Origin of the sequence: Streptomyces sp. NPDC058457, assembly GCF_042720695.1 — a bacterium.
GTDB lineage: Bacteria > Actinomycetota > Actinomycetes > Streptomycetales > Streptomycetaceae > Streptomyces.
This window is the reverse complement of sequence record NZ_JBHXLU010000106.1, coordinates 1-40,963: the sequence shown is the minus strand read 5'-3', so window position 1 is coordinate 40,963 and position 40,963 is coordinate 1. Positions and strand designations below refer to the sequence as shown.

General features: G+C 68.7%; 30 protein-coding genes and 2 pseudogenes. 11 read left to right on the top strand and 21 right to left on the bottom strand.

The features are described 5' to 3' along the window. Positions 1 to 578: 578 nt before the first annotated feature. Positions 579 to 1,745 carry a DNA gyrase subunit B gene (locus ACFWPS_RS46370; protein WP_383718240.1) on the top strand — a complete coding sequence of 389 codons (1,167 nt, stop codon included), beginning with the start codon at positions 579 to 581 and terminating at the stop codon, positions 1,743 to 1,745. A 386-nt stretch (positions 1,746 to 2,131) separates the two neighbouring features. Further along, entirely contained in the window at positions 2,132 to 2,716 is a 585-nt protein-coding gene (locus ACFWPS_RS46365; protein ID WP_383718237.1) for a hypothetical protein, read from the top strand. Between the two features lie 316 nt (positions 2,717 to 3,032). On the opposite strand, the gene ACFWPS_RS46360 is transcribed toward ACFWPS_RS46365, so the two are convergent. Beyond that, positions 3,033 to 3,779, bottom strand: a complete 747-nt coding sequence (locus tag ACFWPS_RS46360; RefSeq protein ID WP_383718234.1) for a phosphotransferase family protein — start codon at positions 3,777 to 3,779, stop codon at positions 3,033 to 3,035. Positions 3,780 to 3,999: 220 nt separating this feature from the next. On the opposite strand from ACFWPS_RS46360, the gene ACFWPS_RS46355 reads away from it, so the two are divergent. Further along, positions 4,000 to 4,272, top strand: coding sequence for a hypothetical protein (locus ACFWPS_RS46355; protein WP_383718231.1), 273 nt, complete (start codon positions 4,000 to 4,002; stop codon positions 4,270 to 4,272). Positions 4,273 to 4,367: 95 nt separating this feature from the next. Here the strand turns inward: ACFWPS_RS46355 and ACFWPS_RS46350 are convergent, their stop codons facing one another. From ACFWPS_RS46350 to ACFWPS_RS46340, 3 genes are all read right to left on the bottom strand, one after another. Then, positions 4,368 to 6,311: a tetratricopeptide repeat protein gene (locus ACFWPS_RS46350; protein ID WP_383718229.1), complete on the bottom strand. Its 1,944-nt coding sequence runs from the start codon at positions 6,309 to 6,311 to the stop codon at positions 4,368 to 4,370. Positions 6,312 to 7,105: 794 nt separating this feature from the next. Next, positions 7,106 to 8,641 (bottom strand): ISKra4 family transposase, encoded by a 1,536-nt coding sequence (locus tag ACFWPS_RS46345; protein WP_383718226.1) that lies wholly within the window; start codon positions 8,639 to 8,641, stop codon positions 7,106 to 7,108. A gap of 45 nt (positions 8,642 to 8,686) precedes the next feature. After that, positions 8,687 to 9,334 carry a hypothetical protein gene (locus tag ACFWPS_RS46340; RefSeq protein ID WP_383718223.1) on the bottom strand — a complete coding sequence of 216 codons (648 nt, stop codon included), beginning with the start codon at positions 9,332 to 9,334 and terminating at the stop codon, positions 8,687 to 8,689. A gap of 1,006 nt (positions 9,335 to 10,340) precedes the next feature. Here ACFWPS_RS46340 and ACFWPS_RS46335 point away from each other — a divergent pair. Then, a complete protein-coding gene (locus ACFWPS_RS46335; RefSeq protein WP_383718220.1) occupies positions 10,341 to 11,639 on the top strand; it encodes an MFS transporter in 1,299 nt (432 codons plus the stop codon). A 10-nt stretch (positions 11,640 to 11,649) separates the two neighbouring features. After that, positions 11,650 to 12,159: a condensation domain-containing protein gene (locus ACFWPS_RS46330; protein WP_383718217.1), complete on the top strand. Its 510-nt coding sequence runs from the start codon at positions 11,650 to 11,652 to the stop codon at positions 12,157 to 12,159. 438 nt (positions 12,160 to 12,597) lie between these two features. Here ACFWPS_RS46330 and ACFWPS_RS46325 read toward each other — a convergent pair whose 3' ends face one another. From ACFWPS_RS46325 to ACFWPS_RS46300, 6 genes are read right to left on the bottom strand one after another with little or no spacing between them, the layout of a single operon-like run. Next, the gene (locus ACFWPS_RS46325; RefSeq protein ID WP_383718215.1) at positions 12,598 to 13,803 is read right to left on the bottom strand and encodes a serine hydrolase domain-containing protein; all 1,206 of its coding nucleotides are present in this window, start codon (positions 13,801 to 13,803) and stop codon (positions 12,598 to 12,600) included. 10 nt (positions 13,804 to 13,813) lie between these two features. Further along, positions 13,814 to 14,929: an ATP-binding cassette domain-containing protein gene (locus tag ACFWPS_RS46320; RefSeq protein WP_383718212.1), complete on the bottom strand. Its 1,116-nt coding sequence runs from the start codon at positions 14,927 to 14,929 to the stop codon at positions 13,814 to 13,816. Next, on the bottom strand, positions 14,926 to 16,056 hold the full coding sequence (locus ACFWPS_RS46315) for an ABC transporter ATP-binding protein (RefSeq protein WP_383718209.1): 1,131 nt from the start codon (positions 16,054 to 16,056) through the stop codon (positions 14,926 to 14,928). Before ACFWPS_RS46315 ends, ACFWPS_RS46320 begins: the two co-directional genes overlap by 4 nt. Continuing rightward, entirely contained in the window at positions 16,053 to 16,985 is a 933-nt protein-coding gene (locus ACFWPS_RS46310) for an ABC transporter permease (RefSeq protein WP_383718207.1), read from the bottom strand. The genes ACFWPS_RS46315 and ACFWPS_RS46310 overlap by 4 nt, the downstream gene beginning before the upstream one ends. Next, entirely contained in the window at positions 16,982 to 17,998 is a 1,017-nt protein-coding gene (locus tag ACFWPS_RS46305) for an ABC transporter permease (protein ID WP_383718204.1), read from the bottom strand. The genes ACFWPS_RS46310 and ACFWPS_RS46305 overlap by 4 nt, the downstream gene beginning before the upstream one ends. A gap of 17 nt (positions 17,999 to 18,015) precedes the next feature. Next, complete coding sequence (locus ACFWPS_RS46300) at positions 18,016 to 19,617, bottom strand: ABC transporter substrate-binding protein (protein WP_383718201.1); 1,602 nt, start codon at positions 19,615 to 19,617, stop codon at positions 18,016 to 18,018. A gap of 166 nt (positions 19,618 to 19,783) precedes the next feature. Here ACFWPS_RS46300 and ACFWPS_RS46295 point away from each other — a divergent pair, with 166 nt between their 5' ends. From ACFWPS_RS46295 to ACFWPS_RS46280, 4 genes are all read left to right on the top strand, one after another. Next, positions 19,784 to 20,698 (top strand): LysR family transcriptional regulator, encoded by a 915-nt coding sequence (locus ACFWPS_RS46295; RefSeq protein WP_383718198.1) that lies wholly within the window; start codon positions 19,784 to 19,786, stop codon positions 20,696 to 20,698. Between the two features lie 57 nt (positions 20,699 to 20,755). After that, the gene (locus ACFWPS_RS46290) at positions 20,756 to 22,597 is read left to right on the top strand and encodes a hypothetical protein (RefSeq protein WP_383718196.1); all 1,842 of its coding nucleotides are present in this window, start codon (positions 20,756 to 20,758) and stop codon (positions 22,595 to 22,597) included. A 450-nt stretch (positions 22,598 to 23,047) separates the two neighbouring features. Then, positions 23,048 to 23,347: a LysR family transcriptional regulator gene (locus ACFWPS_RS46285; protein WP_383718193.1), complete on the top strand. Its 300-nt coding sequence runs from the start codon at positions 23,048 to 23,050 to the stop codon at positions 23,345 to 23,347. Then, positions 23,307 to 23,828, top strand: coding sequence for a LysR substrate-binding domain-containing protein (locus tag ACFWPS_RS46280; RefSeq protein WP_383718191.1), 522 nt, complete (start codon positions 23,307 to 23,309; stop codon positions 23,826 to 23,828). Before ACFWPS_RS46285 ends, ACFWPS_RS46280 begins: the two co-directional genes overlap by 41 nt. A 235-nt stretch (positions 23,829 to 24,063) precedes the next feature. Here the strand turns inward: ACFWPS_RS46280 and ACFWPS_RS46275 are convergent, their stop codons facing one another. Genes ACFWPS_RS46275 through ACFWPS_RS46260 form a run of 4 tightly spaced genes read right to left on the bottom strand, consistent with a single transcriptional unit; the run spans position 24,064 to position 28,891 of the window. After that, on the bottom strand, positions 24,064 to 25,083 hold the full coding sequence (locus ACFWPS_RS46275; RefSeq protein ID WP_383718188.1) for an ABC transporter permease: 1,020 nt from the start codon (positions 25,081 to 25,083) through the stop codon (positions 24,064 to 24,066). Continuing rightward, the gene (locus ACFWPS_RS46270; protein ID WP_383718185.1) at positions 25,080 to 26,054 is read right to left on the bottom strand and encodes an ABC transporter permease; all 975 of its coding nucleotides are present in this window, start codon (positions 26,052 to 26,054) and stop codon (positions 25,080 to 25,082) included. Before ACFWPS_RS46270 ends, ACFWPS_RS46275 begins: the two co-directional genes overlap by 4 nt. Continuing rightward, complete coding sequence (locus ACFWPS_RS46265) at positions 26,051 to 27,622, bottom strand: sugar ABC transporter ATP-binding protein (protein ID WP_383718182.1); 1,572 nt, start codon at positions 27,620 to 27,622, stop codon at positions 26,051 to 26,053. The genes ACFWPS_RS46270 and ACFWPS_RS46265 overlap by 4 nt, the downstream gene beginning before the upstream one ends. 12 nt (positions 27,623 to 27,634) lie before the next feature. Then, entirely contained in the window at positions 27,635 to 28,891 is a 1,257-nt protein-coding gene (locus ACFWPS_RS46260; protein WP_383718180.1) for a substrate-binding domain-containing protein, read from the bottom strand. A 682-nt stretch (positions 28,892 to 29,573) separates the two neighbouring features. Here ACFWPS_RS46260 and ACFWPS_RS46255 point away from each other — a divergent pair. Beyond that, positions 29,574 to 30,506 (top strand): MBL fold metallo-hydrolase, encoded by a 933-nt coding sequence (locus ACFWPS_RS46255; RefSeq protein WP_383718177.1) that lies wholly within the window; start codon positions 29,574 to 29,576, stop codon positions 30,504 to 30,506. Positions 30,507 to 31,062: 556 nt separating this feature from the next. Here the strand turns inward: ACFWPS_RS46255 and ACFWPS_RS46250 are convergent. From ACFWPS_RS46250 to ACFWPS_RS46220, 7 genes and pseudogenes are all read right to left on the bottom strand, one after another. Beyond that, entirely contained in the window at positions 31,063 to 32,703 is a 1,641-nt protein-coding gene (locus ACFWPS_RS46250; protein ID WP_383718242.1) for a transporter, read from the bottom strand. A 2-nt stretch (positions 32,704 to 32,705) separates the two neighbouring features. Further along, entirely contained in the window at positions 32,706 to 33,098 is a 393-nt protein-coding gene (locus tag ACFWPS_RS46245) for a DUF485 domain-containing protein (RefSeq protein ID WP_383718174.1), read from the bottom strand. 362 nt (positions 33,099 to 33,460) lie between these two features. Continuing rightward, positions 33,461 to 34,723: a cytochrome P450 gene (locus ACFWPS_RS46240; protein ID WP_383718171.1), complete on the bottom strand. Its 1,263-nt coding sequence runs from the start codon at positions 34,721 to 34,723 to the stop codon at positions 33,461 to 33,463. 112 nt (positions 34,724 to 34,835) lie between these two features. Next, a complete protein-coding gene (locus tag ACFWPS_RS46235; protein WP_383718168.1) occupies positions 34,836 to 35,381 on the bottom strand; it encodes a TetR family transcriptional regulator in 546 nt (181 codons plus the stop codon). Positions 35,382 to 35,447: 66 nt separating this feature from the next. Continuing rightward, positions 35,448 to 36,730, bottom strand: a pseudogene (locus ACFWPS_RS46230) (MFS transporter). A 158-nt stretch (positions 36,731 to 36,888) separates the two neighbouring features. Further along, positions 36,889 to 37,911 (bottom strand): DUF2889 domain-containing protein, encoded by a 1,023-nt coding sequence (locus ACFWPS_RS46225; protein WP_383718166.1) that lies wholly within the window; start codon positions 37,909 to 37,911, stop codon positions 36,889 to 36,891. Between the two features lie 327 nt (positions 37,912 to 38,238). Beyond that, positions 38,239 to 40,659 carry a CaiB/BaiF CoA transferase family protein gene (locus tag ACFWPS_RS46220; RefSeq protein WP_383718163.1) on the bottom strand — a complete coding sequence of 807 codons (2,421 nt, stop codon included), beginning with the start codon at positions 40,657 to 40,659 and terminating at the stop codon, positions 38,239 to 38,241. Positions 40,660 to 40,799: 140 nt separating this feature from the next. On the opposite strand from ACFWPS_RS46220, the pseudogene ACFWPS_RS46215 reads away from it, so the two are divergent. Further along, positions 40,800 to 40,963, top strand: a pseudogene (locus tag ACFWPS_RS46215) (NADPH-dependent F420 reductase); the annotation flags it as partial.

Genomic DNA, 40,963 nt, shown 5'->3' with positions numbered 1-40,963 from the left:
CCACTGCCTCCAGAAACACGAACTGTTCGACGAACAGACCGCGTTCCCAACCCAACTTGCCACCGCAGCTTGACACTTAGCCGCGTGAGGTGTCTGTTGTCGCAGTCTGTCGCCTTCGCTTCCGTGGAGTCCGACGCGCCGTCTCCTGCATGCGACTGTCTCCCGCACAGGTTCGGCAACGCGGCGGACGGGCCCGTCCGCGTGCGGTGTTACGGCTCCGACCTGCCGGAGGCGGAGTGGCAGGTCGGCGGCCGCCGCTGCCAGTACCCGCGCGACTTCAGGGACGGGGCGGGCGGCCGGAGGGCTACGACCACCGCGTGATGCCGGACAACGGGTGGTGACGTCCGGTACGCCGCAGCTGAAATCGGGGACCGACCGGGCCCCGGAAACGGGGGCGTGCACGGCTTCGGCGGGGTCCTGGCTGCTCTTTGGAGCGGAATCCGGCCCCCATGTCGGCCCACCCTGGATTTGACGCTCACCAACTCGTACAAAGGCTTGTCCATTTGGCTCTGGCCTGGCGCTTTGTGGTGATGCGCCTAGGCTGCTGAGGGCAGTTGGGTACGGCTGGAGGGGGCCATGTGGATCAGGACCGAATGATGTACAACGCCACCCACATTCAGGTGCTGGAGGGGTGTGAGGCCATCCGGAAGCGCCCAGGGATGTACGTCGGCTCGACGAGCGAACGAGGGCTGCACAACCAGGTGTTCGAGGTCTCCGACTGGGCGGTGAACCAGGTCCTCGCCCGCCGCGCCGGCCGCGTCGACGTCGCTCTGGAACCCGACGGCTACGTGCAGGTCGCCATCGACGGGCCGGGGATCCCGGTCAGGGCCGCCGGGGACACCGGCGGCCCCAGCCTCGAAGAGCTGCTGACTCGCCTGGAGACCGGGCCGCGGCCGGGCGGCCGCCGCTCCGTGGATGTGGGCCTTTACGGCATGGGACCCTTCGTCGCCAACGCCCTGTCGAGCCATCTGAGGGCAGAGGTCCGACGCGCGGGGGTGCGCTGGGTGCAGCACTACGACCGGGGTGCCGCGGTCGGTCCGCCCGCGCCGGCGGGCCCGGTGGCCGAAGAGGGGACCGTCATCGCCTTCCGGCCCGATGCCGGCATCTTCGGCACGGCGAGGTGTTCGTTCGACGCGCTGGCGGAACGCTTCAGGGAACTGGCCTTCCTGAACCGAGGCCTCGACATCTCATTGACGGACCACCGCGCCCCGAGCGGATCACGATCGGAGCGGTTCCGCTTCCCGGGCGGTGCCAGGGACTTCGTCGCCTTCGTCGACACGCAGGCCGGGACATCCGATGAGACGACTGTCTTCGGCTTCGAGCAGGAGGATCCGCGGATCGCCGGATCGGTAGAGGTCGCCCTGAGGTGGAGCGGTAGCCGAGCAAGCCGGATCCTGAGCTTTGCCAACAGCACGCCCACCCCCGGCGGAGGCTCGCACGTGGCGGGCTTCCGCGAGGGAGTGACGGCCGCGATCAACTCGTTCGTACGAGAGCGGCAGCTGCTGACGGAGACGGACCGCGACCTCAGCACCGACCAGATCGGCGACGGCCTGACCGCGGTCGTCTCGGTCAAACTCGACCGCCCCGAGTTCGAAGGCGCCACGCACGGCATCCTGGGCAACGCAGAAGTGCGCGGCCGCGTCGCGCAGGCCGTCCGGGGGCATCTGGGTACCTGGCTGGCAGAGGACGCACGGCTGGCCGCAGCCGTCGCCAACCGGATCACCCGCCACGCCGCCCACGAGTGACAGCTGCGGTCATGCGAGGCGTCGCACACTCGGAGCTGCCCCGGGCGGTTCCGGCATGCCTCGTCGGAAGCCCTCCCGGGACAGCGCACCCTCGCCGGAGTATCGGGCACGACTGGCCGAGCACGCGGGTCAGCAACCAGAGGAGAGGCGGACCACGGTGAGAAGCGACCGTGCCGGCGACTGCGTATGTGGCGGCGATCCTCAGGGACCCCCGCACGGGCACCGTTGTGGTCGACCGTGATGCCCGGGCCCTTCCGTTGCGCGCTGCCACGCCATGCTCGGCAACGCCCGCCCGCACAACCTCACCCTCGTCGAATGACGGAGAAACCAGCAGGCCAGCCGGCATCCCTAGATCATTTCCTGCACAGTCTTTAGCATCGCTGGTCATGGCTACAGTGATCGTGACCGTCGGGCTGGCGTTCATCGGCTTCCTGGCGACCTATCTGAACGGGCTGCGTCTGGCGCAGAGACAGGCCCGCCTCACGCGCGTCAACCAGCAGTTGAGTGACCTTTACGGGCCGTTGTTCGCCCTGATGGAAGCCAACAGCCGCACCTACGACGCCTGGTCAGTGAAGTTCGCCCGCCCCGACGGCCGTGACCCCTTTCGCCACGACGCTCCTCCCACCGAGCAGGAACTTGCGGAGTGGCGTACCTGGGCCACCACCGTCTTCATCCCCAACATCCAGGCCATGCGAGACGTCGTGGTCACCAAAGCCGACCTCCTCATCGAGGAGGAGATGCCACAGGCCCTCCTACAGCTTTGCGGCCACGTCTCGGGGTACGAGATCACTGCTGCGCGCTGGGCCCAAGGCAACTATGAAGAGCACTTGTCGGTCATATCCTTCCCGGGCCGGGCACTCAGAGAGTACATCCGCGACAGGTTCACACGGCTCAAGAGGGAGCAGGCCCGATTGCTCGGACACAGCCGAGCTGCCAGCGGGAACCGATGGACGAGCCTCATCGGTCGATGAGGTGAAGTACAAGATCCGCCGGTTCCAGATCACCCCGCACCTCGCCCGGCGCGGCACCGGGCACGGCTCCGGCCTGGACGTGTACCGCTGGGTCGTGGAAGAAGCGATCGCGCTGCCGCACTGGTTGCGCCGCCTGCGTATCCGCTGGGAGATCCGCGACGACATCCACCACGCGTTCATCACCCTCGGCTGCGCCGTCAGCTGCCGGCGACGCCTGCGCACCGCACTCTGTCGAGAGCAAGGGCGGGCGATCGCCCCAGGGGACGGCCTGCTCGATGCGTCAGAACGCATACGTGGCAGCCGGACCCGCGCAGCCTCACATCCGGGATCTCAGCACGTCGACCTCACAGCCCGGCGCGAAGGGGTCGAAGCCGTGCTCGATCAGCCAGCGAATGATCAGCAGGCTTCGCAACGACCACCACGCGTGGATCACGTCGAGGTCGACGTCGGTGCCATAGCCGACGAGGACGTCGTCAAGGTGCTCCTCGTGTCCGAGCGTGAAGGTGGCGAGGTCGTAGAGGGCGTCACCCGGGCCCGCCTCGGACCAGTCGATGATGCCGGTGACCTCGTCGCCGTCGACGAAGACGTGCGCGATCTGCAGGTCGCCGTGCGTGAACGCCGGAGTCCACGGCCGGAGCGCGGCCTCGGCAACCTGGCGGTTGCGGGTGACCAGGTCAGTGGGGAGGACACCGTTCGTCACGAGCAACTCGCACTCGTCGTCGAGTTCCGCCGCCAGCGCGACGATGCTCCGCCCGGCCCGGCCCGGCAGGGGCGGCAGCGGCGCGTCGTGCAGCTTCCGGATGGCGGCGCCCGCCGCGACCCACGCCGCCGGCGATCCGGTCGACGGCCCGCCGAGGCGCCCAAGCGTCGTCCCCGGAAGCGCGGCGATCGCGAGCACCGGCGGCTTGCGCCACAGGATCTCCGGGGTCGGGACCGGCGCCAGAGCCATCGCCTCGACCTCGACGTCGATGCGCGCCTGATCGGCGTCCACCTTCAAGAACACGTCACCGACGCGCAGAGTCGCGCGCTCGGAATGGGCGACGACGACCTGGACCTCATCCATGGGCGACCAGTATCCCGGGGATGATCGCCGACGTCGCCAGGTTTATCGCGTGCGATTACGCGGCTGACCACGTCCCGCTACCCGGCGACCTCGTGCCCGACACCGACCTCCGACCAGGTCAAGCCCACCCACCACCCCTGTCAGGAGTCCTAAGGCCGTTACAGCTTCACCGCCTCCCAGCCGGTCGACGACCTGCGTCCCATGCGCGCCCCAGCAGCCGTTGACCATCTCGGTGAACGGCTTGTCGATCGACATTGTCAGCGGCTCACCCACGCTGACCGTCCAGACGAATGTCGGTATCTTCAAGTACCTTCCAGGGAAAGTGCCTTCACGGCTCGGTACCGATGAGGAAGAAGGGTCGGTGATCCGCTGCTATGCCCAGCAATTTCACCAGGGGCAGGACATCACATTCGTCGGCACCTCACACCACTCGCGGTCGGAATATCAACCCGACGATTCAACCCTGCTGGGGGTGTACCAGCCGATGAGCTGACACCCTTGCCGACGTCAGCGCGTGCGACGCCGGGGTCTTCACAGGGTTTGGCAGCCGCGTCGCCGGGTGTAGCTCTTCTGCAGGGACCGTCGTCGTCACGACTGCCGTCCCTCTGGGTCAGTGAGCCGGTCGGCTTCTTCCCGGGGGCCCAGGTCACGCAGGAGAAGGGCGAGGTTGCCGCGGCTGGCCAGAGTGTAGGGGTGATCGGTACCGAGCACCCGCATCTGTGCCTCCAAGGCCGCCCGAAGCTCGGACTCGGCCTCCGCCAGCCGGCCCTGGTCCCGTAACACGAGAGCGAGACTGCAGCGGCTGATCAGAGTGTGGGGGTGATCAGCACCGAGCACCCGCATCTGTGCGTCCAAGACAGCACGGCTCTCGGTCTCGGCTTCCTCCAACCGGCCCAGGTCCCGCAACACGACGGCGAGATTGAAGCGGCTGATCAGCGTGTCGGGGGCTTCAGCTCCGAACAATCCCATTCGGGCCGCCAGGACCGCCCGGTGCTCAGCTTCGGCCTCCATCCACCGGCCCAGGTCACGCAACACGACAGCGAGATCGCTGCGGCTGCCCAGCACGTCGGGGTGATCGACCCCGAACAACCGCACGCCGGCCTCCGTCTCAGCCCGGTGCTCTGCCTCTGCCTCCGCCAGCCGACCCAGGTCCCGCAGCACCTTCGCGTGACTGCTGTGACTGGACAATGTGGCGGGGTGGTTCGCTCCGAGCAGTCGTATCCGACTCTCCAAGACCGTCCTGTGCTCGGCCTCGGCCTCCGCCCACCGGCCCAGGTCCCGTAGGACAACGGCGAGGTTGTGGCGGCTGGTCAGCGTGTCGGGGTGATCAGGGCCCAACAGATTTGTTCGTGCCTCCAAGACCGCCCGGTTCAACGCCTCCGCCTCCGCCCACCTGCCTCGGTCCCGCAGGACGTTGGCGAGGTTGTGGCGGCTGTTCAGGGTGTCGGGGTGGTCAGGGCCGAGGACCCGCGCCCGGGCCTCCAAGGCAGCGCGGTTCTCGGTCTCGGCCTCAGCCAATCGGCCCAGCTCCCATAGGACCAGAGCAAGGTTGCCGCGGCTGGTCAAGGTGTCGGGGTGATCGGGGCCCAGCAACCGCGTCCGGGTCCGCAGGACCGTCCGGTTCTCGGTTTCGGACTGGGCAGGCCGACCCAGCGCCCAGAGCACCAGGGCGAGATCGCTGCGGCTGGTCAGGGCGTCGGGATGGTCGGGGCCATGCTGGTCGATGTTGGAGGCGAGGGCTTGCCGGTAGGCGGTGGCGGCGAGTCGGTAGCGACCCTCGCCGTAGGCAGTAGCCGCGAGGTCGGCGGCCTGGGAGGCGTCGGCGTACCCCAGCGCGGCAGTGACCACCTCAGCCGGGACGTGCCGTCCGGCCGGGCTGTGGCGTTGAATAACGTCCAAAAGGTAGTCGAACACCTCAACACGGTCGGCCTCGGCGGGCTGGAGCAGGGAGTTGCCTGCCTGCCGGACTTCGGTGGCCCACCGCCAGGCCTCCTCCATGGTCTCTGGGCGGAGCCGGGCACCGCCTCGAGCTTCCAGGTAGGTGATGTGTGCTTCTTCCAGGAGTTGCACGGGCGCGCCCGCGAGGTAACCCGCACGACGCAGGTCGACGGCCGCCGAGATCAGTGCCGCTCCCCGCGGATGTGCCCCCCGGGACCAGGCGTTCTCCCACTCCTGAAACAGCCGCGGCCCACACGCCAGATATTCGGCGATACCGTAGGTGCCGGCGTGGGCCAGCGCGTCAGCGATCCGAGGATCCTCACCCGCCAGTTCCCCCGCCCGATTTCGCTCCGCTGCCGTGAACCGCCGTTCGAGGAAGATCCGATGAGCCAGGTCGAGAACCGCTTGGACGTCGCGATGTACCTGTCGGATCGTGTCATCCTCACCCGCGGCCGCGAGCCGGTCCTCTTCCGCGGTCCGCAACGTCGCCACGATCACCCGGTGGTGCCCCTGCCCAGCGAACACCTCGGCGACCTGATGGCGCGACAGACCGCCCGCTCCAACGTAGAATTCCAGGTCGTCCAGCCACAACACGCACCGCTGTATCGTCCCCGCCGCGAGTGCCGCGGCCGCCACTCCTCCGCGGCCCTGCGGGACGACCAGCACATGCCCGGGCAGTACAGCCCGGACTGCTTCGAACGCCGCCCGTGTCTTCCCCGCGGTAGAGTCGCCCACCAGCAGCACAAACCCCGAGACACCCAGCCGCGCCCGCAACTCCCGATCGGTGTCCCGCTCGATGTACGCAGGAACCCGATCCCGGCTGGTTCCACCGCCTGGAACGGCAGGCCCAGTACTCACGTCCCTCGTTGGCGCGGGATGGACCCCGAGCGTGACCGGATCAACCTCACGCACCCGCGGCAGTTTCCCACCCGGCGTGTAGCTGCCCTCCGCCAACTCTCGCGCCCGGTCGTCGCGTGCCTGCACGGCCCCCTCGAAGCGCGCTCGCCACACCCCCGACAGCAGGGCCGCCGCAGGACCAGCCATCGCCGCTACGCCCAGCCATCGCCAGTCCGTCACCCCGGCCGCCGCCAACACTGAAGGCGCGCCCACCACCACGGCTCCCGCCGCGGCCAGGAACCCTGCCCCCGCCAGCCGGTTCCCGCTCACCCTCCCCACCACTTTCCTGCTCAGCGGTCCCCGATCACCCCAGACTCCCACGCCGAATGCCCCCGGTACGAGACCGGATATCCAACCGTGACCACCTGGTGCCTCCTTGCCAGGTGTCCCTGGCAGAGAAGGACCGCCCGGGCTCCAGGGGGTCGAACGGCTCAAGTCCCATTGGGTTGTGAAACGCCTTGGGTGAGACTCTTCTGAAGTGAGGTCGCCGGTCAGGCCAGGAGTTCGTAGTTGTGCTGGTCGGGCCGGGGATAGAGGCGTTCGCGCTCTCTGCGGGTGTGGAAGATCCAGTACTGCGGGAAGTCGCCGTTGCTGATGAGGGCCCGCAGGGTCAGGACGGCTTCGGATCCGGGGACGCTCCACCGACTGCCGGTGATATCGAGCCGGTCGGCCACCAGATGACGTGCTGCTCCTTCGACGATGCCGCTGGCGATCGGCCATCCGGCCTGGAGTGCCTTGTCGTAGTGGAGATAGGTGGCGTTGTTCTCCAGGTAGCGGCAGGCCCGCTCCGCTGCGGCCCGTTGATCTGCGGACAGGCCCAGCCGGTCGGCTTGGGTGCGGATGCCGGTGACGGCGCCGAGGGCGTCGCCGGCCAGGATCCGGACGGCCTGGGTCCCGACCCAGGTCTCGGCGGCGGGATCGGTGGCGGTGTGGAAACACCGCGAGGCCGCCCACAGTTTCTCGATCACGTGGACGATGTCGAGGACGACATGGATGGTGACGCCTCGTCGGGCGGCCTCCGCGTGGATCAAGTCGAGCTGGTGGGCGGCGCCGTCGACCAGGACCACCCAGCACCGGCGGTGCTGCGGATCGCGGGCTTGTGCCTCGTCGAACGCGGCGGCGATGACCCGGTCCGCGTCGTGTTGAACCGAGGCGGTGAGCCACTTCGCGCGAGCCTTGGGCCCCTTGCGCGCAGTGCGGCGGGTGGTGCGGCCGCCGGGCGGGGCGATGATGTCGTGCGGCCGGCGCACGGCCGGGTCCGCGTCGTGGACGACGGCCAGCGTGGCCATCCGCTTGCGGCAGGTCTTCTCCCCGGCGGACAGACGGGTGCGGAACGTGCGCGTCGCACGCTCTGCCGCCCTGCGTGTTGCTTCCCGCAGGTGATCCGGGCGCATCACGATCCCCTTGCCGTCGACGCTGAGCACCAGCAGCGTCGCGCCGGCCGCCGGGGCAGGGGTGCGGGCGGCATAGAAGGCGGCGATGTCCACCGCGGCCGCCCTCACGAGCTGTTCGGCCTGGCGTTTGCCGACCGCCGGCATCCCGCAGCGGCGTTCGATCGCCTCCAGGGCGTGGTCGTAGGAGCCGCGGGCGGCTTCCAGCACCACCAGCCGACGCAGCCCCAGGCTGTGTCGCTCGCATGGCAGCCCCAGCACCTGGTCGGCCGGATAGCAGTTGGGCAGGCCCGGGGCGCGCAGCGCGCACCGGGTGACGGTCACCGGCCCGACCACGGTCGCCAGTTGGCGCCGGTGGCCCTTCTCCAGCCGGGTGCGACCCGCGGCGAGCCGGGCCCGGCCGTTCACGTCCAGGGCCGAGAGCTCGGCTTCCTCCCGGCGGGCGCGCAGGTCCAAGTGGCCCTGCAGGAGGAGGCGGGCCAGCTCCCTCGCCCCCTGTTCGGCATCTTCCTCCACCCGCTCGTGGGTCAGGAGCAATGCTTCGGGACGGGAGAGGGAATCGATGAGGGAAGTGAGGAAAGAAGCGGCTCGGTCAAAGGGGTCAGCCGCCGCGGCGGCCGCATACGCTCCAGTCATCGGGCTCTCGCTTTTCCAGCGTGGAATCGGTTGGCACCTTCGACGCTAGGGACGAGAGCCCGACCCCACACCGGCGCGGCCGCGCACGGCGGAGGACCCCGCCTGCTCCGGCGCATCCCCGGCCGCTGTCAGGGCCTCGCACAGCGTGAACAGTCCCGGCCCCTCCTCCGCCAGCCAGCCCCGCTCGACCAGCCGTTTCAGCTTCGACCGGAAGCCTTCCACCTTGCTCTTGTCCGTCGACAACCCCAGCGCGGCACACAGGTGATGCGCCCGCATCGGATGCACCACGTCCTGGAGAACCTCGACAATGTCCCGGTACGAACCGGGCAGCACCTCCACCCCCAGCCCGGGCGTCCACTGCGGCACCAACCGCACCCCGACCAGCGAGCCCGCAGGGGACCCGTACTCCTCAGCCCCCGCCCCGCCGGCGTCCGCTTCCGCCCCGGCAACCGTGACCGTCTCATCACCGGACAGGATCTCGGTCATCGTCTCCTGCGTGATCTCCAACCTGGACAACACCTCCTCCCGCTCAGCAAGACGCCTGCTCAACTCCTCGATCCGGTCCCGCAGTTCAGCGATCTCCTCCCGCGCGGCAGCCTCCCGCCGATCGAGCTCCTCCAGCCACGACACCATCGCCGCCTCCAAGACCGCGTCCTGGGACACGACGATCCGCCGTCCGACCACGAACCGCAACGGCGCACAGCATCACCAGCTCACTACAGAAGAGCCACACCCCGCGTCGCCTTCTTCACTTGGACGGAATTCGTACAGTTGTCAGGTCTGGCCGGTGAAAAGGGGAGTTCATGAGTCGGATAGTCGTAGTCCACGGTGTCCGCAACTGCCAACGGGGCTTGTCTGCGGCCGCGGCTGTAGACAAACTAGCTGCCGCCTGGCAGAAACAGCTCATCACCGGCTACCTCGCCTCCCCCAGCCGACGACGGCGCGCTCAGGAGGCCGTCGCGCAAGCCGTCAAAGACTCCGGCGCCTCGGTAGTCTTGGCGCACTCGCTGGGATCAGCCGTCGCTTATGAGACCGTGCACGCCTTGACGGCCTGGGTGTCGAAACTCTGATCACTCTGGGGTCACCGCTAGGGCTGCCCGGAACAGTATTTGACATGCTCGATCCCGCCCCCGCTGCCGGCCGTGGCAAACGTCCTCCAAGCCTCCGACGCTGGATCAATATTGCTGACGCCGGTGACCTCGTGGCACTTCCCCGACGGCTGGGCGACCGATTTCCCGTCGATGTCCACGAAGAAGGCCTCATGGCACCGGTCGACTTCCACACCTTGGACATGTACCTCACGTATGGCTTGACCGCTGCAGCACTTGCCCCGCACTGCGCCTCCTAGTACTACAGTCGGTGATGTCACGGTGAGTGGTCTCGTTGGCGGTAGTGGCTGATACGGGCTCTGGTCTGGTGCCGTCGGCGCCAACGGTTCCAGTACAGGGACAGCGGGACGACGGCCTCCTCCTACTCGTCGGTGGGGGCGTATGCGTCGGCTCCGCACATCGGCGAGGAAGGCCAGGGCGAGCATGCACCTCATGCTGGTCGTCACGTCACGTCATGTGAACGATCGTCTATAGTGCCGGGCCGGACTCATGCAGGACGAGAAGCGGCGCCACAGCTGACAGGATTTCGGCGATGTCTGTTGCTGAGGGTGGCATGGACATGGGCTGGGGGCGCTGACACCATCTGATGAATGGTCGGCGACAGTAGAACGCGTTCCCCGATCTGGCACAATCGCGAATTCCTGCTGTTATGGGGCGGCCAGACGGTCAGCGAGATGGGGACGCACATCACCGTTCTCGCTCTGCCGTTGGTCGCCGTCGTGTTGTTGGAAGCCTCCGCGTTCCAGGTCGGCCTATTGGCGGCGGCGGAGACAAGTGCGTATCTCCTGGTGACGCTGCCGGCCGGGGCCATAGTGGACCGGATCGCCAAGCGCCGGCTGATGATCTGGTGCGACCTCGCGCTGTTCGTGGTGATCGGCTCGGTGCCGCTGGCACACGCCGCCGGAGCGCTGACGCTCGCTCAGCTCTATGTTGTCGCACTGGTCTCCGGCGTGCTCTCCGTGTTCTTCTCAGTCGCCTACCAGGCCTACCTGCCGACGATCCTTCACCGCGACCAGCTCATGGACGGCAACGGCAAGCTCGCCGCCTCCCGGTCGGTCGCGCAGATCGCCGGACCCAGTACGGGCGCGGGGCTGGTGACGCTGGTGGGCGCCGCGGGGGCGATGGCTGCCGACGCGTTCTCCTTCGCGTTTTCGGCGTGCTCATTGTCGGCGATCCGTACCCGTGAGCCGCGCCGTCCCCGGCGACAAGCCGACCAGCGTCCCACGCTGCGGTCGCAGATCCGTGAGGGCCTCGACTATGTCTTCCGCGATCCCATCCTGCGCAACTCGGTGGCATTCAACGGCACCGCCAACTTCTTCGTCATCATGGTGGAGACCCTCGGCCCGGTGTTCCTGATCCGCACGCTGCATCTACGGCCGGGCCTGGTCGGGCTGCTGCTGGCGCTGGGGGCCGTCGGTGGGGTAGCGGGCGGCGTGGCGGCACGGTACCTCGCCCTGAGGTTCGGCTCGGCGCGGATCAGCTGGATCTCGATGACCGTGCTGTCGCTGCCCGGTCTGCTCATCCCACTGGCCGGGCGCGGTTGGTGGGTCCTGCCGTTCGGCATCGGCTGGATCTCGTGGACCTTCTCCTCCACCGTCGCGGGCATCTCGCTGACCAGCTACCGCCAGGCCGCCTGCCCGCCGGAGATGCTCGGCCGGGTCAGCGCCGCCGCTCGCTGGATCACCTGGGGCACACTGCCGCTCGGCGGTCTGGCCGGCGGCGCGCTCGCCACCGCCTTCGGCGTCCAGACCACGTTGTGGATCGCCGTCGCCGGCGGCTGCTGCGCGGGACTGTGGCTGTTCTTCTCACCGTTGCGCGGCATGCGCGACATCCCGCTCAGGGAACCCGAACCCGAACCTGAACCCGAAGCCGTGGCCGAAAAGCCGTGACAACACCCCGATGTCGTCAGGCCGTTCACCACGGCGACCGAACGACCGGCGCCGCCACCAGGAACGAGTGTCGTCGAAGACACTCACACCGTCATCGGATGGGGGAACCAATGATCCCGTTTCCCACACCCAACGTGGACTGTGGCTTTTGTCCCGACTCGGAGAACACGGCGCGGCCTACAACGTGCCACTGGCCTTCCGGCTGACCGGAAGCCTCGACCGCGATGCGCTGAACCAGGCTTTCACCGACGCCGTCGAACGACGCACTCACCCGGTCCGCCCCACCCTGCAGAGCGAACGACCGCCGACGAACATACAACGCATAAGCCGCAACTCCTGCCACAACCAACGCGCACAGAGGTCGCACCCACGCCTCGATGTCGAGGGCCCGGCGAGCGTTTTGGTGCTCGCCGGGGCCCTCACGCCTGGTCAGCAGCAGTGCAGGTCAGGCCCAGGATGCCACTGGCACGAACGAGCTGTCCTGGCGGGACAGTCCACACGCTTCCGTATCCCCCTCTGACCTGCGAGGCAGCGCGCCGAGCGAGGACCGCCTGCATACCCGTTGCATATTTTTCCGCCCGCCTGATGCGTCATGGCAGAGGGCGAAGCATCCAACCCACCAGGCACCGGACAAGTCCCGCGCCTCAGACGTTCTGAGCGAGGCGTCGACGCCGCGTCGGGCAACCCAGCGGGCGCCGGGATTCCGGACAACTCCTCGAACGAGGCAGGCGCGTTCTCCCAGTCCACTTCCATCGCAAAGCCGTATGTGTCCAGGGTCAGGGCGAGAGTCCCGTGCCGCATCCGCGTCTGAACGTCCCGGTGCGGCACACCCGAAGCCACCAGGACGGCGTCCATGAAGTCACGCAGGTCACGGAACGTGGCGGACTCAGGAGCCATGACTCCGCTTCGCCCGATTCCCGTGCCGTGGCCACGGTCGGTCCTTGTCCTGTACCGCCCCTCACGCGGGTTCCCGGGCCGCGAGCACCGTTTCGGCGACCCTCCGGAAGGCACGGGCATGGGCCAGGGACCAGGTGGCGCTGGTGGCGACCGGGAGGCTGGAGAACTTCACGATCACAACCTGAGCCGTCGGGTCCACCCAGAGGTACTGACCGTAGATGCCCGTCCCGTACAGGCTGCCGTGGTCGTCGCCGGTCACCCACCACTGGTTGCGATACGTGCCCCGGGGATGGACCTGGCTGAAGGCCGTACCGGTCACCGCGGCCGGGTCGCCACCCCGCCGGATGGCATCGATCCACGCTGCGGGAACCAGCTGACGGCCACCCACCGTGCCGCCGTCCAGAACGAGCATTCCGATCAGGGACAGGTCACGGGCGGTGGTCGACATCCCGCCGTTGGCGAACGCGAAACCCGCGCGGTCGACCGTGATCTGCGCGTCCCGCTCGCCGGCCAGGTGCCGCCACAGTCGCTCGCCCAGCAGGTCGGGGTAGCGAGCCGACGTCACGCGCTCGGCGATCCACGCCAGGACGTCAGTCGCCGCCGAGCAGTACTGGAAGCGCCGTCCGTGCGGGCCCGCCGTGCGCAGGGAGGCCAGAAAGTCGAACACCGTGTCGGGGTCGCCGGGCAGCCGGGGGCGCCAGCCCGCGAGTCGGTCCTGGAGCTGCACATGGGAGGCCGGGTCGTGGTAGTCCTCGCTGTAGTCGACCGACACCGTCATGTCGAGGATCTGCTGAAGCGTCGCGGTCCCGAAAGCGGACTCACCCAGCTCGGGAACGTACGCCCTGGCAACCTCGGACAGCGCGACCTCGCCCTCGTCGACGAGCTGCCCGATGAGCAACGCGCACACCGACTTCGACACCGACATCAGCAGGTGCCTGCGGTGGCGGTCCATCACGCCGTGATAGCTCTCGTACCGGATGCCCGTACGGTCCCGTACCAGGAAGGCGTCGGTCGAGGACACGTCCAGGAACGAGCGCAGCGGGACCTCGGCATCCGCCAGCGGCACGAGGAGACCGGCGAGGTCCGTTGCGGCTCCGGAGGCCGCCTCGGCGGGCGGCGGGTCGGCGGCGCGGATCACCGCCGCGGGGACGATCTGCTCCGCATGGGCGAAGCCCCACCGGTTCACCGGCGGGTCCTGCCAGTTGTCCAGTGTGACGGGCCACACACGGCCACCGTCGTCCACGGTGCTGTCCTCGATGGTTGTCACGCCGTTCCCTTCAGGCGGAGGCGGAGGCGGTGTCAGTGACGGCCGCTGCCAGATGGCAGGCAGCCCATGCGATCCCCGGCGTCACGGGCCGCAGCGGCGGGACTTCGGTGGCGCAGGCTCCGACCGCCGGCAGCGGGCAACGGCGACGGAACGCGCAGCCGTGCTCCGTGCCGGACGTGCCGAACGTGCCGGAGAGTTCGGGCGTGCCGGAGAGTTCGGGCGTGCCGGGGGTTTGGGGTACTGCGGTGCTTTCGGCGATGCCGGGCGCGCCGGAACGCTCCGCCAGGTCGTCGGCGAGCAGCCGCTCCCGGCCCTGACCGGGGATGGCTTCCAGCAGGGTGCGGGTGTACGGGTGGGCCGGGGCGTGCAGCACAGGAGCGGCCGCCCCGGTCTCGACCAGGCGCCCCTGGTACATCACGGCCAGCGTGTCGCTCATGTGCCGTACGACGTCGAGGTCATGGGAGATGAGCAGGTAGGCCAGCCCGAACGCCGCCTTCAGATCGAGCAGCAGGTTGAGAATCTGTGCTTGCACCGACACGTCCAGGGCCGATGTGGGCTCGTCCAGAACGATCAGCCTCGGCCGGGTGGCCAGGGCGCGGGCGATCCCGACGCGCTGGCACTGTCCCCCGGACAGTTCGTGCGGCAGCCGTGTGCCGTGCGCGGCGGTCAGCCCGACCTGGTCGAGGAGGTCGGCGGTACGACGGCCGGTCTCGACACGGCCGAGCCCCAGCAGCCGCAGGGGTTCGCCGATGCTGGCCGCCGCGGTACGGCGCGGGTTGAGGGCCGCCACCGGGTTCTGGAACACCATCGCCGCCTGGCGCCGCACCGCGCGCAGTTCCGCGCCCCGGGCCGAGGCGACATCGGTCCCGCCGACCAGGCACGTACCGGATGCGGGGCGGATCAGCCCGAGGGCGGCACGGGCAAGGGTGCTCTTACCGGAGCCGGACTCACCGACCAGGCCGAACACGGAGCCCTCGGCCACGCGCAGGCTGACCTGCCGGACGGCGTGCACCACCGTCCTGCTCCGCCCGGCGGTGCGCAGGGGGAAGTCCACGACCAGTTCACGCACGTCCAGAGGCGCGTCGGCCGCGCCCGGGCCGACACCGGCCGCGCCCACGGCGCTCACGAGGTGGCCTCCTTAACGGCCTTGAAGCAGGCGACGGTCCGGGCGGGCGTCGGGGCGGCCGGGCGCGGCTCATCGGTCCGGACGGATGTCACGGCGGTCGGACGCTGCCGGTCAGCCCGTGCAGCAGACGCCAGGGTCGTCGGACGCGGATCATCGGTCCGGCAGACGTCCATCACGTCCGGACAGCGGTCGGCGAAGGCGCAGCCGGTGAGGCTTGCCGGGTCGGCCGGTATCGTGCCGGGGATCGCGGTCAGCGGCTCGCCCGGGCGGCCGCGGCCCGGCAGCGCGCCCAACAGGCCGCGGGTGTAGGGGTGGGCGGGCCGGGCCAGTACGTCGGCGGCAGGGCCGTGCTCCACGATCCGGCCCGCGTACATGACGGCCGTGCTGTCGCACACGTCGGCCACCACGCCGAGGTTGTGGGTGATGAGCAGGACCGTGAAGCCCGACTCGTGCTGGAGGTCGAGGAGCAGGCGCAGGATACGGCGGGCCACGGTGACGTCCAGCGCGGTCGTCGGCTCGTCGAGGATCAACAGGCGGGGTCCGGCGATCAGGGCCATCGCGATCATGGCGCGTTGCAGCATGCCGCCGGACAGCTCGTGCGGATACGCGGCGGCCACCCGGCGGGGATCGGGCAGTCCGACCCTGCCCAGGTGTTCCAGCGCCAGCCGGTCGGCGTCGCGACGGCCGATGTCCAGGTGCCGGCGGGCGACCCGGCGCAGTTGGCCGCCGATGCTGAAGACGGGGTTGAAGGCGGTCGCCGGGTTCTGGAAGACCAGGGACACGCGTCCGCCGCGCAGTGCCGCCCGTTCGGCGGGTGCGAGGGCGGTCAGTTCCCGGCCGTCCAACCGGATGCTGCCGCCGGTCCGGGCGTGCGGCGGCAGCAGGCCGAGGACGGCCAGGCCGGTCAGCGTCTTGCCACAGCCCGTCTCGCCGACGATGCCGACGATCCGCCCCTCGTCCACGCGCAGGTCCACCCCGCGCACCGGCCGTGCGGGGGTGGACCGGGGGTGGTCCGGCCGGGGGAACTCGACGGTGAGACCGGTGATCTCCAGCAGGGGTGCCGGCGGGCCGTCGGCTTCCGCCGGGCCCTGCGGGTGCTGTGGGCGCGGGCGGGTAGGAGTGCTCATGACCGCACCTTTCTGGGGTCGAGGAGATCGCGCAGCGCGTCCCCGAGGAGGTTGAAGCCCAGCACGGTCACGAAGATCGCCAGGCCCGGGAAAGTGGAGATCCACCACGCGTCGAACAGGGATGCGCGGCCCTCCTCCACCATCAGGCCCCAGTCGGGGGCGGGCTGCTGCACGCCGAGCCCGAGGAAGGCCAGCGAGCCCTCGGCAAGGATCACCGAACCGAGGTCCACGGTCGCCTGCACGAGGATCGGGCCGACACAGTTGCGGATGACGTGCCGGGTCAGGATGACCGGCAGGGGTACGCCCATGGACCGGGCGGCCTCCACGAACGGCCGGTCGCGCAGCGAACGGGCCTCGGCCCGCACCAGCCGCGTGTACCAGGGCCACCAGCACACCGCGAGCGCGATGCCCGCGTTCAGGCGCCCCGGGCCCAGGAGGGCGACGGCCACCATGGCGAGCAGCAGCGGCGGGAAGGACTGGAAGAGCTCGGTGACACGGGAGATGACCGCGTCCGCCCAGCCGCCGCGGTAGCCCGCCACCGCCCCCAGCGGCACGCCGACCGCCATGGCGACCGCAACGACGGCCAGCGACAGCAGCAGCGCCGGCCCCGTGCCCAGGATGATGCGGGAGAGCACGTCGCGTCCGAGTTCGTCGGTGCCGAGCCAGTGGGCCGCGCCGGGCGCCAGGTTCCGGGCGGCGACATCCGCCACCCCGCGGCCCTGCTCCGGGTAGGGGGAGAGCCACCGGCCCACCACCGCGACCAGGGCGAGCCCCGCGACCAGCAGGACGCCGGCCGTGCCGAACAGGTCGGCCCGCGCCTGCCGCAGTCGGCGCCGCCACCACCCGCTGTCCGCCCCGCCGCCCCCGCCCGCACCGTCGGCCCGGGTCCCGTCCGCGTCCGGGCCGGCGAGCGGCGACACCGCCGTCATGACGTCCTCACTCTCGGGTCGATCCGCGTCTGCAGGAGGTCCACGGCCGCGTTGGTGAGCAGATAGCCCCCGGCGCCCAGCAGGGTGATCGCCATGATCGCCGGGTAGTCGACGGCGAGCATCGTCTGGGTGGCGAACTGGCCGAGCCCCGGCCAGTCGAAGACCGTCTCGACGAAGAAGGTCCCGGTCAGCGAGTACGCGACGGCCATCCCGAGCACGGTCAGGGTGGGCGAGAGGGCGTTGCGCAGCGCCAGGGTCCACACGACCGACCGCTCCCGCAGCCCGTAGGCCCGGGCGGCGGTGACGTGGTCCTGGGCCAGCACCTCGATCATGCCGGCGCGGGTCATCCGGGCGACGAGGCCCAGCGGGTAGGCGGCCAGTGTCACCGCGGGCAGCACCAGGTGGTCGATCCCGTCGCCGAAGGCGGTCCAGTTACCGGTCAACAGGCTGTCCAGGAGCGGGAATCCGGTCACGGAACGGATCGGGTCGGTGAACCGCAGGGTGTTGGTGAAGGCGCCGGTCGCGGGCAGCAGGTCCAGCCGGTTCACGAACGCGACCTGGAGCAGCAGCCCCAGCCAGAAGGCGGGCATCGACACTCCCCCGACGGACGCCAGCCGGATCAGGGCGTCACTCCAGCCGCCCGCCCGGCGGGCGGCCACCACCCCGAGCAAGGTGCCCAGGACGGCGGCCAGCAGCATGGCCGCGACGATCAGTTCCAGCGTGGCCGGCAACCGGTCGGCGACCTCGCTGAGCACCGGCCGTTTGGTGGCCAGCGAGTAGCCCCAGTCGCCGCGCAGCAGCCGCGCCAGGTATCGGGCGTACTGCACGGGCAGCGGGTCGTCGAGCCCGAGCCCGGCCCGGATGCGGGCGGCCTGCGCGGCGGTGGCCTTGGGGCCGATGTAGGCCAGCGCCGGATCGCTGGGCAGCATCCGGGCCAGGGCGAAGGTCGCCATGGTCAGGCAGAACAGTACGGTGGCCGAGGAGGCCGCCAGGCGCGCGATATGCCGCGCCACCGGACCGGCACCCCCGTTCACCGGGCGGGCTTCAGGTCGGCGAAGAACACCGTGAAGGGGTAGTTCTCGTTGAACTCGAAGCCGCTGAGCTTCTTGGGCACCACGTACACGGCCCGTGAGTCGTACAGCGACAGGCCCGGCGCCTGCGCGTAGAGGATCTTCTCGGCCTGTACGTACAGCGACCGGGCCTTCGCCGGGTCGCTCGCGGTGTAGGTGCCGGCCTTGTCGATCAGGGCGTCGTACGAACCGTCCTTCCAGTAGCTGAGGTTGAAGTACGGCTTGGCGCTGCTGCGGTAGAGCGAGTAGAGGTTGTCGGAGCCCGCGTCGCTGTAGGTGGGCCAGTAGTAGAGGACGAACATGTCCTGGGCCTTCGCCGGGTCGTCCTTGGCCTGCTGCCACTGCTGGTTGAACCGCTGGGAGGTGACCTTCAGGTTCACCCCGATCTTCGCGTAGGCGTCCTTGAGCAGCGGCACGAAGCGGGCCTCCGCCTCGTTCTCCGAGGCGTAGGTGAGGGTGAGGCTGAAGCCGCCCTTCGGGTAACCGGCCTTGGCCAGCAGCCGTTTCGCCTCCGCGAGGTCCTGGTGGTACTGGGGCACGGAGGAGTCGTAGGGGAAGATGCCCTTCGGTACCGGGCCGTGCGACTGGGTGCCGTACCCCTGGGCGCCGACGGTGATGATGTCCTGGTACGGGGTGGCGTACGAGAGCGCGCGCCGCACCAGCGGGTTGTTCAGCGGCTTGCGGCGGGTGTTGAAGAAGGTGACGTAGTTGAACGGCGAGGTGTAGTCCTTGACCGTGTAGTCGGGGTTCTTCCGGTAGGACTTCACGTTCTGCAGCGGGAAGGACGTGGAGAAGTCCACGGCGCCGGTCGTCAGCATCTGCTGGGCCGTCACGGCGTCCGAGGTGATCTGCACGTCCACCGTCTTGTAGGTGGCGGGGTGCGCGGTGTTCCAGTACGTGCCGGCCCGCCTGAGGACGAGTTCCTTGCCGGAGTGGTAGGAGGCCAGCCGGTAGGGGCCGGTGCCGCCGTCGGTGCCGGCCCGGTTGTAGTACGTCTTGTCCCCGGCCGCCGCCTTCAGCGCCTTCGGCGACACGATCCAGGCGCCGTACGTCGAGGACGCGATCAGGTCCATGGCGGCCGCGTACTTCAGGTGCATCACGACGGTGTACGAGTCGGGTGTGTCGATGCTCTTGAGCGGTGCCCAGATGAACGAGGCTCCGCCGTTCTTCTGCGCCGCCAGGATGCTCGACCTGACGGCCTGCGCGTCGACTCGGGTGCCGTCGTGGAAGGTGACGCCGTGGCGGATGGTGAAGGTCCAGGTCCTTGCGTCCGCGGACTTCTTCCACGAGGTGGCGATCGCGGGACTGTAGGCGTGCGCGGAACCGGACGGGTTCTTCCACAGCAGCGGCTCGTAGATGTTGCCCAGGTACATCGCCTCGGTGGAGAACGACGCCACCGGGTCCAGGGTGGTGACATCCGCCGAGGAGGCGACGGTCAGCACGGTGTCGGCACCGGACGAGGCGGCGCCGGTGCAGCCGCTCGCGGTCAGGGCACCGGCGGTGATCACGGCCATGACGGCCCACGGGCCGGATCTGAGCTCGGACAGACGTCTGGGATGCACGGGGCACCTCCGGGATATCGGGAGTGAACAGGTGGTACGACGGGGGTGAAGTGCGTTTGGAATGTGGGGAGTTGAGGCCGCGGGATGCCGTTGTCCCAAAGTGTTGACCTGCGGGATATGACTTGCAAATACTTGTGTTCCGTACTTCCCATGCCTTGGAGGCATAGTGGAACTGCGCGTCCTCGAGTACTTCCTGTCGATCGCGGACATCGGTTCGGTCACCGCCGCCGCACAACAGGTGCACGTCACGCAGCCGTCGCTGTCGCGTCAGATCCGGCAACTGGAGAAGGAGCTGGGCCTGACGCTGTTCCGCCGCGGTGAGGGAGCGCTCCGCCTCACCCCCGCCGGCCGCGCGTTCCTGCCGGTCGCCCGGGACCTGACGGCCCGCGCGCGGCTGGCCCGGGACACGGCGCGGTCCATGGCCTCGGGCGACGGTGTGCCGCTGACCGTCATCGCACCGCCCACCACCGTCACCGACGTCGTGGCGCCCTACGTCGTGGCCAGCGGCCCGGAGGGTCAGATCACCGATGTCGTGGAGGCGTCCCCGCACGGTGTCTACGGCGCCCTGGCCGTCGGCCAGGCGGACTTCGCGATCGGCACCCGGCCGCCCCCGACCGACCTGAGCTACGTCGTGCTCGGCCAGGCCCGTGTATGGGCCCAGGTCGTCTCCGCCCATCCCTGGGCGGGCCGGGACGACGTGACTCTGGAGGACCTGAGCACCGGACCGGTCATCGTCATGGACGAACTCCACGGCGTACGCCGCGTTCTCGACGAGGCCGTGGCCAAGGCCGGACTCGGATACCAGGCCTCGTACGTCGCACGGGCCCCCGCGGTCGCACAGGCGCTGGCCGCGGCCGGCAAGGGCGTGTGCGTCGTCTCCGACGACCCGCGGTTCGGCCTGCGGTCCCTACCGATCCGGCTCGACGACGAGCTCTTGCACATCACCCTGTTCGGCGCCTGGGACCCGACCCACTACGCGGCCGCCCAGATCCGCTCCTGCCTCGACGGGCTTGCCGGCTTCTGCCGTGACCTCTTCGCCTCCCCACCCGGCATGACGAGCGACCATACGCCCGCGACATGACGACCGGCCCAAACGGGCATTCGACAGGGTTCGCCCCCCGGGGCCACCTTCGGCGGCATGAGAACCAGACCCAGACCCAGCCCCGGACCGGGTCCCAGACCCGGACTCCGGCTGTTCCTGTCCTGTCTGCTGACGCTGACCGCTCTGACGGCCGCCGCCTCCACCGCCTCCGCGGACACCGTCACCCCCGTCTCCGACGACCCCCTCACCGGCTCCGGCACCGTCAGCCGCACGCTGCTCACCCGCACCGACCTCACCAGCGGCACGAGCAGCGCGCCCGTCAACGACTCCGCGTTCGCGGTGCCCAGTGGAGCAGCCGCGCCCAGCCACACCTTCGAGGGCACCCTCACCCTCAGCGGGACCGCCACCGGCGGCGGCTTCCGCGAGCTCACCGACACCTATAACCGGACCTCCTCCGCCGACTCGACGTGGAAGCATCTGCCGTCCGTCTCCGTCACGTTCGTGCAGAACGGCAGCCACCTCATCCCGACCGTGCGCGGTCTGACGTACACCGGCTCCGGCGTGTGGAACCTGCAGACCGGCGCCGGCCGGGTGTGGGACGAGACCTCCGACAACGGCATGACCCGCGCCTCGTTCCCCTTCTCGCTCGTCGAACGCAACGCCAACTGCGTCCACAACGGGGAAATGACCTTCCTGTTCGACGGAACCAGCATCAGCCAGGTGCGCTACCAGATCACCCAGGAGACCTGCGACTACCAGAAGTTCGACATGTGGGGCCAGCTGTCGGCGACCTACACCCAGGCGACCGTCACCGGGGCCACGGCCCTCAAGAACGCCTACGCGACCGAGGTCGCCGACCGCCTGCCGACCAAGCCCATCAGCGCGCTCACCACGGACTACCCCGACGCGGGCATCGACACCAGCAAGTTCGGCTCCGGGGTCACCGCCGCCGACATGACCGGCTACGGCGTCTACGTCAACGGCGTCAACTACACCTCCTCGTGCACCACTCGCTACGGCAGCTACGCCTTCTGCTCCGACATGCTGCTGCCGTCGTACTCCACGGCCAAGAGCGCCTTCACCAGCGTCGCCGCCATGCGGCTGCAACAGCTCTACGGGTCCTCCGTGGCGAGCGAGCCGGTCAAGAACTGGGTGTCCGAGACCTCGTCGTCCTCCGGCGACTGGTCGAACGTCACCCTCGACAACACCCTGGACATGGCTACTGGCAACTACACCTCGTCCGGCTACGAGACGGACGAGTCCGGCAGCACGATGTCGAACTTCTTCGCCGCCGAGTCGTACTCCGCCAAGATGTCGTCGGCGCTGTCCTTCCCGCACAAGACCACCCCGGGCAGCCGGTGGGTCTACCACACCTCCGACTACTTCCTGGCAGCCCGCGTGGAGAACAACTACCTGCAGTCCAAGGCCGGAAGCTCCGCCGACATCTACAACCTGGTCCGCGACGACGTCTACACCCCGCTGCACCTCAGCCCCGACGTCCTCACAACCGAACGCACCGGCAACTCCGCCTCCGGCTCACCCTTCGGCGGGTACGGGTTGTTCTGGACCCAGGACTCCATCGCCAAGGTCGCCAAGCTCCTCAACAACGACGCCGGCCAGATCAACGGCACCCAGGTGCTCAACTCCTCGGCGCTGGCGAGCACCATGCAGCAGAACTCCTCCGACCGCGGCGTCACCACCAGCGGTTCGACCGCCTTCAAGTACAACAACGGCGTCTGGGCACTCCAGTTCACACCGTCGTCGTACCCGCAGTACAACTGCTCCTTCTACGTGCCCTTCATGTCCGGCTACGGCGGTATCACGGTGGCCATGGCCCCCAACGGCGCCACGTACTACTACTTCAGCGACAACGACGAGTTCTCGTGGGCCGCCGCGGTCAACGAGACGAACAAGATCAACCCCATGTGCGCCTCCTGACGCAGCTGCCGGGCGGGACCGGTCCTCCCCGCCCGGTGGTCACCGTATCGCCCCGGCAACAGCCACGGGAACGGTGCAGGGGCCAAGCCCACAAAAGGACCCGCCCCTGAAAGGGGGCCGTAGTCGCGCTGCTGCGGACTGTTCCAGGTCTGCCTGCTTCGCCGTTTCATTCCAGTCCGTTGCGCCCTCAAACTGTCCGCCGTCGGCGAATCAGCGAAAGACGCTCATTGTCGAACGTTCCAGTGGGCTGGTCGTCGACCGCTTGCTCGAACCGTGTCGGGTCGGAATCCAATCGGCCATGTGCGGCCACCTTGAGCTGCGAGTATGGATCGCTCGGATGGCTCACATCGCACTTCTCCAAGTTCCACCGGGTCTCTTCCTCGGTCGTGTTCCGGTGATTACTCTCGCGTTTCATTGCCTTCTCATAAACGCGGCCGGAAGGGGATGTCCGTGAGCCTCGGAGCGATCGATCTGAGTCTCCTGGTGCCATTGGAAGCGCTCCTGGAGGAGAAGAACGTCACGCATGCCGGTTTCCGGCTCAACACCAGCCAGTCGGCGATGAGTGGCTCGCTGGCCCGGCTGCGCCGGCACTTCAACGACGAGTTGCTGGTGCGGGTGGGCCGCGAGTACGAGCTGACGCCGCTCGCGGAGCGGCTTCTGCCAGTTGTGCAGGCATCTCTGCGAAAGCCACCTGCGCTGCCACGACCTGATGATCGTGCCGCTCGGCTACCAGCTGCCGGGCGTCAGTGAGGCCGTGATGCACGACCGGTTCGTGTGCCTGGTCGACCCGGAGAACCCGCGCTTGGTCAACGGGACGCTTTCCCTGCGCGACCTGGCGGAGATGCCCCACGCGGCTTGCGTCATCGGCAAGAGCTTCACCCCCGCCGACCGTCAGCTGGAGACTCTCGGTATCAGGCCGAAGGTGCAGGTCAGCACGCCGGGGTTCAGCGTGCTGCCGTTCCTCGTGAGCGGCACCGATCTCGTCACACTGGTGCCGGAACGGCTCGCCATGCGCCACGAGGGTCTCACGCGCTGTCTCGCTGCCCCACGCCGTTCCCGGTCGTACCGCTGGTGGAAGCCATGTACTGGCACCACAACCGGCACACGGACCCGGCTCACCGCTGGCTGCGGGAGACCTTGCGCAAGGTGGGCGCAGCGCTGGACGAGTCGCTCACGCAGGAGACCGGCGCCGGGGACGCCGCCCCGGCCGCACATCCGCGATCGGATCTGAGGGAGGTCTCCTAGCGCCGTCCGGGAGAGCGGCGGGAACCGGGAACCGGAATGGTTCGGTCCCTGTGCCCTCGCCGTCGCCGTCGCCGTCGCCGGTGCAGTGAGTACCCCACCGCTGGGAGAGAGTCCTGACACGTCGCAGGCAACGCGACCGCCCTCGTCGGTGTCATATACCCGGCGGAGCCGGCGGCGGCACCGTACCGCCGGCCGGCTCGCGCGTGCGGGCCCTGGGTGTTTCAGATGCGGTCGCGTAGCCGCTTTTCCCGGCCGTAGAGCCCGACGACGACCAGGATCAGCCCACCGGTGATCATGTCCTGTGCGGCCGACGACAGTTGGTTGGCGCTGAGCAGCAGGGCGACCACCGACAGCACCAGCGCGCCGAGCACCGTACGCCAGTAGTCGCCGCGCCCGCCGAACATGGTGCCGCCGACGATGACCGCCGCCAGGGACTGGAAGAGATAGGGGTCGCCGATCGTGACGTTGCCCGAGCCCGAGTAGCCCGCCAGCAGGATGCCCACGCAGGTGGCGAGCACCGCGCTGGCGACGTACGCGTAGATCCAGGTGCGGTTGACCCGCACCAGGGCGAGCCGGGCTGCCGACTGGTTGACGCCGGTCAGGTAGAGGTTCCGTCCGGCGCGGGTGCGGGTGAGCACCAAGCCGATGACGATCGCCACCATCGCCCAGATGACGACCACCGGTGGGATGCCGATGCCGACGGTGGTGCCGTTGGCGGCGGTCAGCCTGCCCAGCCACGCCGGGGCGACGCCGGTGGCGGAGCCGTTGATCCACTTCAGCACCAGACCGGACAGCAGCGCGCTGACGCCCAGCGTCACGATGAGCGGCTCGACCTTGAAGCGGTACGACAGCACTCCGTTGACGAGTCCGCCCACCACGCCGACGGCCAGCGCGACCGCCACCGCGGCCCCGGTGGACCAGTGGTCGGTGCCGCACAGTTCGGCGATGATGACATTGCCGGCCGAGATGAACGCCGCGATGGAGAAGTCGATCCCGCCCACCAGGACGACGATGGTCTGCCCGGCGCCCGCAAGCCCCAGCAGCGAGGCGTTGACGAGGATCGCGTAGAGCACCCGCTGCGAACCGAAGCCCTCGATGGTGCTCAGGCCGTACACGTACAGCGCGGCCAGGGCGAGCAGTTGGAGCAGCGGGACCCGGCGCTGCCATTCGTTGAGCGTGTGGAGCAGGGGAACCCCGCCCGTTCCCGCCGCCGGGTCCGCGACCGCGGTGTCTGTGGTCATGCGACGGCCCTCCTGCGGGCGTTGGTCAACACGGCGCCCACGACCACGGCGAAGAGCAGCATCACGCCGTAGATCGCGGTGGACCACAGAGTGGACACCCGCACCACGTTGAGCAGGTTGTTGATCAGGTAGATGCTCGCCGCGCCGAGCAGCGAGCCGAGCAGGGAGCCCCGGCCGCCGGCCAACGAGGTGCCGCCCAGGGCCACCGCGGCGATGGCGAGCAGGGTGTACTGCGCGGACATGCTGGCCGCGCCCTCGCTGATGAGGGACATCAGGGCGATTCCGGCGATGCCCGCGTAGAGCCCGCCCAGGGAGTAGGCGGCGATCCGGACCTTCGGCACGTTCACGCCGGCGGAGAAGGCGGTGGCGTCGTCGCCGCCGACCGCGTACAGCGCCTTGACGAACGGCGTACGGGACAGGCCCCACCAGATCAGCAGCGGGGCGCCGATGGTCAGCAGCGCGCCGGGAACCGGGCCGAAGGAACCGGCCAGGTCCTTGGTCCACGAGGTGCTGCCGGAGGGGACGGTGTCGCCCTGGACCTGGGTGGCCAGGCCGCCGATGACGATGTTGGCGCAGAGCGTGGCCACGACCGGCTGGAAGCGCAGTACGGCCACGAGGACGCCGTTGACCGCGCCGATCGCCGCGCCGATCGCCAGGCAGACCGGGATCACCACGAAGGGTGAAGTAAGGCCGTTGGGCAGCAGGTTCGCCACGATGACGATGTCGATCAGGGTCAGCAGCGGGCCGATCGAGATGTCGATGCCGCCGCCGCCCGAGAGGATCGCCGGGGTGCTGGCCATCGCCGCGACGGCCAGCGGCGCGAAGGACGCGAGGACCGCCGCCCAGTTACCGAAGGCCAGGAACGCCGGCTGGAGGGCGGTGTTGACCACCAGCAGGACCAGTGCGAGCAGCCCGGCGAACGCGTACGGGCGCTTGCCGAGCAGGCCCCGCAGGGAATCGAGGGCATTCATGAGTCACCATCCGGGGAGGCGGAGCCGGCGACCGATGGGGTGACCGTGCGGCCGAAGAACGCGGCGACCAGGGACTGACGGGTCAAGGACGGGCGATCGAGGGTCGTGGAGTGCGAGCCCTCGCGGAAGACGAGGACGCGGTCCATGAGCTCGATGTGCTCGTCGACCTCCGTCGAGAGCATGACGACCGCGACACCGCGTGCGGTCAGCTCGTCGAGGAGGGCGTAGATGTCGCGCTTGGCGCCGATGTCCACGCCCCGGGTGGGGTCGTTGAGCAGGAGTACGTCCGGTCGGCGGGCGAGCCAGCGTGCGATGACGACCTTCTGCTGGTTGCCGCCGGACAGGGTGGTGATGGGGTCGGACTCGCGGCCCATCCGGACCTTGAGGCCGGACCGGTACTCCGCGAAGCGGCCCAGCGCGGATGCCCGCGACAGCAGCCCGAAGCGGGTGTCCCTGTCCTGGGTCGCGGCCGAGAAGTTCTCCCGGATGGAGAGCGTCCCGAACAGGGCCTCGCCGCGCCGGTCGCGCGGTACGTACCCGATGCCGGCCGCTGCCGCCCGCTGCTCCGAGCGGATCTCGGTCTCGCCGCCCACCTCCACGCGTGCGACGGACCCCGCACCCGCGGGACCGTGCCACAGCGCCTTGATGAAGGCGTCCTGGCCATGGCCCTCGAGCCCGGCCAGGCCGACCATCTCCCCGGCCCGGAGCTCGAAGTCGACCGGGTCGGCGTCCGGCCGGAGCCGCAGCCCGCGCACCCGTAGCAGTACCGGCGCGTCGGCGGCGGGGCCGCTGCGGTGCGCCGGCGCGCCGCCCTCGGGGATGTCGGTGAGGTGCTCGGCGCCGGTCATGAGGCGCACCAGCTCGGCCGTGGTGGCGTCCTCGGCCTCCAGGGTGGCCACCGACTCGCCCGAGCGCAGGACGGACACCCGGTCGGAGATCGCGTCGACCTCGTCCATGCGGTGGGAGACGAACAGCACGGCCATGCCGGTCGCCTTGCGCCGGGCGACGGCCTCGAAGAGCCGGTCCCGGGTGGCCACGTCGAGCGCGCTGGTGGCCTCGTCCAGGATCAGCACCCTGGGCTCGCGGACCAGTGCGCGGGCGATGCCGCAGGCCTGCCGGTCGCTCAGCGAGAGCTCTTCGACCGGAGTGTCCAGGTCCGGTGCCTCGCCGAGCAGTTCGCCCAGTACGGCGGCGGCCCTGGCTCGCTTGTCCGTCTCGGAGATCTTCCGCCGGAAGACCCCGTCGGCGCCGAGCCAGACGTTCTCCAGCACCGAACGGGGACCGACCACCAGAACCTCCTGGTAGACGGCCATCACACCGGCCGCGATCGCCGCCGCGGGGCCGCCGAGGCGGACCGCACGGCCGCCGACCCGGTAGCCGCCGGAGTCCGGGGCGTGCACCCCGGTGAGTATCTTGACCAGGGTGCTCTTGCCGGACCCGTTCTCGCCCATCAGGGCATGGACCTCGCCTGCCAGAAGCCGGAGCGAACAGGACCGCAAGGCCCTGGTCGCCCCGAACGACTTGGCGAGACCGGTGACTTCGAGGGCCACCTGGCTCTGCTCGCTCAACGTACTTGCTCCCTACGAGCCGAAGAAGCCGTCGATGTAGCTCGTCTCCGCGAATGTCTGGCCGACGTCGCCCACCGTGATGGTGGAGGCGTCGCCGGTCTTGAAACTCGACTTCGAGAACTTCGACAGGTTGTCGCTCGTCACGAGCGGCGGGTTGATGACGATGTCCGAGGCCTTGACCCCGTCACCGTCGAGCATGTGCTTGGCCACCTGGACGACGGCCTTGGCCAGTCCGTCGGCCGGGTTGAACAGGCCGACGCCCTTGTAGCTGCTCTGGTTGGCCGCCCAGTACGCCACCCCGCCCTTGGTCAGACCGTTGTCGGCGACCGGCGCCACGGTGACGTTGGACTTCTGGAAGGCCGAGATGATGCCCGTGGTCATCGGGCCGCCCTCCAGGACGCCGCCGATGGTCTTGGTCGGGTTCGCCGCCAGGTACTGCTGGACCTTGGTCTGCGCGGTGGTGGGCGAGAAGTCGGTGTAGATCGAGTCGTCCAGCGTGATGCCGGAGCACTTGGCCAGTGCGGCCTTGGCACCGTTGAAGGTGTCCGTGTCGATCGGGACGCCCTTGATCCCGTGCACGCCGAGGATCGTGCCCTTTCCGCCCATGGACTTCGCCAGGGTGGCGGCCTGCGCCTCGCCCGCCGCGAAGGCGTTCGGCACGACGTTGACGGTGTTGGCGTCGGCCACGTTGTTGAGCACCGAGATGGACGGGATGCCGGCCTTGGCGGCCTTGTCGACGACCGACTCGAAGCCCGCGGCCAGCGGCTGGTAGATGATCAGGTCGACCTTGTCGGTGATCAACTGGTTGAACTGCGAGATCTGGTTGGTGACCTCGTTGGTGGACACCAGGTCGATGACCTTGTAGCCCTGCGCCTTGAGGTACTTCTGCAGTGCGTTGTTGATCAGTGTCTGGTAGGGGTTCGTGAGCTGGGACTCGGAGATGCCGACCGTGATCGTCCCGGACTTCTTGCCCTCCCAGTTCGCCCACGCGCTCTTTTGCACGGTGCCGGAGTAGCCGCTGTACGCCGCGGTGTAGTCCGAGCCCAGGGCCTTGATCAGGCCGGCCGTGTCGTTGAACTTCGCCGTCGGGACGGTGCCGCAGGACGAGGACGACGAATCGGTGCCGGCACTCGTGCTGTCGGAACTCTTCTTGCTGCAGCCCGCCGCGGTGACGGTGAGCAGGGCCGCGGCACAGAGAGCGCCCGAGATCCGGACGGTGCGGTTGCGGCGCGTCGTGGCGGTGGCCGCGGTCGCTGGTCTTGCGGTCATCGTGGGGACTCTCCTTCGAGCCTGTGCGAGTCGGCGCCGGGTCACGGAGGGAAACGGCCCGACTAAATTGCACGGCAGCGTAAGAAGTGCCCGAAACGACGTACAAGGTCCCCAGTCATCGAGCCTGGGGATGGGTGGTATGCCCGTCCGGTCCGCGCCGCTCGGCCGCCGCAGGTCGCACACACCGTTCCGCACCGCCGAGGATGGCGATCCAACTGGTTGCCACTACCGCAACGACGTCACCCAGCTCCTGCCCCTGCTCGACGCAAACTCGCCTGCTGCCTGATCACCCAACGACAATTCAGCTCATCGTGTTAGCCGTTGTGAGCCCTAGCCCGTCGGACTGAATTCAGTCCAGACGCAATTCAGGCTGCGGTTGCCGCCTTGGCCGAGATGGCCACCTCCGGCACGCGGTGCGGGATGAGCGCCACCGGCCGGCCGACCGTCCGGCTGTCCAATCAACAGCCGGCTTCCCCGCACGCGGTGCAGATTGGCCAGCATGGCCCGACAGGGAGCAAAGGTGGTCGAGCACCCGCCATCCGGCGCCGGGGCCTGATGGAACTCGAGGTAACCAGGACGGCGCCGCGCGGCGGGAGCGGCACAGGTCTGGACTTGCCACAACGTGAACCATGCCTCACCATATTTCATGAACCTCAGTTCACCTTGTCGTCCAGGAGCAAAGATGATCACTGCCGAGACCGCAAACGTCGGAAAGCTGAGCAATCAGGCGGCCGTACGTCGCTTACAACTCGATGACGTCACTTTCACCTACATCGTCGACGGCGCCATGGCGATGGAACCGCAACACTTCCTGAGCTCGGTCCCCGCTGAGTACTGGGCCGATCATCCGGACATGCTCGACACGAACGGGAGGATTGCGATGTCCGCCGGAGGCCTGCTGGTCGAGCGGGATGGTTTCCGTCTCCTCATCGACGCCGGCCTAGGCATGGTCACCATGGATACGGGCGTCGGCCGGGGAAACAGTGGTGACTTCCTGACCACATTGGCCGCGATCGGCGTCGACAAAGCAGGCATTGATCTGCTCGCGTTCACCCACCTGCACGGCGACCACACCGGCTGGGCATTCGCCACCGACACCAAGGGCGAGCCGCACGCCACGTTCCAGCACGCGCAGTACGCGATCGCCGACACCGAACTCGCGAACCAGCCTGTCGATCACACCGGCGCCGGTCAGGAGCATGAGCAGCTGACCATCATCGAAACGCTCCGCCAGAGCACAAACCTGAAGGTGATTCACGATGAACAGGAAGTAGCGCCGGGGGTTGTGGCACTCGTGACGCCGGGCCACAGCCCGGGTCACACCTCGTATGTGATTGCGACAGCATCCGGGAAGCGGCTGATCGCCTTCGGAGACACCTTCCACACACCGGCTCAGATGGGCTACACCGGATGGAGTTCGGCACCGGACTCCGATCCTCACGCGGTTCCTGCCGCACGCGAGCGACTTCTCACCGAACTGAGCGAACCGGACACCTTCGGATTCGGAATTCATTTCGGCGATCAGCCCTTCGGTCAGGTCCGGCACGACACCGGAGCGGCCGAGTGGCATCCGATCGAGACCGCTGTGCTGCTACCACCGCCGCGCACCTGCTGAACTCAGCGGCACCCATGTGATCCAGGTTCCATATCCCCTGACCATGGCCCCCTTGGATCAGTGGATCCTGAAGTCCAGCAGAAGAGATGACCACCGATAGCACCACCGCACTCATCGCCCGGTCGCACGAAGCCAGGCCGGGAAGAACTGCCGTGTGCATCAAGCGACACCCCGGCGTCGCCCATGTCATCTCTGCCGCATCCTGTCGGGTGCCGGAACCGACTGCCCGTTGTTGAGGGACCGGCCCTCCTCACGCGGCAATCGGCTGAATCCGCCCGTCCCTCGCAACCGTGACCGGGGACGGGCTGTTCGGCACTGCGACCGTCTCCCGCGACCATCGCCGAGGACAAGGTCGCATCAACGTCGGCCAGCCGTCGCAAGATCCGCAAGGGCCCTCTGAAGAACGCCACGGCGTAGTGGAAGCACCGCGACATCGGCTGGCTCCGAACTCGTCGGTTCAGCGGAGGCAGGCCGACCTTCGAAACTCGACCGCACGGTCGTGGCGTACCGCCCATAGCGCCTGAGCGGCGCCGGTTCGGACGGCTGGTTCAGCTCCCTATCGCCGTGCATCAGCGGCCGTCTCGGGTTCGGCCTCCCGACCCGTCAGGATTCTGTACTGCATGCGTTGAAAGCCGACTTCGGGGGCGGCCGGTGCGGTGATGCTGCCCAGCCACCCAAGGACGAACGCCGCAGGCACGGACACCAGCCCCGGGGTCTGGTACGGATACCAGTCGAAGCTCGCTTCCGGCCAGAGCGCGAATGGGGTCCCGGAGACGATGGGCGAGAAGGCTGTGAGCGCGGTGCACAGCAGCAGCCCGCCGTAGACGGACCAGAGCAGTCCTCTACGGTTGAACCGGCGCCAGAACAAGGAATAGATCAACACGGGGAAGACGCATGAGGCCGCAACACTGATCGAGAAAGCGATCAGGAACTCGGTCGGGTACCGGTGGATGGCTGCAGCAAGAGACAGACATACCGCGCACAGGACGACGGCGGCCACACGAAGAGCCCGCACCTCTTCGGTGTCCGTGCGGCGGCGCCTGCCCCGCGCAAACACGTCGTGGGCGAAGGAGACGGCAGCGGCGAACGTCACGCTGGTCACGGTGGTGAGCACGGCGAGGAAGACGACACACGCCATGACCGTGATGAGCACGACACGACCGGTCGACCCGTCGCCGAGTACCTCCGAGGCCAGCAAGATCGGGGAGGCCTGCCCACCCGGGTCGACCGCGGTGAGGTTCGTGGCGCCCACCACAGCGACGGATGCGAAGCCCGTGGTGATCAGGAGAAGGATGAAGACACCCACCAACCCCGTGGCAATACTCATGGATCGCCGCGCCGAACGCCCGGATCGCGACGCGCCGACCCGCAGGATCAGATGAGGCATCACGGCCGTACCAAGGATGACCACGATGTGGTCGCAGAACGTGTTGAGCGAGCCGAGACTCGCCGTGTACGGCCAACCTCCAGGGCGGAGGTAGCCGCTCGGGGCGCTGCTCTTCCTGACCGCGGCCGAGAGAAGAGCTCCGGGGTCCCAGTGGAACTTCCTGAGTGCCAGCAAAGTGACTGCGGCAAGTGTCCCGATGGTGACCGGCACCTTCGCGACGTGCATGAAGCTGTTCCCCTTCAGGCCCGCCACCGCGGCGAAGCAGGCGACGAGGCAACCCATCAGCACTGTGCACAGCACCTCGGCCCCATCGGTCGGGGTGCCGATCAGGAGTGCTGCGCTGACGCCGGCGGCCCGCAGTTGGATCATCAGGATGGGAATGGTGATGGCCAGCGTCACCGCGGTCGCGGCGACTCGGGGCGCCCTGTCCGGGGCCCGCAGCGAGAAGATGTCGCCGAGCGTGTAGCCGCCGCTGTTGCGTATCTTCTGCCCGAGGAGTAGCAGCACACCCAGCGCGATCAGACTGTCAAGCGCGAAGGTGAACCCGTCGTAGCCGAACAGAGCGATGGTCCCCGGGACCGTCAGCAGGGTGACGACCGAGATCTGCTCGCCGGCCATGGCGAACCCGTTGAAGACCGGGGAGAGGGACCGGTCGGCGATGTAGAGCCTCTCCGGGGTGTCCTCCTCCGCCGTGGCGAGCGTGAAGAGCCACAGCAGACACAGCCCGATGAAGATGAGGAACGCGAAGATCACTGGGCGTCTCGCGCCCGAGCCGATGGGGTCGATGATGCCCGAGCTCAGGATGTCCATGGTCACCGCGTCACCGCCGGGGAGCCGTTGCCAATGACGGCTCCCGACATCTCGGTCCGGTGCACATGAGCCGTCAGCGACTCTTCGACGGGATCGAGCAACCGTGTGCTTCGATTCTCGTACCACCAGGTGGTGGTGACGAAGAGTACGCACTGCAAGACGCCCCACGCCAGGCCGAGTGTGAGCTTTCCGTGCACCGCGACTGCGGGAATGTCGGTAAAGCAGGACAGCACTATGCCGACGACAAAGGGAACCAGGTTGACGGCGACAAAGGCCCGCTGAGCCCGGTGAACGGCCTCGCGCAGGTGGTCAACGCGAGTCCGCTGTTCGGCGTCGGGCGCGTGCCGCAGTGCCGATGGATGGCCGGGTGGATGCGGGGAGTACTGCGGGGGCACGGAACCTCCGGGCAAGGTGGGAACGGATGACGGCACGCGAAGCCGGCAGGTGGCGCGCGGCAGCCGCTGCACCGAAGGCAGAACAGGACGCGCTGCTGGAATCACTCGCCACGCGGCACACAGGGTGCTGGGCCGGATCTCTGACGAGGGATCGCGTACGAACGACTGAGCACGGATCGCGCACTGCGAGGTCGTGCACGCCCTCAAGCGGCTGTTGCCGTGAAGCGTCAAGTCGTGATCAAGAGAGTCATGGAACCGGTGATGTTCCGTCAACTCTCTGCATATGTGCAACATGTCACCGGCGAGCTCGCAAACGAGCAGACGCAGGTCACAGGGGGTGTGAAAACCCAGAATGCGGCTGTCTACGGCTGTTCTATCGCCGCCTCCAGGGGTGCCCTGAAGGAAAGCAGGCCAAGCATCGGAGGTGCCGCGGCCTCGGCTGACAGACGAGCGTCAGGAAGAGCGCGGGCTGCCGCCCGCAGGGCCAATGCCGCCTCCGTGCGCGCAAGAGACGCACCCGGGCATCGATGACGTCCGGCTCCGAAGGCCAGATGATGGCGGACGTTCGCCCTGTTCGGGCACATCCGCTCCGGGTCGGGGAAGACCTTCGGGTCTGAGCCGCTGCCCAGGAGCATGAGCAGTATGCGCGCACCCGCGGGGAGTTCGTTCCCGTCCACTTCGGTCGGTCGCGCGGTGACGCGGCGCCAGGTGGTCACCGGCGGCTCACGTCGAAGTGTCTCCTCAACCCAGGCCTCGGCCAGCCCCGCCTCCGATGCCGTGCGCGGCCATATCCCGGGATCGACCAGCGCCCGGCGCAGAGCGGTGACAATGAGTTGCCCGGTGGTGGACTGGCCGGCGACGAAGACGAAGAAACACACTGCGACCGCTGTCTCGGCGTCCAGGGGCGCGCCGTCAGGCAAGCGGTGACGGCTCAGCGCTCCCATGAAGGACTCGGAGGAAACCCAGCCAGTGCGCACGGTCTCGGTGAGCCACTGGTGGAAGGCCACCACAAGCTCCGCCAGCTCCAGTTGCCGCTCGGGCGAGGGTCTGCCCCAGAAAAGCTCCAATGAGGCATCGCTCCAACGGATCAGGGTGGTCGGGTCCACACCGTGGATGCCGAGGAGTTCCATGAGCACTCTGCAGGGGAGCACCTGCGCGTACGAGGTGAACAGATCACAGCTGCCGGTGGCGGCCAGCTGCGACTTCACGTCAGCGAGCAGTTCGGTGGCGATGCGCTCGATCACCGGTACGGCTTCAGCGACGCGCTGCGCGTTGAAGAACCGAGTGGCGACTCGCCGCAGGCCGGGGTGACTCGGAGTTCCGTTGTTGGCGAGCGCGGGCGGGAGCGTGAAGCCGGCCCTGACAAGTACCCGCAGTACGGAGACCGGCAGCGCGGTGATTGCGTGTTGAGCGTTGTCCGGGAGGAAGAGATCGGGGGCAAGGAGTACCTGTCGCACATCCCTGTGGCGGCTCACCAGCCACAGCCCGGTGACGGGGTCGTGGTGCACGGGAGACTCGGACCGCAAGAGGTCCAGCCAGGGGTAGGGGTTCCGGATAAAGCTGTCGCCGAACAGGTCTGGAAATTCGATTGGAGCACTTATGTCGAGCCTTCCGGGGAAATTCACGGCCGCACGCTAACACGGCCCTGATCCGACCCCGACCCTATGTGCGCGGCATCACTTCGGGTTTTCGAATGGGGAGCCTCTCTTCTTTCCAGGTGACCGAAAAGAGCTACTGTCACTCCGTCAGACAACGCTGCAGTGACGGCCCGAGGCGCTCGACGGCAGTGGCCGTCGACGTCGCCCGCAGCGCCTCGCCCCGAGCGATGCCGTACATCACACCCAGACCGAGCAACATGCCGACGGCGAGTTCGGCACGCAGACCGGTGTCAGGGCCGTCGAGGCGCTCGGCGAGGCGGTCGCGCACCTCGTGACGGAAGTTCGCACGCAGAATGTCGCCCAGACCCTCCTGCAATGAGACGAAAACGATGCGCAGGAGTGGATCGACCCCCTGTTCCGTCTGACTGACGAGGACGTGCCGCACCATGTGGCGGCCGAGGTCTTCGAGCGGCGCGTCCAACAGCACCATGGCGTCGCTCTCGAAGGACATCACCTGGGCGAGGAGGCGGTCCTTGCTGCGGAAGTACTTCATGATCAGCGGTGGACTGACCCCGGCCCGGTCGGCCACAGCACTGAGGGTGACGTCGGTATGGGACTGACGGGAAGGCATGTAGTGAGCAGCAAGGAGGATGGCCGCCCTGGTGGCCTCGGTATCCCGCCGCATGGCCCTCCGACGGACACCTTCGCCACACCGTTCAACCTCGTCAAACTGCGCGTCTCCTCATGGTCTTCACGTCTTTTGGCGCTCGACGTCGTCCCGTGGAACGGCCAGGGCGGCCGCGCAGCCGGCCACGGCGACCGTCCCGGCCATCGCGAACGCGAGCAGGTATCCGTGCAGCGTGGGCGTCGACTCTCCCCCGATGGTGGCGGCGTGGTGTGCCAGGACGACCGCGACGGCGGCGCTGCAGACGGACTGGCCGATGGTCCGCATCAGGACGTTGACGCCGTTTGCGGAGCCGGGCTATGCGACGGGCACGGCGCGCAGGATGGGCATGGGAAGGGCCGAGTAGGCCAGGGCCGTGCCCGTGGAGACCACGGCACCGCCCAGGACGATCACCCACGGGTCGCGACTGTCCAAGATGCGGACGACGTATCCCAACGCCATGACGCTTGCGCCGAGTGCCAGGGTTACGCGAGGCCCGCGTGTCATCGAGATGCGGGCCGGCACAGGGGACAGCAGCAGCATGAGGACACCGCCGGGCAGCAGACACAGGCCGGCGGCAACGATCGGCAGTCCGAGGCCATGTCCGGTGGCGGTGGGCGCCTGCACGAGTCGGGCGGTGACCAGGGAATTGGCGTAGAAGGCGAATCCGACGAGAAGGGCAGCGATGTGAGGGGGCGCCACGCGCGGACGAGAGGCCGGCCTGAGGTCCACCAGCCCCGCTCACCGCCCTGTGAGACGGCGAGCAGCAGGCACACCAGCCACGTGGCGAGGCCCGGTGCACCACCGATGTCGAATCGTCCCGGCTGCCGTAGCGGTGACTCGCAGACGGCCCACGCAGCGAGCGCGAGTCCGAACGCGCCCAGCGCACCCGACACCCAGAACATCACATGCCAGTCGGTGTACTGGACGACGAGGGCGGCCAGCGGCAGGCCGAGCGTCGCGCCGATCCCGACCGTGGAGCTCATCAGAGCTACGGCGATGAGCAGGCGTATGTCCGAGGTACCGGCGCACTACACGGAGCCGGCAGTCATGAGTGCCGGGGCCAGGAGCAGGACGCGCTTCTTGCCGTACATGTCGCCGGCTCGACCGAGGACGGGATTCAGGACTGAACCCGCCAGGAGTGTCGCGGTCACCATCCAGGACACTGTGGCGACCGACGAATGGGTCAACCGGGGCAGTTGCGGCAGCAGGGGGACCACGGCGGTCTGCCTGACCGCCATGAGGATGCCCCCGAAAGCCAGCACCGGAACCGCCGGACGAACGCTCAGCTGTTCGCCTGGTGCGGTCCGGCGCACAGCGCTCGGCGCACGTGCCACCGGGTGTGCGTCAGCCGCGGACTCAACAGACATCTGATCAGGCACAAGCACTCCCCCTCCGAAATGAAAGGCCAGCATGCATGGCGATTCATCTCACCGGATGAATCGCCATTTACCCGCGCCAGGTTGGATACGTGAATTGGAATTCGACAGCGACCTCGTAATCGGCACGCCGACCTCTCGTCATCACTTCAGCTGTCGGCGGGACCATCCTCTGCGAGCGTGGACAACAGGGCCGGTACGTCGGCCAGCCCGCGCAACATGTCGTTGAGGTGGGTGCAGGTGTCCGTGCCGCCGAAGGTCTCCCGTACCCGCCGGCGCAGGTCAGCGAGGGGCTGTCCGGCCAGGCGGGTGGCACTCGCCGCGGCGGCAGGGCACTCGGTCCAGGGCAGGACACGAGGCGCCGCCTCGCAGGAGACCACGGAACCGGCACGCGTGTCGACTACCGCGCTCAGCGTGTACTCGTGGATGACGGTCTCGGTGCCGTCGGGCAGCACATACGAGTCCCGGAAGAGGCCGTCGACGGTCGCCCGGAGGCCTGGGCACACGTCGGTGCGGCGGACCCGACGCATGGCCCCGGGCGGCAGGGGGTCGGTGCCGTGCCAGGCGAGCGGGTCGGTCACGACGCTGAGCCGCGGTGCTTCCGGACCCGTCACGACGGGCGTTTTCCCGTCTCTGCGCAGCTCGACCATGATGGTCCCGCCGGTCGCGAAACCGGCGCACTGGTTCTCCCGGAATACCGGACGTCCTCGCGACGCGACCGGTCCGGTACGGCCGGCGTTCACCGCATGCCCGGAGACAAGAGTGACCACGGGGAGTTCGTCCAAGAGCAGGTGTAGCAGGTTGTGCTGTGCGGTCAGGGACGGGTCGGACTCATCCAGTCGGCTCCGGAATCCGGAGGAGGTGCGGCCGCCGATCAGGGCAGCGAGCTGAGGGCGAGCGGGCTCGGTCATCAACTCCCGGAGGGCCCACCCACCCGTGTAGTCGACCACGGCGCGGCAGCTGGCCTTCGCGACCAAACGCGCCGTCCCGTCGGCAGCGGTCAGCAGATCACGCCCGCGTCCGGCCAGGACGAGCGGACCGTCCAAGCCGTCCAGGCGGAGCATGTCGATGCTGGTGGTGCGGCGGATTGATCCTGGTGAGCGAGCGGGACTGCCGACCGTCGGCTCATGGGTGCCGTGGCGGGGATGCAGCTCACGCTGAGGGCCGGTCATGACCATGGTTCAACTCCCGGAAGCGGGGCATGGCAATGCGACGAGACAGGTCTGCGGTGCCCCACACAGATCGATGACCGCACCGCCTTACGGGACGGCGTCCCCTAGGACGGAGTGGAGCCGGCCACGGTCGTAGGGCCGTCGTAGCTGCCGCCGCGACACGTGGTGCCGTCCGCGATCGACATGTCGGCGTCATCGAGGTCGGCGGAGACCTCCGTTCCAGTCGACCCCGCACGAGACACACTTGCCTCATGCATTGAAAACGTCATTTTCATAATGAGCCCGAACGACGCGCCTGTCAATCGGCGACCGCCGACGCAGTCCGGTTCAGCGGACGATTCCGCGCTCCCGCAGCGCTGCGATCTCCCCGCTGCCGTAGCCGAGTTCGCCTAGAAGGGCGTCGGTGTGCTCCCCGGCGAGGCAGCCGCCCTTCGCCTGCGTGGCGGACCGGGAGAAGCGGACCGTGGGCCCAGGGCGCAAGTGCTCGCCGAAGACCGGGCTCTCGGCGGTCGAGGCATACTGCACGGCCAGCTCCTCATGCGTCTGGATCACGACCTCAGGGGGCTGTTCCGTGACCTGGACACAGCCCACGTCGACCGCGGTGAGCAGCTCTTCCCACTCGGCAGCGGGGCGTGTGGCGAAGAGGTCTGCCAAGACTCGGGTGAGATCCGCGTCGTGCGCGGTACGCGCCTCGGGAGTGCCGAAACGCCCGGTGCCGCCCAGCTCCAGCACGGCGGCCAGCGGCTGCCACTCCTTCACCGCCGGAGCCGCAAGGAAGATCCAGCCGTCGGCGGCTCGGTAGATGCGGTAGAGGGCGTGGAAGCCACACCCTTCGTCGTCGACGTCCGGAGAGGCGGGACGGCCGGGATAGTCGATGACCCGGTCGAGCAGGGCGTGAGTGACCGTCGCGAGCATCGAGGTCGTCAAGGGCGCCAACGCACGACCGCGGGCCCGCGCCAGCAGGCCGAGCAGCGCTGCGGAAGCGACCGCCAACGCGGCCAGGCCGTCGGCCTGGAGGGAGGGTTTCGCAGCGGCGCCGTACAACTGCACCGCGCTCCGCTTGAGTTCCGCCAGGCAGCCGGCCGTGGCCCCCGCGTGGGGCGCGTCTGTCAGCGCCACCCCGCCCGCCGCGCCGATCGAAGGGGCGTAGGCGGGGCGCGCCCCGTACGGGCCGCCGTCGCCGTACCCACAGGCGTCGACATAGACGAGGTCGGGATTGACCGCCCTCAGCGTGACAGTGTCCACGCCGGCGCGTTCGGCGGCTCCGGCCCGCAACGCCTGGAGCACGACATGACTGCGGCGGGCGAGTTCGTGGACGATAGCGCGGCCCTCGTCCGTACGAAGGTCGAGGCAAATACTCTCCTTGCCCTGCATCACCTTGGCTCCGCCCGCTTCGGGAAAGGGGAACACCCGGCGGATCGCGTCGCCTTCGAGTGGTTCGACCTTGATGACCCTGGCCCCGAGGTCGGACAGGAGGGTGGCCCCGAACGGACCGGCGAACATGACGCCCAAGTCCAGAACCGTGACTCCTTTCAGAGCCAGGCCGCCAGCCGCATCCGTGGGCGGGAGAACCGGCCCACCGCTCGCCGACAGGGCCCGCACCGGATCCCCGTGCTCGTCCAGACGGGGTGCGGGCCGGGCCGATGTCAGGGGTTTCCCGTCCACGTGCACGAGGGTCGTGGGCTGCCGTACCCCACCCGCCACGGTGACGCGTGCGTCGTGGGCGAGCTGCCGGTGCTCGAGGACAGCCGGACCGGATCGGAAGACCTCGGCGTTGACGTCGCGGTTTCTCTCGAAGACCTGCTGCCATTCCGCGAGGGTGCGGTCACCGACTCTTTGGAGAAGGATCTCCCAGAACTCCGTGCGCAGTTCCTGGGTCCGAAGGTCCGGAAACCCTGCCCACTTGGGCTCGTCGAGCAACTGCACAAGGCCCAGCTCCGTCAGGAATGCGGCGAACAGGCGCGGCCCGAGCTGGGCGAACTGGAGCCAGTGCCCGTCCTTCGTCCGCGCCACGAGCAACGGGTAGACCAAGGTCGAATGCGGCTCCCCCTCCGGGGTGTAGGCCTCGACCGTGCGATACGCCTCCGGCCAGCGGAGCCCGACCAGCTCCGTGAACCATGTCCAGGTGTCCAGCGTGCCGATCCCGCGCACCAGGTCGGCCTCCACATGCTGGCCATACCCGCTGCTCTCCCGCTCCAACAACGCCGCCAGGATGCCGTGGACAGCGGTGTGAGCCGCCCCCCACGTCGCGAACGGCACCGACAGGAACGCGGGGCCGGGCCTGACGACGATGTCCCGCTTCACGTGGAACATGCCCAACTTGGCCATGACCAGCCCCTCGTAGCCCTTCAGGTCGCTCCAAGGACCGTCGGACCCCCAGCCGGTGATGGCTGCGCTGACCAGCCGGGGATTGCGCTGCTCAAGATGTTCCCGTTCGAGGCCGAGCCGCTTGAGCGTGCGGGGCCGCATGGTGGTGACGAACACGTCGGCCTGCTCGACGAGCCGGAAGAGGGCGGTGCGGTCGGCCTCGTCGTGTACATCCAGCACAGCGCTACGCCTGCCGCGCGCCAAAGCCGGCCACGCCGCCCGGGAACGTAGGGGACTGCCTCCAGGAGGCTCGATGCCCACGACGTCGGCACCGGAGTCCGCGAGGAACTGAGTGGCGAAGGCGCCTGGCTCCGTCGTGGAAAGGTCGACCACCACAAGCCCTTCCAGGGGCCCTGTCCTCACGCGTTCCTGCGACTCCATCGCCGGTTCTCCGATCGCCGCGAAAACAGCATTTTCACCTATAGTGAGTCTGACCGTGGCCTGAAGAGTGCGTCAAGAGACGTGAACGGACCAGCCGCGCCCACTTCCCACTCGCCGTACGAAAGGCTCCTGCCGTGACCATCAGAGACGACGCCACCGAATCCTCCGCGGACGCGCCCGAACGACTCAGCAAAGCGCCGATCGAGGGCCCCTGGGACCTGCCCGACGTCTCCGGTCTGGTCGTGGGGGTGCTCGGCGGCACCGGCCCGCAGGGCAAGGGCCTCGCCTACCGGCTGGCCCGGGC

What these genes read in the sequence shown, in the direction of transcription:
- ACFWPS_RS46365 (WP_383718237.1), top strand. Translation starts at nt 2,132, where the DNA reads ATGGCTACAGTGATCGTGACCGTCGGGCTGGCGTTCATCGGCTTCCTG.
- ACFWPS_RS46360 (WP_383718234.1), bottom strand. Translation starts at nt 3,779, where the DNA reads ATGGATGAGGTCCAGGTCGTCGTCGCCCATTCCGAGCGCGCGACTCTG.
- ACFWPS_RS46345 (WP_383718226.1), bottom strand. Translation starts at nt 8,641, where the DNA reads ATGACTGGAGCGTATGCGGCCGCCGCGGCGGCTGACCCCTTTGACCGA.
- ACFWPS_RS46335 (WP_383718220.1), top strand. Translation starts at nt 10,341, where the DNA reads ATGGTCGGCGACAGTAGAACGCGTTCCCCGATCTGGCACAATCGCGAA.
- ACFWPS_RS46330 (WP_383718217.1), top strand. Translation starts at nt 11,650, where the DNA reads ATGTCGTCAGGCCGTTCACCACGGCGACCGAACGACCGGCGCCGCCAC.
- ACFWPS_RS46315 (WP_383718209.1), bottom strand. Translation starts at nt 16,056, where the DNA reads ATGAGCACTCCTACCCGCCCGCGCCCACAGCACCCGCAGGGCCCGGCG.
- ACFWPS_RS46310 (WP_383718207.1), bottom strand. Translation starts at nt 16,985, where the DNA reads ATGACGGCGGTGTCGCCGCTCGCCGGCCCGGACGCGGACGGGACCCGG.
- ACFWPS_RS46290 (WP_383718196.1), top strand. Translation starts at nt 20,756, where the DNA reads ATGAGAACCAGACCCAGACCCAGCCCCGGACCGGGTCCCAGACCCGGA.
- ACFWPS_RS46280 (WP_383718191.1), top strand. Translation starts at nt 23,307, where the DNA reads ATGATCGTGCCGCTCGGCTACCAGCTGCCGGGCGTCAGTGAGGCCGTG.
- ACFWPS_RS46275 (WP_383718188.1), bottom strand. Translation starts at nt 25,083, where the DNA reads ATGACCACAGACACCGCGGTCGCGGACCCGGCGGCGGGAACGGGCGGG.
- ACFWPS_RS46270 (WP_383718185.1), bottom strand. Translation starts at nt 26,054, where the DNA reads ATGAATGCCCTCGATTCCCTGCGGGGCCTGCTCGGCAAGCGCCCGTAC.
- ACFWPS_RS46260 (WP_383718180.1), bottom strand. Translation starts at nt 28,891, where the DNA reads ATGACCGCAAGACCAGCGACCGCGGCCACCGCCACGACGCGCCGCAAC.
- ACFWPS_RS46255 (WP_383718177.1), top strand. Translation starts at nt 29,574, where the DNA reads ATGATCACTGCCGAGACCGCAAACGTCGGAAAGCTGAGCAATCAGGCG.
- ACFWPS_RS46250 (WP_383718242.1), bottom strand. Translation starts at nt 32,703, where the DNA reads ATGGACATCCTGAGCTCGGGCATCATCGACCCCATCGGCTCGGGCGCG.
- ACFWPS_RS46235 (WP_383718168.1), bottom strand. Translation starts at nt 35,381, where the DNA reads ATGCGGCGGGATACCGAGGCCACCAGGGCGGCCATCCTCCTTGCTGCT.
- ACFWPS_RS46225 (WP_383718166.1), bottom strand. Translation starts at nt 37,911, where the DNA reads ATGACCGGCCCTCAGCGTGAGCTGCATCCCCGCCACGGCACCCATGAG.
- ACFWPS_RS46220 (WP_383718163.1), bottom strand. Translation starts at nt 40,659, where the DNA reads ATGGAGTCGCAGGAACGCGTGAGGACAGGGCCCCTGGAAGGGCTTGTG.